Source organism: Pseudonocardia sp. Ae505_Ps2 (assembly GCF_001932425.1).
Classification (GTDB): domain Bacteria; phylum Actinomycetota; class Actinomycetes; order Mycobacteriales; family Pseudonocardiaceae; genus Pseudonocardia.
Genome location: NZ_MCIP01000001.1, coordinates 4,870,982 through 4,923,220 on the forward strand (window position 1 = coordinate 4,870,982; position 52,239 = coordinate 4,923,220).

Here is a 52,239-nt window from a genome sequence, read left to right on the forward strand (position 1 = left end):
GTGGTCACGCTCAGCGTGAATCTCGTAGCGCTGCGTCACCCACGTGCCGGGTGTGCGACGCGGGATGGGCCGTTAGCCTGACCGCCGTGTCCTGTGCCTCCACGACCTTCGCCGTGTGGGCCTCGGCCTGGCTGGCCGGGTCCGCCGCACCCGACGACGTCCTCGACGCGCTCGCGCCGTGGTCGGAGGCGCACGACGTGCTCGCCGCCGACGACGTCACCGCCGCCACGACCGGCCTGCCCGGCCCCGGGGCGGCTCCGACGTCGACGGCGATGCTGCTCGCCGCCGTCCGCAGGGCCGCTCCGCGCGGACAGGCCCGTCTGGTGCTGCCCGCTCCCGGGGACGTGCGTGGCCTGCCCGGCCCTGGCCCGTTCTCCGACGCCGCGATCACCGCGGGCGAGGGCGTGCTGTTCCCCGACGCCGGGTTCGGCGTCGTACCGTCGCCGATCGCGGACGGGGTGGTCCGCTGGACCGTGCACTCGGTCACCGACGCCGGCCCGGTCCCCGAGTACGTCGCGCTGAACGAGGCCGAGCGGGAGCTGCGCGGCCAGGTGCGGGCCGCCGCCGCGGCGTTGACCGACCTGGGTGTGGCCCGGCACCGGCCGGGCGTGCGCGAGGAGATCGCGGCCTGGCTGCGCCGGCGCCCGCAGGCGCTGTGGCCCGGTGGGATGCCCCCGCAGGCGTTGCGGGTCCTGCAGCAGGCCGACGAGGTCGACGCGATCCTGTCCGCAGCGTCCGGCGACGAGCCCGGCGGCGCGCTGTCGGCGTCGGCGGCGATCGCCCGGTCCGACGCGCTGCGCCCGATCGCCACCGCGGTCCGGGTCGCGCGCCGCGCCGCCGTCGCCGAGGCCGTCCGGGTCCTGGTGTCGGTCCCCCGCTGATGCCCGGCTGATCTCCCGCTGATCCCAGCTGATCTCACGGCGCCGGGTGCTGCCGGAGCAGGGACTCCAGCAGCGCCCGCGCCGCCGGGCCGCCGGGCCCGCCCCAGCGCCACACCAGGTGCAGCCGCGTCCGGATCTGCGGGGTGATCGGCACCGCCACCGGCGGCCGCGCCAGTGCCACGACCCCGGCCGCGCCGAGCGCGGGTTCCGGGACGACCGCCACGCCCGCGCCGCGGGCGGCCAGACGCAGCAGCAGGGTCATCGCCCCGGACTCGAACCCGACCCGCGCGGTGAGCGACCGGGCCGCCAGCGCCGCGTCCAGCGCGGCGCGCAGACCGTGCCCGCGGGGCAGGCAGATCAGCGGCCGGGCCGCGAGCTCCTCGCACGTGATCGCGGCCCGGCCGGCGAACGGGTCGTCCGCCGCGACCGCGGCGACCAGCGGGGACTCGACCAGCACCCGTCCGTCGAGGCCGTCGGGCGGGGCGTGCGGGAACCCCAGCACGGCGACGTCGAGCCGCCCGGCCCGCAGCTCGTCGACCAGCTCGTCGGTGGTCCCCTCCCGCAGGGTCACCTCCAGCTGCGGATGGGCGACGGCGAAGTCCCCGACGGGGTCGGCGAGCACGGTGTCCGGCAGCGACGTGGCCATGCCGACCGCGACCCGCCCGCGCAGCAGACCGTGCAACGCGGCGACGGCGTCGCGGGCGTCCTCCACGGCGGCGAGCGCGGCGCGGGCGTGCGGCAGGACCGCCCGTCCGGCCTCGGTGAGCGTGACCGCGCGCGGGCCGCGCTCGAACAGCGGCGCACCGAGCTCCCGTTCCAGCTGCCGCAGCTGCGCGCTCACCCCGGGCTGCGCGACGTGCAGCGCCGCGGCGGCCGCGGTGACGGTCCCGGAGTCGACGACCGCGACCAGGTAGCGCAGGTGACGCAGTTCCATAACCAGGGATGCTAGCGAGCAGACGATCCATCTCTTCGACTTCTGCCGTGGTCGGTCCCAGGCTCGATGCCATGACCAGCACACCCAGCTTCCAGACCGGGATCACCCACCGGCCCTCGGCGGTCGTGACCGCCACCGGGGCGGACGACGTCGTCGCCGCGCTGACGCGGGCCGACCACGACGGCCTCGCCGTCACCGTGCACGCCACCGGGCACGGCCTGCGCCGCCCGTGCGACGGCGGCCTGCTGATCGACACCGCGGCGCTGGCGGAGATGACGGTCGACCCGCGCACCCGCACCGTCCGCGCGGGGGTGGGCGCGACCTGGGGCGACGTCGTCGCCGCGGCGGCGCCGCACGGACTCCGCCCGCCGCACGGCAGCGCACCGTCGGTCGGCGTCGCCGGGTACCTGTTCGGTGGCGGGCTCGGCCTCGCCGTCCGCGCCGACGGCTGGGCCGCCGACCACGTCCGCGCCGTCGAGATCGCCCGCGCCGGGGGCACCGTCACGGTGACCGCGGAGTCCGACCCGGCGTACTTCGCCCGGCTGCGCGGCACCGGCCCCGACGACGGCGACGTCGTCACCGCGGTCGTCGTCGGGCTGCTCGGCTCCGACGGTCTGGTCGGCGGCGGCCTGGTCCGCGTCCTCGGCGCCGCGGACGCCCCCGGCGACCCGGCCGCGCTGCACGCCTGGGCGGACTGGACCGCGACCCTGCCCGACGACGTCACCTCCGGGGTGTCCGTGGTCCCCTACCCCGACCTGCCCGTCCTCCCCCCGCACCTGCGCGGACGTCGCGTCCTGCGGGTCGGGGTCGTCGGCACCGGCGGTACCGGCCGCACCGACGCGCTGCTCGCGCCGCTGCGCGCCGCCGTCGCCTGGGACGACGACACCGTCGCCCCGCTGGACCCGCGCGCGTCGTCGCGGGTGTATGCCGAGCCCGAGGTCCCGCACGCCTACCTCGGCGACGACGTGCTGGTCGACGGTCTCGACCCTGACGGCCTCGACCGGGTCGTCTCCCGCACCGGGCCGATGGTCGTGACCGGGATCCGGCACCTGGGCGGCGCCGCTGGGCGGGCCGCGGCCGTCGCCGACACCGTCCGCGGCCGCGACGCCGCCTACTGCGTGAACGTCCTCGCCCCGTTCGGCGACGACGTCCCTGCCGCGTGTGCCTGGTCCGGGGTCGACCACCTCCTCGACGGGTTCTCGCCCCGCGCGACCGCCGAGGTGACGCACCCGTCGTTCCGGTACGGGCCGCCCCGCCCGGGCACCGCCTGAGTCCGTGCCGGACCGGCCGGGGGCGGCCGTGTGCGAGGTCAGCCGTGCGCGAGCAGCTTGACCACGATGACCAGTGCGCCCAGCCCGACCAGGGCGACGACCAGCAGCACCCGTCGCCACCACGACAGCGGGGTCCGCCGGGCCGCGAGCACCGCGAACAGGGCCAGCACCAGCACCGTCACCCCGGTCGCGAGTTCCAGCGCGGTGGTGAGCTCCAGCAGCCCGACCGCGGCGGCGACGAGCAGCACGACGGGCGCGGCGGAGGCCTGCAGGATCTGCCCCGAGCTGCGCAGCGCGGCGACGAGCTCGTGGCCGCGGGGGCCGTGACCGTGCACGGTGAGGTGGGCGACGACGTCGGAGAGCAGGCTCGCCGCCCACAGGGCGCCCGCGGCCACGACGACGTCCACGATCGCGGACCCGGCCGAGGATCCCTCGCCGCCGTGGCCGAGCAGGACCAGCAGGGTCGAGAGGCAGGACAGGGTGCCGTAGAGCCGCTCCCGCAGCACCGTCACCACGACCGGGGCGGGGACCTCACCGTCGCGGCGACGGCGGGAGGGAACACGGGAGGTCATGACGCCGAGCGTGCCAGGCCGCGTCGACGACGGGTCACCACGGCCACGTGCAGCCCCGGCGGCGCCACCGGCCCCGGGCGCGGTGCCGCCCGCGACGGAGCCTGCCCAGCATCCATCTCATGTGGACCCCGTGACCGTGGTCGGCATCGACGGTGACACCTCCTACCCCGAGAAGAACTTACAGTCACGCGTGACCGTCGGAAGGTCCGGACGGCGTAATCGCGGCCTGCCCCCACCGACGGATGAGCACTGCCATCACACGCTGCACGCCGGCGCCGGCCTGACGATCGCCCCCGCGAGCACGCCCGCGCCACACCGACCGACGCCGACGTCGGCTCCTTCGACGACGGCGACGGCTCGGCCCACCTCGCCCACCAGGTCGGCCGGGAGCTCGCCCGGGAGACCCTCCTCCTCGGCCGGACCGGCAACACCTAGCCGCGGGCACGCAGGGCGTCGTTGACCTGCTCGGCCATCGGCGCGCTGGACGCCGGGTTCTGACCCGTGACCAGGTTGCCGTCGACGACGGTGAACGCCTCGTAGGCAGGCCCGCTCTCGTGGGCGGCACCGCGCTCGCGCAGCCGGCTCGCCAGCAGCCACGGAGCGCCCTCCGCAGTGCCGAAGATCTGCTCCTCCTCGTCGGTGAAGGCGGCCATCCGGCGCCCGGCGAACAGCCAGCCGCCGTCCGGGCCGGTCGCGCTCAGCAGACCCGCGGGGCCGTGGCACACCGCGCCGACGATCCGGCCGTCGGCATCGGCCCGCGCCAGCAGAGCACCCAGGTCGGCGTCCTCGTGCAGGTCGACGACCGGTCCGTGGCCGCCGGGGAGCACGATCGCGTCGTACCGCTCCGGGTCGACCTCGGCCAGCACCAGCGGCGCCCCGAACTCCCGCAGGGCGGTCTCCGCGACCTCGACGTAACGCGCGCAGTCGGGGCCGGCGACCTCGGGGTCGGCGCTGTGCTGGTCCAGGGGCTGCAGAACGCCGCCCGGGGAGGCGAACTCGACGGTGTGCCCGGCGCCGACGAACGTCTCGTACGGCGCCGCCAGCTCCTCGGCCCAGTAGCCCGTCGGGTAGGAGGTGCCGTCCGTGCGCTCCCAGGTGTCGGCGGCGGACATGACGATCAGGATCCGGCCCATGGTGGTTCTCCCTCGATGGTCGACCGTGGTGCGCTCCCGGCGATCGGAGCGTGTCCCCAGCCTTGTGGCGGCATGGGTGCCGCGGGGGCCTATACCGGGCCCTGCCCGACCGCGGACTCCGCTGACCAGGACCCACAGGGCCAGGTGGGACGGACCGGGTGGGGCGATACTGGCCGGCATGGCCGGGAACAACCGCGAGCTCGCCGACTTCCTGCGCCGCGCCCGCGGTCAGTGCGACCCGGCGCGGGCGGGCCTGCCCGCCGACGGGCGCGTCCGCCGCGTGCCGGGGCTGCGCCGGGAGGAGGTGGCGCTGCTCGCCGGAGTCTCCTCGGACTACTACGCCCGGCTGGAGCAGGGACGCCGGATCGTCCCCTCGCCGTCGGTGGTCGATGCCATCGGCCGGGCCCTGGAGCTGGACGCCGCGGGACGGGCCCACCTGAGCGACCTGATCGGGCTCGGCCCGGCCTCGCCGCGGCCCCGGGCCCGGGCGGTGCAGCGGGTACGGCCCGGGCTGCGACAGCTGCTCGACGCCCTCGACGAGCCGGCGCTGCTGCTGGGCCGCCGGATGGACGTGCTGGCCGCGAACCGGATGGCCGCGGCGCTGTTCGTCGACTTCGACCGGTTCCCCGCCCCCGAACGCAACTACGCCCGCTGGATCATGCTCGACGCCGACGCGCGGTCGCTGTTCGAGGACTGGGCGGTACAGGCCCGCGCCGCGGTCGAGACCCTGCGGCTGGAGGCAGGCCGCGACCCCGGGGACCGGGCGACCGTCGAGCTCGTGGCCGAGCTGCGCCGGGAGAGCCCCGATGTCGACCGATGGTGGGGGGAGCACCGCGTCTACCAGCGGACCTACGGGACCAAGCGGCTGCGTCACCCGGTCGTCGGGCACCTGAGCGTGGAGTACGAGACCCTCACCCCGCCCGGTGATCCGGACACCACGTTGTTCCTCTACTCGACCGCGGCCGGGTCACCGTCGCGCGAGGCGATGGACGTCCTGGCCAGCTGGGCCCTGTCCGACCGGACGACCGGTGACCGGGCGGCTCAGGACGGCTCCTGACGCCGGACGCTCGCGATCTCGACCTTCACGTCGCGTCGACGCGCGAGCCGCACCTCCCGACGCCGATCCAGCCCGGTGCGTCAGTCCTTCAGGGCTGCGGCCAGGGCGGCGAGGTCGTCGGGGTGCATCCGGGCCACAGGAGCGGGTTCCACGGTCGCGCTCCGCAGCCGTTCGAGCTCGGCGGCGTGGCCGTCGCGCTCGGCGCGGACGCGTTCGATCCGGTCGGAGAGCTCCCGGATCTCCGCACGCGCCGCGTCGTGCTCCGCACGCAGCCCGTCGGCGACGGCGCGGGCCTCGGCCAGCGCGTCCTGCTGCCCGGCGAGACGGCTGCGCTGCTCGGCGACGGTCTCGGCCAGCCCGGCCCGCTCGCCGGCCACCGAGGCGAGCTCGGCGCGCAGCGCCGCCAGCTCCCCGGCCACACGGTCGCGGTCGCGGGCGAGGTCGTCGGCGCGGGCGAGCGCGGTGTCGCGTTCGTGCTCCGCGGTCCGGGCCGCGAGCACCGCGGTCTCCCGGCCCCGGCCGGCGGACGCGGCGGCCTCCCGCTCCGCACGGGCGTCGGCGACAGCGGCGGCGCGCGCGACGACGGCGGCGTCCCGGGCGGCGACGGCGTCGGCGGCCTGCTGGCGCGCGGCACCGAGGGCCTCGGTCGCCGCGAGGGCGGTGGCGGTGGCCTCCTCGGCCCGGGCCACCGCCTCGGCCCGCTCCTGCCGGGCGTCGGCGGCGGCCCGGGCCGCGTCACGGGCCCGGCGCTCGGCCGCCTCCCGGGCGGTCTCGGCCTGCTGACGGGCCGCGTCGGACTCGGTGGCGGCGGCGCGGGCGGCCTCGGTGGCGGCCAGGGCGTCGCGCTCGATCTCGTCGAGCCGGTCCAACACGGCGGTCAGTGCCCCGGACAGCTCGGCCACCGGTCCGGCGAGCGCACCGACGTGCTCGCGGAGCCGGTCCGCGTCGAGCGCGAACGCCCCGGTCCCGGTGTCGAGGCCGAGGGCCCCGAGGGCCTCCCGCTCGGCGCGGGCCATCTGCGCGCAGGTCCGACCCTGCTCCCACCGGGTGTCCCGGCAGAACGACCGCGGACGGCCGCCCTGCGGCCCGGGCGGGGGCAGCTCCGCCCGGCATCGGCTGTATCCGCACCGCACCACCGTGTCCGCCATGCACCCCACGCTACCAGTTCATGTTTCTCAAACTCGAAACCAGTTCATGGTTCGTTATCATTAACCGAGATAACACTGGATAATGCGGGGAATCCCGTATGGCTTGACAGGGACCGCCGGGAGCGCGGGCGGCCCGGCGGGGTCAGGGGGCCGGGTCGAGGGTGAGCAGACCGGTGTCGGTGTCGAAGTCGAACAGCTCGCCGTAGCGGCCCCAGTCGATCGCGGTGTCGATCTGGCGGCGGGCGTCCTCGGCGGAGAACCCCCGCTGCAGCAGGTCCAGGAAGAACCCGACCCGCAGCGATCCGTCCGCAGCGGCGGACAGCGCCCGGTGCACGGTGCGCACCAGCGGGGCCCGGGTCACCGCCTGCGCGGCGAAGATCCGCTTGCTCTCCTGGATGTCGGCGGTGGTGAACGCCCGCCCGGTGCCGGTCAGGTGCAGGTCCGCCCCGGACACCTCCAGCAGGTCGAGCATCGCGGCCGCGTCGACCAGCGGCAGCAGGTCGTCGACCTCGAAGCTCAGTCCGGCGGCGAGCTCGGGCAGGTCCGCCCGGCCGCCACCGGAGTGCACCAGCTCCACCAGGCCCGCCAGCCCGCCCACCGAGGCGGCGGGCAGCGGCCGCGCGGTCGGGGTCACCTCGCCGGTGCCGGCGCCGACGACGTCGGACTCGCGACCGGTCAACAGGTCGTAGAGCCGGTCGACCAGCGCGGTGAACGCCGGCGTCGCGCGGTCCCGCGGCCGCGGCAGGTCGACCGCGACCTCCGCCCGTATGCGCCCCGGGTTGGCCTCCAGGACGACGACCCGGTCGGCCAGCAGCACCGCCTCCTCGATGTTGTGCGTGACGATGCAGACCGACCGGGTCGGGAAGCGCCGTCCGGTCCACAGGCTCATCAGCTCGGTGCGCAGGTTCTCCGCGGTGAGCACGTCCAGGGCGGAGAACGGCTCGTCCATCAGCAGCAGGTCCGGTTCCAGCACCAGCGCCCGGGCGAACCCGACCCGCTGGCGCATACCGCCCGACAGCTCCCGCGGGTAGGCGGACTCGAAGCCGTCGAGTCCGATCAGGTCGATCGCGGCCAGGGCTCGCTCGCGGCGCTCGGCGGCCGGGACGCCCCGGGCGGCGAGCCCCAGCTCGACGTTGTCCTGCACGGTCAGCCACGGCATCAGTGCGAAGGACTGGAACACCATCGCGACACCGGGGTTGGCGCCGTCGAGCTCGCGGCCCCGGTACCGCACCGTGCCCGACGTCGGCGCGATCAGCCCGGCGATGGTGCGCAGCAGGGTCGACTTGCCCGAACCCGACCGGCCGAGCAACGCGACGATCTCTCCCTCGCGCAGCTCCAGGGCGATGTCCTGCAGGACCCGCAGCTCCTCCCCCGTGCTGCCGGGGAAGCTCGTGCTGACCCCGTCGAGGGTGATCAGGGCGTCGGAACGGGTGGCGGTCGTGGACGACACGGGATGCCTCCTGGTGATCGGTGGGGCAGCGGGTCAGAGGGCGAAGCGGCGCTCGGCCAGGGCCTGCAGGGGTCGCCAGAACAGGCGGTTGACCCCGACGACGTACAGGCTCATGACGACTACGCCGATCAGGATCCGGGGCCCGTCGCCGGCGGCGGTGGCCTGCGCGATGTACGCGCCGAGCCCGGTGGCGGTGAGCGTGACCGGTCCGTAGGTCACGACCTCGGCGACGATCGAGGCGTTCCAGGCGCCACCCGCGGCGGTGATCCCGCCGGTGACGTAGCCGGGGAACACCGCGGGCAGCGCCAGCCGGCGCCACCACAGCGAGCGCGGCAGCCCGAGGTCGGCCGCGGCCTCGCGCAGGTCGTGCGGGATCGCCGACGCCGCGGCGATCACGTTGAACAGGATGTACCACTGCGCACCCAGGCTCATCAGCACGATCCCGCCCCAGTCCAGGCTCACCCCGGTCGCCAGGAGCACCCCGGTGACCAGTGGGAACAGGAAGTTCGCCGGGAACGAGGCCAGTACCTGCACCACCGGCTGCGCGAGCCGGGACACCCGTGGGTTCATGCCGATCCACACCCCGACCGGCACCCACACCACCGTCGCTACGACGACGAGCAGCACCACCCGGCCGAACGTGACCAGCCCCAGCAGCAGGGCGTGCCCGACCTCGCCGAACCCGACCGTCGCCGCGACGTAACCGGCCATCCGGACCAGGGCGTAGGCGAGCACGGCCGCCCCCGCCGCCCCCAGCACGACGTCACCGGCCCGCCGGCGCACGGCCGACACCCGCAGCGGGTGCTCGGCGCGGCCGAACACCGCCATGGCCCGGTCGAGCGGCCCGACCAGCCGCCCCGCGACCCGGCCGACCGCCCGCGGGACGAGGGAGCGGCGGAGCAGGTCCAGCACCACGCTGCGGGGTGCCTCGGCGGGCGCGGAGTCGCCGATCCGGAACCGCTCCGCCCAGGCCGTGAGCGGCCGCCAGAACAGCACGTTCACCCCGACGACCATGACCACCATGACGACGACGGCGAGCAGCACCCGGCCCGGGTCGGCGTCGGCCGTCGCGGTGGCCACGTAGGCACCGATACCGGGCAGCACGTAGGAGTGCCCGTCCACGGTCAGTGCCTCCGAGGCGACCAGGAAGAACCAGCCGCCGCCGAAGCTCATCATGCCGTTCCAGACCAGCGGGATCATCCCGCCGGGCACGTCGACCCGCCAGAACCGCTGCCACTTCGACAGCCGCAGCAGCCGCGCCGCCTCGTCCAGCTCACGGGGCTGGGACACCAGCGACCGGTGGAAGGCGAACGCCATGTTCCAGGCCTGCGAGGTGAAGATCGCGAAGATCGACGCGCACTCCAGGCCCAGCTCCGAGCCGGGGAACAGGGCGAGGAAGCCGGTGACCGTGATCGACAGGAACCCCAGGATCGGCACCGACTGCAGGATGTCGAGCGCCGGCAGGAGCACCGCCTCCGCGCGCGGCAGCCGGGCCGCGGCGGTGGCGTAGACGAAGGTGAACAGCACCGACAGCACGAGCGCGGCGAACATCCGCAGCAGCGAGCGGGCGGCGTAGTAGGGCAGCTCGGCCGGGTCGGTCGAGAGGCGCGACGGCGCGGTGGCCGGGTCGAACGGGACGTCGATCCCGTGCGAGACCCGCACCAGTGCGTACAGCAGGGCGGCGGCCCCGGCCAGCACGGCGACGTCGACGAGGCCCTGCCGCGGCCGGGCCAGTGCCTCCCGGGAGGGGAACACGCGCAGCACCACGACGGTCTCCTTTCTCCGCCTGCGGGCGGGGTCAGCGTGCGGCGCCGGTGTCCCGGGCCGGGGTCCGCACGTCCCACCGGACGCTGGTGACCGAGGGCTCCAGCGACAGCCGGCTGACCGCCGACTCCATCTGGGTGTCGTCACGGTGGTCGGCGGCCAGGTCGGCCCGGACCTCGACGTAGCCGTCGGTGTCGGTGTTGGCCGAGCGGACCGAGGCGAGCCGGAAGTCGGTGCGCCCGAGTGCCTGGACCAGCAGCGCCCGGACGTGGGCCTCGGCGTCGTCGCGGGTGACGGCGTGGAAGCTGTAGACGGTCGGGGTCTCGTCGCCGGACTCCGGGCGGCGGTCGATGGCCCGCCCCAGCGGGCGCAGCGCCAGGTTCACCAGCACCACGACGCCGGTCCCCGCGGCGGCGACCGGGTAGAGCCCGGCCCCGGACAGCGCTCCGACGGCGGCGGAGCACCACAGGGTCGCCGCGGTGTTGAGCCCGCGGACGGTCATCCCGTCGCGCAGGATCACCCCGGCGCCGAGGAACCCGATGCCGGACACGATCTGGGCCGCCACCCGGGTGGGATCGGCACTGCCGGTGTCGGACAGCCCACCGAAGCCGTGTGCGGACAGCAGGACGAACAGGGTCGCGCCGACGGCGACCAGGGCGTTGGTGCGCAGGCCGGCCATCCGCGCCCGGTACTGGCGCTCGAAGCCGATCACCGTGCCCAGGCCGACACCGGCCCCCAGGCGCAGCAGCATCTCGACGGTCGTCATCACGTACTCGCTCTCGTTGCGCAGGAGAGGTCCGCCGGCCGCGGCCGGGCACACGTCGATGCCGGTCGGCGCAGCATGCGACGACCGGCCGTGTGGGGGCGGCGGTGACGGACGGAGAGGTGGGAGACGCGCGGCAGGGGACGCCGCGCGGACGAAGCGGCCGTTGTGGACGGCGGACGCGGGCACGTGGCCCGGAGCTCAGCCCGGGAGTTCCCGGTGCAGCGGCCGGCAGTCCGTGCGGCCGCACCTACTGTGCTCGTCGTCGGACATCCGGCTCACCTCCCTCGTGGACAGTCGGGGACCAGTGAACCGTACCGAGCTGCAACGTTCAAACGGTTGTGAGAATGTTTGACGCTCGTCACCCCGTCGCGGAAGGAGACCGTTGACCCCCGATCCCCCGTCGCAGGACCTGTTGCACGACACCGCCTCCGCCTTCGGCATGCTCTCGGCCACCGTCCGGCTGCACATCATGTGGCTGCTGGCCGACGGCGAGCGCGACGTCGGCGCCCTCGCCGAGGAGCTCGGCCAGTCCGTCGCGACGGTCAGCCACCACCTGGGCAAGCTCAAGGCGGCCGGGTGGGTCCGCGTCCGCCGCCAGGGCCGCCACCGCGTCTACCTGGCCGACGACGACGGCGTGATCGACATCGTGCGCCGCGCCGTCGCGCACCAGCAGACCCTGCGCCACGCCCCGGCCGGTCGCCGGTCACGCGGCGCCTGAGTGTCGGTCCCCTGCCCTACGGTCGCCGGCGTGCCCACCGAACCGGTCCCGCGCCCCGCCGACCTGGACGCCGTCCGCGCGTCCTACGACCGCGTCGCCGACAACTACGTCGCGATGGTCGTCGACACCGGGATCGGGGACGTCCGCGCCCATCCCTGGCTGCGCGCCGCGATGGACGTGTTCGCCGACGACGTCGCCGGCCGCGGGCCGGTCCTCGACGTCGGCTGCGGGCCGGGGCAGGTCACCGCCTACCTGGTGGAGCGCGGGGTGGACGCCTCGGGTGTGGACCTGTCCCCCGCGATGGTCGCCCACGCCCGTCGCCTGCACCCGCACTGCTCGTTCGCGGTCGGTTCGGCCACCGAGCTCGACGTGCCCGACGACTCGCTCGCCGGCGTGCTCGGGTGGTGGTCGCTGTTCAACCTGCCCCGTGACGTCCTGCCGCACGTCCTGGCCTCCTTCGCCCGGGCGCTGGCCCCGGGCGGACGACTGATCCTGGCCACCCACGCCGGCGATGGCGACCTCGTCCGCACCGAGGGCTACGGCGGCGTCCCGGTCACCTGGACCACGCACCTGTGGCGGCCCGAGCGGCTCCGCGCGCTCGTCGAGGACACCGGGCTGCGCACCGAGGCCGAGCTCCGCTTCCCCGCCGAGGGGGCGAGCGGGTCGGGCGTGGTGCTCGTGGCCGCGGCGCCGCAACCGGCAGGATGACCCCGTGACCGCCCCCGTGCCCGACCGCACCACGGTCCCCGGTGCCGAGCTGCTCGCACCGCAGGTCGACCTGCCGCTGACGCCGGAGGAGGCCGCCTACGTCGCGGCCGCCCGCTCTCCGAACACCCGCCGCGGCTACGCCTCGGACTGGCGCGAGTTCAGCGGCTGGTGCGCCCGGAACGGCCACGCGCCACTGCCCGCCGCCCCCGAGGCGCTGTCCGGCTACATCACCGAGCTCGCCGGGGCCGGGGCCAAGGTCGGGACCATCAGCCGTCGATTGTCCTCGATCCGCTTCGTCCACGTCATGCGCGACCTGCCCGACCCCACCGACGCCCGCCGCGTCACCGCCGTGTGGGAGGGCATCCGCCGTACCCACGGCGCGCCGCCGGTCCGGGCCCGCGCCCTCATGCCGCCCGATCTCGACGACGTCGTCGCCGCGTGCGGGTCCGGGACCGACCTCGCCGGCCTGCGCGACCGGGCCCTGCTGCTGGTCGGGTTCTTCTCCGCGCTGCGCCGCTCCGAGCTGGCCGGACTCACCGTCGCCGACGTCGCCGAGCACCCCCGCGGCCGCGTCCTGTCGATCCCCCGGTCCAAGACCAACCCGTACGGCACCGAGCCCGAGCTCGTGGTCCTCCCGCACGCGCACCGGGCCGCGCGCTGCCCGGTCACCGCGCTGCGGACCTGGCTCGAGGCCGCCGGGATCACCGAGGGCCCGGTGCTGCGCAAGGTCACCCGTGGCAACCGGGTCACCGACCGCCCGCTGCACCCGGAGTCGGTCAACGAGATCGTCCAGCGTGCGGTCGCCCGCGCCGGCATCGGCCCCGGCCCCTGGTCGGCGCACTCCCTGCGCGCGGGCCACGTCACCTACGCCCACCAGCGCGGCGCCTCCGACCGGGCCATCGCCCACCAGACCCGGCACCGCTCCCTGGCCACCGTGGGCACCTACATCCGTGTCGACAACGCCTGGGAGGACAACTCGGCCGCCCTGCTGGCAGGGTTGTAGCGGTGCCTCTCCACCCACCGATCGAGCCCTACGACACGGGCGTCCTCACCACCGACGACGGCCAGGCCCTGTACTGGGAGACCTGTGGGAACCCCGACGGACGCCCGGTGCTGTACCTGCACGGCGGCCCCGGCTCGGGCTGCTCGGCCGGGGCACGCCGGTACTTCGACCCCGAGCGGTACCGGATCGTGCTGTTCGACCAGCGCGGCTGCGGCCGCAGCAGGCCGCTCGCGTCCGACCCCGACGTCGACCTGGAACGCACCCCGACCACCCGGCTGCTGCTCGACGACATCGAGCGGCTCCGCGAGCTGCTGGCGATCCCCTCCTGGGTCGTGAAGGGCGGTTCCTGGGGCAGCACCCTCGCGTTGGCCTACGCCCAGGCCCACCCGCAGCGGGTCGAGGCGCTACTGCTCGCCGCCGTCGCGACGACGACCGAGCGGGAGGTCCGCTGGATCACCGAGGACATGCGCCGCATCTTCCCCGCCGCCTGGGACCGCTTCGCCGAGGCCGTGCCCGCCCCGCTGCGCGGCACCCGCCTCGTCGACGCCTACGCGACCCTGCTCGCCGACCCCGACCCGGCCGTCCGCGAGCACGCAGCCCGCGAGTGGTGCCGCTGGGAGGACGTCCACGTCTCCCTCGTCCCGGGGTACCGGCCGAGCAGCCGCTACGAGGACCCGGCGTTCCGGCTCGTGTTCGCCCGGCTGGTCACGCACTACTGGCGGCACGCCGCGTTCCTCCCCGACGGCGCCCTGCTCGACGGGGCGACCCGGCTCGCCGGCATCCCCGGGAGCATGGTCCACGGCCGCTACGACGTCAGCGGGCCCCCGGACATCCCCTGGGACCTGCACCGGCGCTGGCCCGGCAGCGAGCTGCGGATCATCGACGACGCCGGGCACGGTGGTGCCGGAGCGTTCACCGACGCCGTCGTCGACGCCCTCGACCGGGCCGCCGACCTGCCCCGCTGACCCGGACCGACCACACCGCACATCGCACGGGAGATCCCGCAGCCCGGGCTCCCCGGCCGGCGCCGACTCCCCCGGCTCCTGGCGGTGTGGTTGTCGTCGTTTCGTCGACGATCTGTTGGCGTCAATGAATCATTGTCATCGGAGGTCAGGACACGATCCGACGGTCGGCGAGGAGACCGCGCGATGCGCTCCGGCACGGCGGGATGCGGCGCGGCGGGATGCGGCGTGGGCGCGGCGGCATCACCGAGGGCCCGACAGGAGCACCGCCTCCGCACGCGGCAGCCGGGCCGCACCATGCCGACGACTTGTTCCCGCAGCTCGGCGATGCCGGGAACACCATCCGTGCAGGTCCCCCTGCGTGGGGCCGCCACGCTCCCGGCGACGGGCCCCGCGCCGGACCCCGCGGAGTCCGGCCACCCCTCCCCCGTCTCCACGTCCGGCAGGTGTCGCCGTTCGATTGACCACGCGCGGGCGTCAATGATTCCTTGACAAGGTGGGCGGGACGCCGTGGCCGCCGGGACGGCGGACCTGGTGTGACGCCGGGCCTTGACCTGAACCTCGATCGAGGTCGCAGGCTCTCGCGAGAACCCCGTCAGAGGAGCATCCGATGGACCTCACCCCGCCCGTCTCCTGGTTCGAGCAGGCCTACCGCGACGGCGATCCGCCCTGGGTCATCGACGAGCCGCAGCCGGCCGTCGTCGCGCTGGCCCGCGACGGCGCCGTCACCGGGACCGTCCTCGACCCCGGGTGCGGCACCGGCGAGCACACGATCCTGCTGGCTGGGCTCGGGTACGACGTGCTCGGCGCCGACGCCGCCCCGACCGCGGTGCACCGGGCACGCGAGCGCGCCGCGGCCGCGGGGGTGGACGCGCGGTTCGTCGTCGCCGACGCACTCGCCCCGGACGGCCTCGGCCCGTTCGACACGGTGGTCGACAGTGCCCTGTTCCACCTGTTCGACCCCGCTGACCAGGCCCGCTACGCCCGCGCGCTGGCCGGGATCGTGCGCCCCGGCGGCGTCGTGCACGTGCTCGCCCTGGCCCGGACCGGCGCCGCCGCCGAGTTCGGCCCGGTGATCGACGCGGCCGACGTCCGCACCGCGTTCACCGGTCCGGACTGGTCGGTGGAGACCGTCACACCGGCGTCGTACCGGGGAGTCGTGACCGCCGCCCTGGCGCAGGCCTACGGTGAGCCGGCCGGGACCAGGGTCGAGGTCCCCGCCCACCTCGCCCGGGTACGGCGCCGCTGATCAGCCCGACCGGGCGGGCCGCCGCTGCGGCACACAGCAGTCGACCGCACAGGGTGCCCCGTTGCGGGTGCACCCCGCCGACGGGCCGCTGCCCAGCCGCCGGGCGGGCGCGTCGTCGGTGTGCTCCCGCACGAGCTCGACCACCATGTCGGCGAACCGCGGGTCGGGCCCGGCGGTGGCGGCCCGGGCGAACCCCATGCCGTGCTCGGCGGCACGCTCGGCGGCCTCGTTGTCGAGGTCCCACACGACCTCGACGTGGTCGGACACGAACCCGACCGGCGCGACGACGACCGCGGGCACACCCTTGGCGTGCAGGTCGTCGATGTGGTCGACGATGTCGGGCTCCAGCCACGGCACCTGCGGCGGACCGGAGCGGGACTGCCAGACGACGTCGAACTCGTCGACGCCCAGCTCGGCGGCGACCAGCGCGGCGGCCTCGGCGACCTGCCGGGAGTAGCGGTGCCCGCCGTCGGCCGGGGTCCCGGCCGCCGCGTCGGCGGAGGTGGGGATGGAGTGCGCCGTGAACACCAGCCGCGCCGCCTCGCGCCGGTCCTCGGGCAGCTGCGCCCACGCCGTCCGCACGGCGTCGGCGTTGGCGCGCACGAAGTCCGGGTGGTCGTAGAAGTGGCGCAGCTTGACCAGCTCGGGCGCCGCCTCGCCGACGGCGTCGCGGGCCCGGGCGATGTCCTCGTGGTACTGGCGGCAGGCGGAGTAGCCGCCGTAGGCGCTGGTCGCGAACACCAGTGCCCGCTCGACGCCGGCCTCGGCCATCTCGCGCACGGTGTCCTCGGCGAAGGGCCGCCAGTTGCGGTTGCCGAAGTACACCGGCAGCTCGGTGCGCGCGGCGATCGACGCGATCAGCTCGCGGTTGCGGGCGTTGATCGGCGAGACCCCGCCGAAGTGCTGATAGTGCTCCTCGACGGCGTCGAGGCGCTCCGGCGGGACCCCGCGGCCCCGGGTCACGTTCTCCAGGAACGGGCGGACCTCGTCGGGGGCCTCGGGGCCGCCGAAGCTGAGCACCAGGATGGCATCGGGGTCGGGGCAGGACTGTTCGGGCACGACCCGATTATCGACGCCTTCCCGCGGGCGCGCTCCCCGGCCTCACACGCCGACGGCGTGCACCCCGCCGTCGGCCATGATCATCGATCCGGTGGTGGTCGGCATCCAGTCCGACAGTGCGGCGCACACGGTCTTCGCGACCGGCACCGGGTCGTTCATGTCCCAGCCGAGCGGGGCACGCTTGTCCCACACGTCCTCGAACGCGGCGAAGCCCGGGATCGACTTGGCGGCCATCGTCTTCACCGGGCCGGCGGCGACCAGGTTGACCCGGATGCCGTCGCGGCCCAGGTCGCGGGCCAGGTAGCGGGTGACCGACTCCAGCGCCGACTTCGCGACGCCCATCCAGTCGTAGGCGGGCCAGGCCTGACGGTTGTCGAAGTCCATGCCGACGATCGAGCTGCCCGGACCGAGCAGCGGCTTGCACGCCATCGCCAGCGACTTCAGCGAGAACGCCGACACCTGGATCGTGGTGGCGACGTCCTCCCACTGCGCGTTCAGGAACGCACCCTCCCCCAGCGCACCCGCCGGGGCGAACCCGATCGAGTGCAGCACGCCGTCGAGGCGGGGCTCCTCGCCCAGGTGCGGGGTGATCCGCTCGACGAGCGAGTCCAGCTGCTCCTGGTTCGACACGTCCAGCTCGACGACCGGGGCGGGCTTCGGCAGCCGCATCGCGATCCGCTCGACCAGCCGCATCCGGCCGAAGCCGGTGAGCACGACCTCGGCGCCCTGCTCCTGGGCGATCTTGGCGGAGTGGAAGGCCAGCGAGGCATCGGTGATCACACCGGTGATCAGCAGCCGCTTGCCGTCGAGCAGTCCCATGACGTCCTTTCGAGAGTTCTGCGGGGGCCCGGACCCGGGGCCCGGTGTCGGTGTTCGCGCGTGAGCGCCGATCAGTGCCCCATGCTCAGTGCCCCATGCCCAGGCCGCCGTCGACCGGGACGACCGCCCCGGTGACGTAGCCGGCGCCGGGCGAGGCGAGGAAGGCGACGACCGAGGCGATCTCGCCGGCGTCGGCGTAGCGGGAGAGCGGGATGGTCCCGAGGATCTCCTCGCGCCGCTTCTCGGGCAGCGCGCGGGTCATGTCGGTGTCGACGAAGCCGGGGGCGACGACGTTCGCGGTGATGCCGCGGCTGCCGAGCTCGCGGGCGACCGAGCGCGCGAGGCCGACGAGCCCGGACTTGGAGGCGGCGTAGTTGACCTGCCCGGCCGACCCGGAGAGGCCCACGACCGACGACACGAAGATCATGCGGCCCTTCTTGGCCTTCAGCATCCCGCGCGAGGCCCGCTTCGCGACCCGGTAGGCGGCGGTGAGGTTGGCGTCGACGACCCGGGTGAAGGACTCCTCGGACATCCGCATGAGCAGGCCGTCGTCGGTGATGCCGGCGTTGGACACCAGCACCTCGACCGGTCCGTGGGCGGCCTCGACCTCGGTGAACGCGGCGTCGACGGACTCGGCGTCGGTGACGTCGCAGTGCACCGGCAAGAGCCCGTCGGGGATGTCGTCCTTCCCCGAGCGGTAGGTCACCGCCACCTGGTCGCCCTCGGCCGCGAACGCCTGCGCGATCGCCAGGCCGATGCCGCGGTTTCCTCCGGTCACGAGCACGCTGCGTCCCACGGGGGGTGAACCTAACGCACTACCGGTCGGTACCCGCGAGCGGAGATCACCCTCACGGCAGCCGCCTGCCGAGCAGGATGCCCGCACCGAGCCCGCCGATCAGCAGCACGAACCCGCCGATCATCCACGGTCTGCTCGCGTCGACCTCGCGCTCCTCGTAGCCGAGCTCCTCGGACAGGTCGGAGTAGACCGCGCGCAGCTCGGACTCGGTGGCGGCGGTGAAGAACCGGCCACCGGCGAGCTGCGCGATGCGCTCCATCGAGGCGTCGTCGACGGGGACGGGGGTGCGTCCGCCGTCGAGCTCGATCGTGCCGTAGCTGGTGCCGAAGGAGATCGTGGACACCGGGATGCCGCGGTTGCGCGCCTCGGCGGCCGCGGTGAACGAGCCGCGCGGCTCGTTCTCCCCGTCCGGACCCGGCACGGTCTGGGTGCCGTCGGAGAGAAGCACGATCCGCGCCGGAGGCGGCACCCCCTCCGCGTCCGGGCCGCCCTGCAGCGACCGGGAGAACGTGTCGATGGACTGCATCGCCGTGAAGATCGCCTCGCCGGTCGCGGTGGACTCGGCGAGCTGCAGGTTGTCGACGCCGTTCTTGACCGCGCTGCGGTCGGTCGTCGGCGAGACGAGCACCGCCGCGGTCCCGGCGAACGACACCAGCCCGAGGTTGACGCCGGGGGTCAGCTGGTCGGCGAACTGCTTGGCCGCGGCCTGCGCGGCGGCGAGCCGGGTCGGCGCGACGTCGGTGGCCTTCATCGACAGCGACACGTCGATCACCAGCATCACCGTGGCCCGGTTCCGCGGCACCTTCGCCATCGCCTGTGGCCCGGCGAGCGCCACGGTGAGCACCGCCAGCGCCGCGATCAACGCGATCGCGGGAAGGTGCCGCCACCGGCCCGGCCGCTTCGGGGCGACCGACTCCAGCAGCTCCAGGTTGGTGAACCGTACGACGTCGCGACGGCGCCGGCGCAGCAGCCACACGTAGGCGACCGCCAGCGCGGCGACGACGAGCAGCCCGAGCAGCCACCAGGGGGCGGTGAACGTCACGCGGGCCTCCGCGGGGCCGCAGTTCCGTCGGGCGGGAACGCTGCGCCGTTGCGCGGGGCCGCTGCGCCGTTGCCCGAGAACGCGGCGCCGCTGCGTGGGGCCGCTGTGCCGTTGCGCGGAGACGCGGTGTGCTTGCGGGCGACGGCGAACCGCACGATGTCGGCCACCCAGTCGGTGTCGGTGCGCAGGGTCAGGTGCCCGGCCCCGCAGCGACGCAGCGCCGCGGCCACCCGGTCGCGGTGCTCGGAGGCGGCGGCGGCGAACTCGCGGCGCAGCAGCGGTGTGGTGTCGACCTCGCGCTGACGCCCGGTCTCGGGGTCGGCCAGCACGACGGTCCCGACGTCGGGCAGCTCCAGCTCCCGCGGGTCGACGACCTCGATGGCGAGGAGCTCGTGGCGCGCCGAGAGCGCCCGCAGCGACCGCTCCCAGGTGGGCTCGCCGAGGAAGTCCGAGACCACCACGACCAGCCCGCGCCGGCGCGGGGGGCGGCGCAGCTCGTCGAGTGCGCCCGACAGGTCACCGCGGGTGCCCTCGGGCGCCGACGGCATCGTCGCGACCCGGCGGACCAGGCCACGGGCGTGCGCCAGGCCACCGCGGGCGGGCAGCCGCAGCGTCGACTCCCCGTTCGCGACGACGGCGCCGAGCCGGTTGCCGCCCCCGGTCGTCAGCTGGGCGACCGCGGTCAGCCCGGCCAGCGCCAGGTGCCGCTTGTCGGTGCGGGCGGTGCCGTAGTCGATGCTGCGCGACAGGTCCACCACCGCCCAGGTCTCCAGCTCGCGGTCGGCGACGGTCTCGCGCACGTGCGGGGCGGTCGTGCGGGCGGTGACCGACCAGTCCATCCGGCGGACGTCGTCACCGGGCTGGTACGGGCGCGCGTCACCGGGCTCGGTGCCGGGGCCGGGCAGCAGCCCGATGTGGTTGCCCTGGAGCAGGCCGTCCAGCCGGCGCCGGACGGTGAGCTCCAGGGTCCGCAGGGAGGCCTCGAGCCGGACGAGGTCGGCGGACCCCGCCGTCACGCCGGACCCTGGCCGGCACCCGGTGCGGGCGGCCACGCCGACGGCGCACCCTCGGGCGCTCCCCCGGGCCGGGCGCTGACCTGCGGCAACGGCACGGTCTGCAGGACCCGGGTGACGATGTGGTCGACCGGCACCTGGTCGGCGATCGCGTCGTAGGACAGCACGAGGCGGTGCCGCAGCACGTCCGGGGCGACCTCCAGCACGTCTTGCGGCAGAACGTAGTCGCGGCCACGCACCAGGGCCAGCGCGCGGGCGGCGGACACGATGCCCAGCGACGCACGCGGCGAGGCCCCGTAGGCGATCCAGGACGCGACGTCGGACAGGCCGTGCTCGGACGGCAGCCGGGTCGCGACGACCAGCCGCACGACGTAGTCGACCAGGGCGTGGTGCACGAACACGTCCGCCGCGGTGCGCTGCAGCCGGACCAGCTCGTCGGGGGTGAGGACCTGGGAGGCCACCGGTGGGGTGGACCCCATCCGGTAGATGATCTCCCGTTCCTCCTCGACCCCCGGGTACTCGATGATCAGCTTGAACAGGAAGCGGTCGCGTTGGGCCTCGGGCAGCGGGTAGACGCCCTCGTTCTCGATCGGGTTCTGGGTGGCGAGCACGAGGAACGGGTCGGGCATCGGGTGGTCGCGACCGGCGAGGGAGAGCTTGCGCTCGGCCATCACCTCGAGCATCGCCGACTGCACCTTCGCCGGGGCGCGGTTGATCTCGTCGGCCAGCACGAAGTTCGCGACGACCGGGCCGAGCTCGACGTCGAACTCCTCCCTGCCCTGCCGGTAGATCCGGGTGCCGAGGATGTCGGCGGGCACCAGGTCGGGGGTGAACTGCAGCCGGGAGAAGCTCCCCCCGACGACCCGGGCGAAGGTCTCCACCGCGAGGGTCTTCGCGACGCCGGGGACGCCCTCCAGCAGCAGGTGCCCCTTCGCGAGCAGACCCACCAGCATCCGCTCGACGAGCCGGTCCTGGCCGACGATCACCCGCTTCACCTCGAGTACCGCACGCTCGAGCCGCTCGGCGTCGCGGGCGGGGGTGATCGGGTCCGGGCCGGTCGAGGCAGTCGTGCTCACGGTGCCATCCCACCGTGTCGGCCGTGTGGATCCGGTGAGGCGTGCCGCTCCCCGCCCGCCAGCGGGCCGACCGCAGGGTCCTGCGCGGTGAACCGGAGCGTCATCGCCAGGTAGTCGCGCAGCGGCACGGTCCGCGGTGCCGCCCGGTGCCGGGTCCAGACCGCGTTCGCCCGGGCCGGGGTCAGGTCGTGGGCGTGCGCGACGACGGCCCGCGCCTCGCCCGGACCGATCTCGCGACCGGCCAGCGCGGCGAGGGCCGCGGCCAGCTCGGCGGCGCGGTCGTCGTCCACGGCCCCAGCAGAGCAGACACCCCCGACAGTTCCGGGCCGCTCACTCCACCAGCAGGAACACAATGGCCGCGACCCCGATCACGACGATCGCGCTCCGCAGCACCGCGGGCGACAGCCTGCGCCCGACCTTCGCGCCGAGCAGCCCGCCGACGATCGAGCTGACCGCGATGATCCCGACGACCCTCCAGTCGACCGGCGCGACGACGGCGTAGATGGCCCCCGCGACGATGTTCACGACCGAGGCGAGGGTGTTCTTGAAGGCGTTGAGCCGCTGCAGCGGGTCCGCGAGGAGCAGCCCCATGACCCCGACCAGCATGATCCCCTGTGCGGCGGTGAAGTAGCCGCCGTAGACGCCCACCAGGAACACCAGCAGGTAGAGCACCGGTGAGCCGGACCGGTCGGGACGCGGCCGGTCCCGCAGCCGGCGGGCCAGCAGCGGTTGCACGGCGACCAGCAGCACCGAGGTGCCGACCAGGACCGGCACGATCGTCTCGAACGCGTCCGGCGGCAGCGACAGCAGCAGCGCCGCGCCGACGACCGCCCCGAGGAACGACGCGACGGCGTACTTCGCGAGCCGGCGACCGTGCCCGGCCCACTCCCTGCGGTAGCCGACGGCGCCGGTGATCGACCCCGTGATCAGGCCGATGGCGTTCGACGTCGTCGCCGTCACCGGCGGGAAGCCGAGCGCCACCAGCACCGGGAAGGTCACCAGCGTCCCGGACCCGACGACGGTGTTGATCAACCCCGCCCAGACTCCGGCCAGCGCGATGACCCCGACCTCCCACCACTGCATCGGGCCACCCTACGAACCGCACGGCGGACGACCCGCCGCCCGTGTCTGCGTAGGGCTTACGCACAGTGCGTAGGTGTCTCTACGACGTGCGTGGCATGATCCACGCCGTGACCGTCGACGACCCCCGCTGGGCCGCTCCCCCGGCCCCGGCGCGACGGACGCTGGACCGCGGGTCCGTCGTCGCCACGGCGCTGCGCCTCGCCGACACCGACGGCCTGGCCGCGGTGTCGATGCCGCGGCTGGCCCGGGAGCTGGGGTCGGCGCCGATGTCGCTGTACCGGCACGTGCCCGGCAAGGACGCGCTGGTCGACCTCGTCCTGGACGCCGCGCTGGGCGAGCCGCCGGACCTGGCGGGCTGCGGGCTTCGGCTGGGGTGCGAGATCTGGGCGTCCGCCCTGCGCGAGGTGCTCGACGAGCACCCGTGGGCCGTCGGGCTGCTCGCCGGTCCCCGCGCCACCGGCCCGGCCGAGTGCGCGTGGGCGGAGGCGCTGCTCGCGCACGTCGTCGGGGCGGGGCATCCGCTGCACGCGGCCGTGGAGGTGCTGCACCTGCTGCACGGCTACGTGCGGGGGGCGGCGGCCCTGGCCGGGGACCGCCTGCCCACCCTCGACGACGTCCGTCGCTCCGGCCGGTCCGAGCAGCTGCCGGTGCTGTCCCGGCTGCTCGGCGGCGCGGTGGTGCGCGGACCCGGTGGCGGCGAGCCGCTGTTCGAGTCCGGGCTGCGTCGCACCCTCGACGTCGTCGAGGCCGGGCTCCGGCCCTGATCAGCCGGCCGTACCGAGCTCGAGGCGCGGCCAGTCGGCCAGGTCGCGCAGCAGCTGCCGGTCGTGGGTGGCGACGACGACGGCCGCCGAGGTGTCCCGCACCATCGCGGTGAGCTCGTCCACCAGCCGCGCCGACAAGTGGTTGGTCGGCTCGTCGAGCAGCAGCGTCGTCGGGCGCGCCGCGAGGGTCACGGCCAGGTCGAGCCGTCGTCGCTGCCCCTCCGACAGCCGTCCGACCGGCGTCCGCAACGCCGCCGCGTCGAGCAGGCCGTGAGCACCGCCGCCGGCCTGCTCCAGCACGGCGCGCGCGGGCCACCGCGGGTCGAGCACCGCGGTCTCCTGCCCCAGCCGGACGACCCGGGCGCCGCCCGCGGTGCGCACCGCCCCGGTGTCCGGGTCGAGTGCTCCCGCCAGCACGGCGAGCAGTGTCGACTTCCCGGCCCCGTTCGGCCCGGTCACGAGCAGCCGGTCGCCCCCGTCGAGGACCAGGTCGACCGGGCCGGCGAGGCGGTCCCGCACGCCGATCCCTTGCGCGCGCAACTGCGGCGCGCCCGGTCGCACGTCGAGGTCGGGCCTACGCAGCGACGACGGCGGCACCGGCACGTCGACCCGGTGCGCGTCGAGCTCGGCGCGGCGGCGCTGCAGTGCCTGCACCACGCCGGGAGCCCGCGACTGGCGGGCGTGCTTGCCGGTCCCCTTGTCCGGGCGCCAGCCGGTCGAGAGCCGGTCCCGGGCGGTGGCGACGGCCTCGACGAGGCGGCGGTGCTCGGCCTGCTGCTCGGCGTACGCGGCCTCCCATGCACTGCGGGCCCGGTCGCGGGCGGTCACCCAGCCGTCGTAGCCGCCCGCGGTGAGCCGGGGCGCGCCGTCACGGGTCGGGTCGAGGTCGCAGAACTCCTCGGCGACCTCGCGCAGCAGGGCCCGGTCGTGACTGACCACGGCAAGTCCGCCCGGGTACGCACGCAGGGTGCGGGTCAGGAAGTCCAGACCGCCCGCGTCGAGGTGGTTGGTGGGCTCGTCGAGGAGCAGGACGTCGTGGCGGGCGCCGAGCAGGCACGCCAGCCGCACCCGGTGGCGCTGCCCCACCGACAGGGTCTCCAGCGGCCGGTCGCGGTCGGTGCAGGCGCCGAGTGCGTCCAGCGCGACGTCGATGCGGCGTTCGGCGTCCCAGGCGTCGAGCCGGGTCGCGGTGTCCAGGGCGGCGGCGAACCGGTCGTCGGCGCCGGGCGCACCGTCGGTGAGCGCCCCGGTCGCCGCGTCGAGCTCGCGCAGCGCCGTCCGCGGGGCGGCGAGCGACTCCGCGGTGAGCGTGCCGACGGTCTCGCCGTCACGGGCGGGCACCTCCTGGCGGACCAGGGCGACGGTCCCGGCGCGGTGCACGGTGCCGGAGTCCGGGACGATCACGCCGGCGAGGACGTGCAGGAGCGTGGACTTGCCCCGGCCGTTCTCCCCGACCACGGCGAGGCGTGACCGGGCGGAGACGGTGAGGGTCACGCCGGCGAGGACGCGGTGCGATCCGCGGGTGACGACGATGTCCTCGGCGCGCACGTGGGCGGACGCGCCGGCGTCGAGGGTGGGGAGGAGGGACGAGGGTTCGGGGGTGGTGTGCACGAGAGGCTCCGCGGCATCCGAGATCGGAGCCGGGCAGCACGGAGTGCGCCGCCCGGCGGGGACCGGGACGGCGGACGCGGTGGTTGCTTCGCGGGACGAAGAGGTGGGCGCCGCCGTCAGCGGGCGGTGCGGACCTTCTGCGACCAGATTCCTCGTGCCATGGTTCGAGCCTACCCGTCGGCAGGTGGGTGCGTCGTCCGGCTTCGGGCGCGCTCACCCGTCCCGGTCACCCACCGCCCCGGCGGCCCGAACAGCGCTCAGATCCCCCGCCGACGCGCCCGCAGCAGGACGACGACCATGACGACCAGCCCCAGCGCCCCGGCCACCGGGAGCGGGAACCCGGTGCGGAACGACCACCACGGGTGCACGATGTCAAACCCGGCCCGCAGGGCCCACACGACCGCGAGCACCACGCCGGCGGCGGTGACACCGAGCAGCACGGCCAGGGTGGTCTCCACCGCCTGGGCCTCGCTGCGTTCCCGGTGCCGCTCCACGACACCACCCTGCCCGATCCGCGCGATGCCCAGAAGGGTTCGACGGGATCAGAAGGGCACGAGGGCGGCACCATGGTCGGCGCCGTGGTCGGCCCCGGAGGGCAACGGATCGGTGAAGGCCCGGTAGTCGAACGGCTGCGTCGTCGCCCGACGGCCGCACGGTGCCACCCAGGTCAGGCTGCCGTCGCGCCCGGCGAGCACCTGCCAGCCGGGAGCGTCCTTCAACGCGTGGTCGGCCCGGCACAGCCCGAACAGGTTCTCCGCACTCGTCGGCCCGTTCCCGGCCGCCCAGGGCCGGTGGTGGTCGAGGTCGCGGACCCGGCGGCTGCACGCGGGACCGCGACAGGTGCCGTCTCGTGCCCGGACGTGGTCGGCCATCGCGACCGGCGGGCGGTAGCGCGTCCGTCCGACGTCGAGCAGCATGCCCGACAGCGGGTCGGTCACCAACCGCTGCCACACACTGCCTGCGGCGAAGGCCCGGGCGAGGTCCGCGGGGATCGGACCGTGCCCGACCAGCTCGGCCGGCGCCGCGCCTCCCATCAGCGTGCTGAGCGGGACCACGACCTGGATCAGCGGACGACGACCCACCACCTCCCCCGGGTCCGGCTTCGCCGCGAGCACCTGCGCGACCGCGGCGAGCAGGGTGCCGTCCTCGGCACCCTCAGCGGCCGCACCGAGCGCGTCCCGGACCGTACCGACGTCGGTGAGCGTCAGCGTGCCCTGCAGCAGCTGGTGGGCGAGGTCGACGCGCTTCTGGTCCAGGGTCCGGTCGTCGCACGGGTCGTCGAGGGAACGCGCGAGCCGGTCGACGCACTGCCACGACGCCTCGACCTGCGCGGCGGTGCCGCCCAGCCACAGCGACCCCATGCCGTCGTCCCCCGGGGAGACCGACATCCGCCGCTCCGAACGGGCCCGTTCGTGACGCTCGCGGGCGCCGTCCGGGCCGATCCGGGCGATGTGGCGGCGCAGCCGCTCCCGGAGCAACCGCCGGTGCGCTGCGGGGCGCCCGGGAGGACGGCGGCCTGCACCCGTCGGGCACGCTCGTCGTCGAGGACGAGGGTCGACGACGAGATCGCCTCGGCCGCAGCCTGGTCGATCCGCCCCGACTCCCACTCCGCCAGGGTCTCCGGCAGCACCCTGGCGAACCGCTGCGCCTGACCGATCAGCGACCGGGCGTGGTCGCGCGGGACCCGCAGCACGATCGCCACCTGGTCCGGCAACCATCGCGCGACGGGCTGCGACGCACGCGGGTCCGCTCCGGGCGGTGCGGCACTCGTCCTGGTCGGGTGCCGCTCCGCGACCTCCGCGACCGAGCGCATCCGCAGGGCGGTCGAGCGGCGCACCCAGTGCTCGGCGCCCTCGAGGACGTCGAGCACCTGCAGGTCGGTGAGCCGGTCGGGCAGCGCCCCGGCGACCAGGCAGCGCAATGCGGCCCACGCCACGTCGTCGATCCCGCCGGACGGGTCGGGCGGCTGCTCGGGCCCGCACATCTCGCCGCACAGATCGGCCGCGAGACCGTGCGGACACCGGGTCGCCTCCTCCACCGCCTCACGGCGGCGTCGGTGCTCGATCCAGGCCGGGTCGTCACCGGGGTCGACGGACGTCCAGGCCATCACGGTCTCGATCATACGTTCGATTATATCCCCCTGAGATGCTGTCTTCCAGGTCGTTCGGCGCTCGGGCACGGCCGTCCGACGCACCCGTCCGGCGGGCGGGCTCGTCGACCCACCCCCGCCCGCCGATCCCAGCGAGCCCCTACGCCGACACCCTCTGCACCGCCACCCGCGAGCAGCGCGCCCTCACACCGCCACCGGCACCCGACCCCGGGCCGGCGCGGACGCCACCAGCACCCCGCCGACCACCACCGCCCCGGCGACCAGCTCGATCACCGACGGCCGCTCCCCCAGCAGCACCATCGCCAGGCTCATCCCGACCACCGGCACGAGCAGCGAGTGCGGCGCGACGAGCCCGGCCGGGTAGCGGCGCATCAACCCGGTCCAGATCCCGGCGGCCAGCACGGTCGCGACCAGCGACAGGTACACGAGCGCGGCCAGCCCCGCGACGCCGTCGGGGGTCACCATCGCGACGACGTCGCCCCACGCGCCCGGCCCCTCCACCACGGCCGAGGCGGCCAGCAGCGGCACCGGCGGCACGACGGTCATCCACAGCGTCAGGTGCAGCGGGTTCACCGCCTCGCCCTCGCGCTGGGCCAGGCGGCTGCACAGGTTCCCGGCCGCCCAGCCGAGTGCGCCGAGCAGGGTCAACACCACGGGCAGCAACGCCGCGGACTGTGCCCGGGCCACCGCGATGCACCCCAGACCGACGACGGCGACGCCGATCCCGGCCCACTGCCGCGGCGTCACCCGCTCGCGCAGCAACAGCGCGCCCAGCACCAGCGTGAACGGCCCCGACGCCTGCAGCACCAGCGACGCGAGCCCGGTCGGCATCCCGGCGTACATACCCAGGAACAGGAAGAGGAACTGCACCGTGCCGAACCCGAGCCCGTAGCCGACGAGCCAGCGCAGCGGCACCCGCGGCCGCGGTACGAGCAGCACCGTCGGCACCGCGAGCACGAGCATCCGCAGCCCGGCGAGGAACAGCGGCTGGAAGTGTTCCAGGCCGACGTGGATGGCGATGAAGTTGGCGCCCCACAACACGGCGACGACGACGGCGAGCAGACGGTCCCGAACGGTCACGGGTCCACGCTGCCGCCCCCTGACCGTACAGACCAGCGATGAGAAGTGAAACGATGTTGTAGCGTTCCTTCATGGACGTGCGTCGGCTCCGGATCCTGCGCGAGCTCGCCGACCGCGGCTCGGTCACCGCCGTCGCCGCGGCACTGAACTTCACCCCGTCCGCGGTGTCCCAGCAGCTCAAGACCTTGTCGCGGGAGGCTGGCCTGGAGCTGACCGCGCCGGACGGCCGTGGTCTGCGGCTCACCGCGGCCGGGCGGGCCGTCGTCGACGGGGCGCAGGAGGTGCTCGACGCGCTGGGCCGGCTGGAGGAGACCGCCGCGGGACTGCGCGAGCAGCCGCTGGGGACGGTGCGGGTGGTGTTCTTCCCGTCCGCGGCCCGGCTGCTCCTGCCCGGTCTGCTGCACCGGGCGTCGGCCCATCCCGGGCTCGCGCTGTCCTGCCGGGACCTCGACCTGCGTCCGGAGGAGGTGCCGGCCGCGGCGGCCGACGCCGACGTCGTCGTCACCCACCACGACGAACGGCTCGACCCGTTCGGCACCGGCCGGCTCACCGTGCACCCGCTCCTGCGCGAGCCCCTCGACGTCGCGCTCCCCCCGGACCACCCGCTGGCCCACCGTGCCGAGGTGCACCTGCCCGAGCTCGTCGACGCCGACTGGATCTCGGTCGCCGTCGGCTGGCCGGTCGACGACGTGCTGAGTTCGCTGTCCCTGGTGACCGGCACCGTGCCGCGGGTGGTGCAGCGGATCAACGACTTCTCGGTCACCGAGGAGCTCGTCGCGCACGGGCACGGCGTCGCGCTGCTGCCCCGCTACTCCACCGACCACCGCGACGGCGCCCGGCTCGCGCTGCGCCCGCTCGCGGGGGTGCGGGCCGCCCGCCTGGTGCGCGCCGTGACCCGCGGTGCGGTGACCCGGCCCGCGGTACGGCTGGTGCTCGACGAGCTCGCCGCGGAGGCCGCGGCGGTCAGAGCAGCCGGGTGACCTTGTTCAGTCCGGCGTAGCGGACCGGGGTGACCCGCACGGTCGCACCCGAGTACGGAGCCTCCAGCATCTTGCCGTCGCCGAGGTAGATGGCGATGTGGTGGGTGCGACCGCCCTCGGCCCAGGACAGCATGTCCCCGCGCCGCATGTCCGAGATCGGCACCAGCCGCCCGGCGTTGGCCTGGTTCCCGCTGTAGCGGGGCAGGTAGATGCCGACCCCGGCGAAGGCGAACTGCATCAGCCCCGAGCAGTCGAAGCCGACCTTGCGGAAGTCGCCGTGGGCGTCGGCGACGCCGCCGTCGCGGATGCCGCGGGTCGGTCCGCGCGTGTTGCCGCCACCCCAGGCGTAGATGGTGCCGAGCTGGGCCATCGCCCGGTCGATCACGGTCTCGATCGCCGCCGTCCCGGTGCGCCGCGGCGCGGGACCCGCCGACGGCGCGGACTCCTGCGCAACCCGCGACGCCGCCTCCTCCCTGGCCCGCCGGTCGGCCTCGGCCTGGAGCCGGGCCTGTTCGGCCCGCCACGCCTCGTAGCGCTGGCGCTGGGCGCGCAGCCCGGCGTCGGCGTTCTCGGCGGCGTCGAGCCGGGACTGCACGTCGGTGCGTTCGGCGTGCACCGCGTCGAGCCGGGTCTGCTGGGCGTCGGCGGCCGCGACGGCCTCGTCGACGGCGGCGTCGGCCGCCGCGGACGCCTGCTCGGCGTCGGCGCGACGCCGGTCGGCCTCCTCCTGCGCCGCGCGGGCGAGGGAGTCGGCGTTGGCCTGGGCGATGCGGGCCTGCTGGAGCTGCTCCAGGACGGCAGCCTGGTCCTCGCTCAGCGCGTCGGTGAGCCGGGCCCGGTCCATCAGGTCCTGCGGGTCGGTCGCCCGGGAGAGCAGGCCGAGCGGGCCCAGGTCGAGGCCGTGGGTGTAGACGTCGCCGACGAACGCGTCGATCCGGGTCCGGGCGTCGTCGACGGCGCGACCCGCAGCCTCGGTCGCGGCGCGGGCGTCGGCGGCCCGGGCCGCGGCGGTCTCGGCCTCGCGACCGGCGGCGTCGGCGGTGTCCCGGGCGGCGAGTGCCTCCTCGTTGCGCCCCGCGACCTCCATCTGCAGCTGCTCGGCCTGTGCGTCGAGCTCGGCGAGGCGGGCGGTGAGCCTGCCGACCTCGGCCGCCCGGTCCTGCACCGACTGGCGGCTGCGCTCCAGCTCGTCGTCGCCGGGGTTGGGCGGCGGCGGGGGCGGAGGCTGCGCCGGGAGCACCGCAGCAATGGGCACGGCGGCGGTGGGCACGATGGTCGCGGCCGCACCCACCCCGGGCGAGGCCAGTGCAACCGCCACGAGCACGGCCACCACGACGAGGGTCGCCGACGGCTGGCGCGTCACGGGGAGGTCCTTCCGGGGAGCGGGGCGGGATCGACAGGGGAGCTCGACCGGCAACACTGCCACTCGCGTCACCCGAATCCCGTGCGACACACCGGACTCGTCCATCACACGAGCGACCCCACGCCCCCGACGGCTCCGCGACTCCGGCCACACCCGGCTCGCCAGGCTTATAGGACAGGCGTACTGTTTACCTCACGAGGGTCCGCGCTGCTGCCGACACGGCGGTGCGCGAGACTCCGACACGACGCAGGTGAGCCCCTCCTCCCCCGCGAGGCGGGGCGGGCTCACCGCACCGGACATAGCGACCGCCCACCACCACGGGAGGACCACCAAGTGGCCAGCACCGACAGCTTCGGCGCCCGAGGACAGCTCGACGTCGGGGGCACCGGTTACGAGATCTTCCGGCTCTCCGCGGTGGAGGGCTCGAAGCGCCTGCCGTTCAGCCTGAAGGTCCTGCTCGAGAACCTGCTCCGCACCGAGGACGGTGCGAACGTCACGGCGGACCACATCAACGCCCTGGCGAACTGGGACCCGCAGGCCGACCCGGACACCGAGATCCAGTTCACCCCCGCCCGGGTGATCATGCAGGACTTCACCGGCGTGCCCTGCGTCGTCGACCTGGCGACCATGCGCGAGGCCGTGACCGAGATGGGCGGCGACCCGTCCAAGGTCAACCCGCTCGCACCGGCCGAGCTGGTCATCGACCACTCGGTGATGATCGACTTCTTCGGCACCGCCGACGCGTTCGAGCGCAACATCGAGTTCGAGTACGGCCGCAACAAGGAGCGCTACCAGTTCCTGCGGTGGGGCCAGGGCGCCTTCGACGAGTTCAAGGTCGTCCCGCCCGGCACCGGCATCGTGCACCAGGTCAACATCGAGAACCTGGCGCGCGTGGTCATGCCGCGCAACGGACAGGCCTACCCCGACACCCTGGTCGGCACCGACTCCCACACCACGATGGTCAACGGCCTGGGCGTGCTGGGCTGGGGCGTCGGCGGCATCGAGGCCGAGGCCGCGATGCTCGGCCAGCCGGTCTCGATGCTCATCCCCCAGGTGCTCGGCTTCAAGCTGACCGGCGAGATCCCGACCGGCGTGACCGCCACCGACGTGGTGCTGACGATCACCGAGATGCTGCGCCGCCAGGGCGTCGTCGGCAAGTTCGTCGAGTTCTACGGCGCCGGCGTCGGCGCGGTGCCGCTGGCCAACCGCGCCACCATCGGCAACATGAGCCCGGAGTTCGGCTCGACCGCGGCGATCTTCCCGATCGACGAGGAGACCGTCCGCTACCTGAAGCTGACCGGCCGGTCCGCCGAGCAGATCGCGCTGGTCGAGGCCTACGCCAAGGAGCAGGGCCTCTGGCACGACCCGGACCACGAGCCGGTCTACTCCCAGACCCTGGAGCTCGACCTGTCGACGGTCGTCCCGTCGATCGCCGGCCCGAAGCGCCCGCAGGACCGCATCGAGCTGACCGACGCCAAGCCGGCGTTCCGCAAGACCGTGCACGACTACACCGACGACGGCGTGGCCCCGAGCCCGCTCGCCGGCGTCGACGAGTCGTCGAACGAGTCCTTCCCGGCCAGCGACGCCCCCGCGCTCTCCTTCGCCGACGACGACGCCGCGCCGATCATCATGTCGGCGGCCGACGGCTGCGAGGGCCGCCCGTCCAAGCCGGTCACGGTGAAGTCCGAGACGCGTGGCGAGTTCGTGCTCGACCACGGCGCCGTCGTGATCGCCTCGATCACCTCGTGCACCAACACCTCGAACCCGAGCGTCATGCTCGGTGCCGCGCTGCTGGCGCGCAACGCCGTCGAGAAGGGCCTGACCACCAAGCCGTGGGTCAAGACCTCGATGGCCCCGGGCAGCCAGGTCGTGACCGACTACTACGAGAAGGCCGGCCTCTGGCCCTACCTCGACAAGCTCGGCTACAACCTGGTCGGCTACGGCTGCACCACCTGCATCGGCAACTCCGGCCCGCTGCCGGAGGAGATCTCGGCCGCGGTCAACGACAACGACCTCACCGTCGTCTCGGTGCTCTCGGGCAACCGGAACTTCGAGGGCCGGATCAACCCCGACGTCAAGATGAACTACCTGGCGTCCCCGCCGCTGGTCATCGCCTACGCGCTGGCCGGGACGATGGACTTCGACTTCGAGACCCAGCCCCTGGGGCAGGACTCCGAGGGCAACGACGTCTTCCTCCGCGACATCTGGCCCTCGACCGAGGACATCAACGACGTCGTGGACTCCTCGATCACCTCGGAGATGTTCACCAAGAGCTACTCCGACGTGTTCCGCGGCGACGACCGCTGGCGCGCGCTGCCCACCCCCGAGGGCAAGGTCTTCGAGTGGGACCAGAAGTCCACCTACGTCCGCAAGCCCCCGTACTTCGAGGGCATGAAGGGCGAGCCGGACCCGGTCACCGACATCTCCGGCGCCCGCGTGCTCGCGCTGCTCGGCGACTCGGTCACCACCGACCACATCTCGCCGGCCGGTGCGATCAAGCCGGGCACCCCGGCCGCGGAGTACCTGGACTCCCACGGCGTCGAGAAGAAGGACTACAACTCCTTCGGCTCGCGGCGCGGCAACCACGAGGTGATGATCCGCGGCACGTTCGCGAACATCCGGCTGCGCAACCAGCTGCTCGACGACGTCTCGGGCGGCTACACCCGCGACTTCACCCAGGACGGCGGACCGCAGGCGTTCATCTACGACGCCGCGCAGAACTACGCCGCGGCCGGCACCCCGCTGGTCATCCTCGGCGGCAAGGAGTACGGCTCCGGCTCGTCGCGTGACTGGGCGGCCAAGGGCACCGCGCTGCTGGGCGTGCGCGCCGTCATCGTCGAGTCCTTCGAGCGGATCCACCGCTCGAACCTGATCGGCATGGGCGTGATCCCGCTGCAGTTCCCCGAGGGCGAGTCGGCGAAGAGCCTCGGGCTCGACGGCACCGAGACCTTCGACATCGCGGGCGTCACCGAGCTGAACGACGGGAAGACCCCGAAGTCGGTGCACGTGACCGCGACCAAGGGGTCCGGCGAGACCGTCGAGTTCGACGCGAAGGTCCGCATCGACACCCCCGGTGAGGCGGACTACTACCGCAACGGCGGCATCCTGCAGTACGTCCTGCGAGGCATGCTGAAGAGCTGACGCGCGCAGCACCCACCACCACACGGAGCCCGTCCCCTCGCCGAGGGGGCGGGCTCCGTCGGTGCTGCCGGACGGGACTGCGGGCCGGGGCTGCGGGCTGGGACTGCACTCCCGGCGCGTGCCTACGGACGGGCCCCCAGGTCGTGGGAGATGCGCCGGGCGGCGTCGGCGGCGGCGCGGCCGTGGTCGTCGAAGACGTCCTCGGTCATCCGCACCGTCGGACCGGACACCGACAGCGCCCCGACCGGTTGCCCGTCGGGACCGAGGAGGGGGGCGCCGACCGCGGCGATGCCGTCGGAGAGCCCCTCGGGGTTGACCGACCATCCGCGCTCGCGGACCTCCGCGATCCGGGCCCGCAGCCGGTCGGGGTCGACGACGGTGCGCCGGGTGGACGCCTCCAGCGGACCGGCGAGGTAGTCCTCGACCTCCGCCGGGGTGCACGCGGCGAGGTAGGCCTGCCCGGTGGCCGAGGCGTGCAGCGGGATGCGGTGACCCAGCGGCAGGAACGCGCGCAGCCGGTGCGCGGTGTCCAGCCGTTCGAGCAGGACCAGCTCGCGACCGTCCGGGGCCGCCAGGTGCACGGTCTCCCCCGTCGTGAGCTGCAGCTCGTGCAGGACCGGGAGCGCCACCGCGCGCAGGCCACCGGCGTCGCGGGCCTGGTTGCCGACCGCGAACGCCCGGTAGGTGAGCCGCCAGCGGGCGGTGTCGTCGCTGACGCACCAGCCGACCTCGGCGAGGGTGTGCAGGATCCGCTGCACGGTGGACTTCGGCAGCGCGACGGTGCGGGCGAGGTCGGACAGCCCGACGGGCTGACGCTCCCCCACCGCCTCCAGGACGCGGACCGCGGAGACGACGCTGGTGGTCGGAGCCATGAGCGGTGTTGACCTCCCCCGTTCGGGCGACCTAGTGTCCGCCCCAGACGGTCCACTCTACGAACCACTGTGCCACCTGATGGACCGATACGACAAGCGCGTACCAACGGGGGTAGGCATGGCGGTGCAGACGGTGCAGGTCGTCACGCTGGTGGTGTTCGCGGCGGTCTTCGTGATCGCCGAGGTCCGCCGGTCCCACATCGGGATCGTCATGTTCGCGGCCGCCGCGGGCATGGGCGTGCTCGTCGCGGGCCTGCCGCTCGACGACGTCGTCGCGGGCTTCCCCGTCGACATCCTCGTCCTGCTGGTCGGGGTGACGTTCTTCTTCGGGATCGCGAAGGCCAACGGCACCATCGGCCGGCTCGTCGACCGGGCCCTGGTCGTGGTCGGTGACCGGACCGGGGCGCTGCCGCTGACGTTCTTCGTGCTCACCGGCGTGGTGTCGGCGATGGGCTCGCCCCTGGGCGGTCTGGTCATGGCACCGATCGGGATGACCGTGGCCCACCGGCGCGGGATCGACCCGATGCTGATGGCGCTGGCCATCGGGACCGGGCTGTCGGCGGGCGGGTTCGCACCGACGTCGCTGTTCGGGATCGTCACCTGGGGCACGGCGTCGGCGGCGGGCATCGCGCTCGCCCCGCTGACCCTGTTCGCGGTCGCGATCGTCGCGAACCTGGTGCTGCTGGCCGCGTCCTACCTGATGTTCTCCGCCCGCAGCCGGGTCCCGGTCGCCGCTGGCGGCGGGCCCCAGGAGCCCGGAGACACCGAGCCGCCGGCGCGCGAGCCGTTCACCGCGACGCACCGGATCACCGTCGTCGCGATGCTCGGCCTGGTCGCGGCGATCGTCGTGCTGGCGCTGCTCGACGCCGAGCCCGACGTCGGAGTGCTCGCCTTCGTCTTCGGCGCGGTGCTGACCCTGATCGACCCGGACAGCGGTCGCGGTGCCCTGAAGGAGATCGACTGGTCCACCGTGCTGCTGGTCGGCGGCATCATCACCTACGTGGGCGTGCTCCAGGAGATCGGCTCGGTCGACCTGCTGGGCGACCTCGCCGCGAGCCTCACCGTCCCGCTGCTCGCAGCGCTGGTGATCTGCGCGGTGTGCGGGCTGGTGTCGGCGTTCGCCTCGACCACCGGCATCCTCGCCGCGCTGGTGCCGCTGGCGATCCCGCTCGTGCAGCAGGGCGGGCTCCCGGGCTGGGCGCTGATCTGCGCGCTCGGGGTCTGCTCGTCCATCGTGGACGTGTCGCCCTTCTCGACGGTGGGTGCGACGCTGGTCGCCACCACCGTCGACGAGCAGGAACGCCCCCGCATGACTGCACTGCTGACCCGCTGGGGCCTGTCGATGGTCGTGATCGGCCCGTTGGCCTTGGTCGGCGCCCTCGTACTGCCGGCCATGGCCGCGTGAGAAGGAGATCCTCGTGTTCCTCACCTCCCTGACCGAGCCGCGGGACCTGGAGCGGGCCGTCACCGTCGGCGACGACGTGCTCTCCCGCTCCGAGCTCGTCGACCGGGGCGGACGCGTCGCCGCCGGGATCCCCGACGACGGCCCGGTCGCGGTGCACGCCACCGCCTCGATCGACACCGTCGTCGCGATCACCGGCGCGATCATGGCCGGGGTGCCGGTCGTGCCGGTCCCCCCGGACTCGGGGCCGGCCGAGCGTGGGCACATCCTGACCGACTCCGGCGCCACCGCCTGGGCGGGACCGCGGCCCGACGGCGTCGACCTGCCGGTCGTCGTCCCCGGCGCACGACCGCTCACCCCGCGCGCGGTCGACCCGGCCGCCACCGCGATGCTGCTCTACACCTCCGGCACCACCGGCCGCCCCAAGGGCGCGCAGCTGTCCGGGGCCGCGATCGCCGCCGGGCTGGACGCCCTGTTCGAGGTGTGGGACTGGACCCCCGAGGACACCGTCGCCCACGGTCTGCCCCTGTTCCACGTGCACGGCCTCATCCTCGGGGTGCTCGGTTCGCTGCGCCTCGGGTCGCGGGTGGTGCACACGGTCAAGCCGCAGCCCGCCCGCTACGCCGCGGTCGACGCCTCGATGTACTTCGGCGTCCCCACGGTCTGGAACCGGATCGTCGACGAGCCCGACGCCGCCCGTGCCCTGGGCCGGGCCCGGCTCCTCGTCTCGGGCAGCGCCCCGCTGCCCGCCTCGCTGTTCGACCGGATCGCCGGCCTGACCGGGCAGGCGCCGGTCGAGCGCTACGGCATGACCGAGACCATGATCACCCTGTCCGCGCACGCCTCCGGGGAGCGTCGCGCCGGATGGGTCGGCCTCCCCGTCCCTGGCGCCCAGACCCGGCTGCTGCCCGCCTCCGACGACGCCCCCGCCACCGTCCCCGACGACGGCGAGACCGTCGGCCGGCTCGAGGTCCGCGGCCCCATGCTGTTCGACGGCTACCTGAACCGCCCCGACGCGAACGACGAGTGCTGGGCCGGCGAGGGCTGGTTCCGCACCGGGGACCTCGCCGTCCGCGACCCGGGCGGGTTCCACCGCATCGTCGGCCGCGAGTCCACCGACCTGATCAAGTCGGGCGGCTACCGGATCGGCTCCGGGGAGATCGAGGCCGTGCTGCTCGACTACCCGGGCGTCGCCGAGGTGGCCGTGGTCGGCGCCCCCGACCCCGACCTCGGCCAGAAGATCGTCGCCTACGTCGTCGGCGACTCGCGTGACGGGCAGGCGCTGATCGACCACGTCGCCGGGCAGCTGTCCTGGCACAAGCGTCCCCGCGAGGTCGTGTTCGTCGACGCCCTGCCCCGCAACGCGATGGGCAAGGTCCAGAAGAAGCTGCTCGGCGCCTGACCCGGGTCCCCGGATCGGGCGCGTCCGCGGGCGCTCCCGGCCGGCCGGGCCTAGGTTGCTGACCATGCCCGGTGCGCACTCACCCTCGGAGGACCGCGGCGACGACCGCGGGGTCTCGGTCAACCCCGTCTTCGCGGCCGAGCCGGTGGACATCCCCCGGTTCCGGATGCCCGACTCGGGCCTGCACCCCGAGATCGCCTACCAGGTCGTGCACGACGAGCTGATGCTCGACGGGAACGCCCGGCTGAACCTGGCCACGTTCGTCACGACGTGGGCGGAGCCCCAGGCCGAGCGGCTGATGGCCGAGTCCTTCGACAAGAACATGATCGACAAGGACGAGTACCCGCGGACCGCGGACCTGGAGCAGCGGTGCGTGCGGATGCTCGCCGACCTGTGGCACGCCCCCGACCCGGGACGGGCCGTCGGCTGCTCGACGACGGGCTCGTCGGAGGCGTGCATGCTCGGGGGGCTGGCGCTCAAGCGGCGCTGGCAGCACCGGCGCAGGGCGGCAGGCCTCCCGACGGACCGGCCGAACATCGTGATGGGCGTGAACGTCCAGATCTGCTGGGACAAGTTCGCGAACTACTGGGACGTGGAGCCGCGGCTGGTCCCGATGGAGGGCGACCGGCTGCACCTGGGGGCCGACGAGGCCGTCGCGCTGTGCGACGAGAACACCATCGGCGTCGTCGCGATCCTGGGGTCCACCTTCGACGGCAGCTACGAGCCCGTCGCCGAGATCTGCGCCGCGCTCGACGACCTGCAGTCCCGCACCGGGCTGGACGTCCCGGTGCACGTCGACGGCGCGTCGGGAGCGATGATCGCGCCGTTCTGCGACCCCGACCTGGAGTGGGACTTCCGGCTGCCCCGGGTGGCGTCGATCAACACCTCCGGCCACAAGTACGGCCTGGTGCATCCGGGCGTCGGGTGGGCGGTGTGGCGCGACACCGACGCGCTGCCCGAGGACCTGGTGTTCCGGGTGAACTACCTGGGCGGGGACATGCCGACGTTCGCCCTGAACTTCTCCCGCCCCGGCGGGCAGGTCATCGCCCAGTACTACAACTTCCTGCGGCTCGGCCGCGAGGGCTACGCGCGGGTCCAGAGCACCTGCCGGGAGATCGCCACCGGGCTGGCCGGGCGGATCGCCGACACGGGCGCGTTCCGGCTGCTCACCGACGGCTCGCAGCTGCCCGTGTTCGCGTTCACCGTCGCCGACGGCGAACCGTTCTCGGTGTTCGACGTGTCGGCGGGTCTGCGCGAGACGGGATGGCTGGTCCCGGCGTACACGTTCCCGCAGAACCGGGAGGACCTGGCGGCGCTGCGGATCGTGGTGCGCAACGGGTTCAGCCACGACCTGGCCGCGCTGCTGCTCGACGACCTGGCGCGGCTGCTGGAGCGGCTGCGCCGCCAGGCCGGTCCCGTCCGCGGGAGCGAGGCCGCGGGCTTCGCCCACGGGACGTGAGCCGGTCCCGGCGGGACACCCGCACCGCGTACCTGCTGCTGGCGCCCAGCCTGCTGGGTGTGGTGCTGTTCCTGCTGGTCCCGGTGCTGATCGTGGTGGGGCTGGCGCTGTTCCGGTGGGACCTGGTCGGGCCGCGGACGTTCGTCGGGCTGGACAACGTCGTCGCCGTCGCCACCGACGGCCGGTTCACCCGGTCCCTGCTGGTGACGGCGTTCTTCGTGCTCATCGTCATCCCGGTGCAGACCGCCCTCGGTCTGGCGGCGGCGCTGCTGCTGGACCGCGGTCTGCCGGGGACCACGGTGTTCCGGGTGATCTTCGTGCTGCCGTGGATCTGCGCGCCGCTGGCGCTGGGCGTGGTGTGGCGGTGGATCCTGTCCCCCACCGACGGCGCGCTCAACGCGCTGCTGGGGATCCGCGTCGAGTGGCTGGCCGACCCTGCGCTGGCGCTGCCGTCGGTCGCGGCGGTGACCGCCTGGACCCAGGTCGGCTACGTCGCCCTGTTCTTCCTGGCCGGGCTGCGCGCCATCCCGGACACGATCGTCGAGGCGGCCCGGCTCGACGGGGCATCGGCGTGGCAGCTGCTGTGGCGGATCCGGCTGCCGCTGCTGCGGCCGACGCTGTTCTTCGTGCTGGTCACCGGCGTGATCTCCAGCTTCCAGGTGTTCGACTCGGTGTACGCGCTCACGCCGAACGGCGGCCCGCAGGGTGTCACCGACGTCGTCGCGGGGCGGATCTACTACGAGGCGTTCGAGAACCGCGCGGTCGGGCAGGCCGCGGTGATGGCGGTGGTGTTGTTCGTGATCCTGGTGGTGGTGACCGTGGCCCAGCAGCGGTGGTTCAGCCGTCGCACGACCTACGAGCTCGACACGTGAGGCGCGGCAGACTCGTCGACGCGGCCGTGCTGGTCGCGCTGCTGGTGGGCGCGGTGGTGACGCTGGCGCCGTTCGTGCTGAGCGTGATGACCGCGCTGAAGACGACCCGGCAGTTCGCGGCGACGCCGGTGCTGGCACCGCCGGCCCCGCCGACGGTCGAGAACATCGTGACCCTGTTCGGCCGCGACTACGACTTCGTGACCCCGATCGCGGTGACCGCGCAGGTGGTGGTCGTGGTCCTGGTGGGGCAGCTGCTGTTCTCGGTGCTCGCGGCGTACGCGTTCGCCCGCCTGGAGTTCCCGGGTCGCGACGCGTTGTTCTGGGTGTACCTGGGGACGCTGATGGTGCCGCAGGCGGTGACGGTGATCCCGCTGTACCTGATGATGACCGAGGTGGGGCTGCGGAACACCTTCTGGGCGCTGGTGCTGCCCTACGTCCTCGGGTCGCCGTTCGCGATCTTCCTGCTGCGCGAGCACTTCCGGACCATCCCGCAGGACCTGATCGACGCCGCCCGGCTCGACGGTGCCGGGACGGTCGGGATCCTGCGGCACGTCGTCGTGCCGGTGAGCCGGCCGATCCTCACGACGCTGGCGGTGATCACCGTGGTGACGCACTGGAACAACTTCCTGTGGCCGCTGGTCATCACCTCCGGCCGGACCTGGCAGGTGATGACGGTGGCGACCGCCGGGCTGCAGACCCAGTACAACGGGAACTGGCCGATCGTGATGGCGGCGACGACGGTCGCGATCGTCCCGCTGATCGCGCTGTTCCTGGTGTTCCAGCGCAGCGTCGTCCGCTCGATCACGATCACGGGGTTCCGGTGAGGCGCCGCCTGGGCGCCGCGCTGGTGCTGGTCGCGGCGCTGGTGCTGACGGCCTGCTCCCCCGCGTCGCAGTTCGACGACGATGCCGACGGCGTCACCACGGTGACGCTGCGGTTGTGGGACACCCAGGTCGCGGCGGCCTACCGGCGCTCGTTCGACGCGTTCACCGCGGCCAACCCCGACATCCGGGTCGAGCTGGTGCAGGTCCCGTTCAAGGACTACTTCACCTCGCTGCCCCTCGACGTGGCCTCGGGTACCGCGACCGACATCTACTGGGTCAACTCGTCCAACTTCGGGGCGCTCGCCGACGCCGGAAGGCTGATCGACGTCGGGTCGGCGCTGGCCGACCAGCGCGCCGGCTGGGTGCCGGCCGCCGCGGACCAGTACACCCGCGGCGGCACTCTGTGGGGTGTCCCGGTGGTGACCGACGGCCGGATCGCGCTGTTCTACAACAAGGACCTGGTCCGCGCGGCCGGGGTCGACCCGACGACGCTGCGGTGGGATCCGACCGACCCGGCCCGCGACACCCTGCTCCCGGCCGCGCGGAGGCTGACCGCCGACGCCACCGGACGGACCGCGGACCAGCCCGGGTTCGACCCGCGCACGGTGCGCCGGTACGGCTTCAACGCGGCCCGGGACCTGCAGGCGATCTACGTGAACTTCCTCGCCTCCGCGGGCGGCCGGTTGCAGGCCCCCGACGAGACCTTCGACTTCGCCACGCCCGCGGGTGAGCAGGCGTTCGGCTACCTGGTGAACATGATCAACACCGAGCGGGTGGCGCCGTCCGCGGCCGACACGAACCAGAACCCGGACTTCAGCCGCGACCAGTTCTTGCGGGGCCGGATCGCACTGTTCCAGAGCGGCACCTACAACCTCGCCAACATCGCCGAGGGCGCGACCTTCGACTGGGGGATCGCGCCGATGGTCGAGGGCCCGCGCGGCCGGGTCAGCGTGGTGTCGAGCATCGTGGCCGCCGGCAACGCCGACAGCCCGCGGCGTCCGGAGATCCTGCGGGTGCTGCGCTGGCTGGGATCGCCGGAGGGTGCCGCCCCGGTCGGCGACAGCGGCGCCGGGCTGCCCGCGGTGACCGCGGCCCAGCGGGGCTGGTTCGACTACTGGGCGCGCCGCGGCGTCGACACCCGGGAGTTCGTCGCGGACGGCCCGACGACCCCGGCACCGTCGGGGCCGAAGGTGGGCGCGGCGACGACGGCGATGGAGCCCACGCTCGACGACCTGTTCGCCGGGCGGCTGCCCGTCGCCGCGGGGCTGCGGCGGGCGCAGGACATCGGCAACGCCGCGCTGCGCTGATAGCGTGTCCGGTGCGCCCCCGATGGGCCCAGCCGGAAGGAGTTCTCGCCAGTCCCGCACGGGCCCGCGGGCGCAGCTCCTTCACCCAGGTCGTTCGCGTGGTCCCCACTGTCGTCGGGAGACCCGTATGACCTGCACGTTCAACCACATGATCGTCGCCGCCCGGGACCGGGTGGCCTCCGCCGAGTTCTACCGGCACGTCCTGGAGGCGGCGCAGGCGCCGTCCTGGGGGGCCGTTCACCAACGTCGCCCTCGACGGCGGCGTCCTCGTCCAGTTCGCCGACCTGCCCACCGACGTCTACCCGCAGATCCAGCCCCAGCACTACGCGTTCCTCGTCGACGACGCGCTGTTCGACCGCGCGTACGCCCGGCTCGTCGAGGCGGGCGCCGAGCACTGGGCCGACCCGCAGCGCACCCGCCCCGGCGAGATCAACCACGGGCACGGCGGGCGCGGGGTGTACTTCCTCGACCCGGCCGGTCACTTCCTCGAGATGATCACCCAACCGTATGTGTGACGTCGCCGCGGCCCGGCGCTGGCTCGACGCCGCCCGGCCCGATCCCGGCCGTGCCCCGGACTGGATGGTGCCGTTGCTGCGCGGGCTGGAGCACGCCGGGCCGCGGGACATCAGCAGGAACGACCTGCCCGCCGACCACGTCGGACCCCGGCAGTCGGCCGTGCTGGTGCTGCTCGGGCAGGGCCCCGACGGCCCGGAGGTCGTGCTCCAGCGGCGGGCCCGACGGCTGCGCCACCACTCCGGCGAGATCTCCTTCCCCGGGGGCCGTGCGGACCCGGGCGACACCGATCCCGCGGCCACCGCGCTGCGGGAGGCGACCGAGGAGACCGGGCTGGAGCCGTCCGGTGTGGACGTCGTCGCGACGCTGCCGCGGCTGATCCTGCTGACCGGGTTCCACGTGACCGCGGTACTGGGGCACTGGCGGACGCCGACCCGGCTGCACGCGGTCGACCCGGCCGAGACCGAGGCGGTGCTGCAGGTGCCGTTGGTGGTGCTCGCCGACCCGGCGCACCGGTTCCGGCTCCGGGCCGGGGGCGGGGCCTGGCGGGGCCCCGGTTTCCGGGTGGGCGAGGACGTGGTGTGGGGGTTCACCGCCGAGGTGCTCGACGCGGTGCTGCGCCTGGGCGGGTGGGAGCGGCCGTGGCCGCCCGGCCCGGAGCTGGACTGGGAGTCGTTGTGAGCACCAGCAGCGGCGCGGCCAGCAGGGCCAGTGCCGCGGCCGTCCATATCGGACCGATCGGCCCGGCCGCCGCGAATGCCGCGCCACCCAGCAGCGGGCCGAGGGTCGCTCCGGCGTTCAGCGACGCGGTGGCGACGGCGCCGCCGAGGGTCGGTGCCTCGCGGGCGGCCGTCAGCGCCCGGGCGACGAGCGTCGACGCGACCGCGAAACCCAGCGCGCCCAGCAGCCCGACCAGGGCGAGCACCGCCACCGGGTGCGTGGCACCGAGCGCGAGCGCGGTCCAGGCCACCGGCAGCGCGCTACCCGCGCCGAGCAGCAGCGGGCGGGCGCGGGTGTCGGCGAACCTGCCCGCGATGCCCACCCCTGTGGCGGCGCCGGACCCGAACAGCAGCAGCCCGACGGGCACCGCCGGTGGGCCGCCCGCCTCGGCCAGCAGCGGCGCCAGGTAGGTGTACGCGGCGAACGTCGAGCCGTTCACCAGGGCACCGAGCGCCAGCGCCCCGACGACCGCGCCCCGGCGCAGGACCGTCAGCTCGGCGCGCAGGCCGGGCGCCGGTGCCCGCCCGCCGTCGCCGGTGGGGACGCCGGCGACGACCCCGGCCAGCGCGACGGCGGCCACCGCCGCGACCACCCAGAACGTCGCACGCCAGCCGAACGCCTGTCCCACCAGTGCGCCGGCCGGGACACCGGCGACGAGGGCGACGGTCGTGCCGGACAGCAGGGTCGCGGTCGCGCGGGCCGTACGCTCCGGCGGCGCCGCCGCGACCGCGACCGACAGGGCGACGGCGAGGAACCCGGCGGTGCACAGCGCGGCGAGCACCCGGGTGACCAGCAGGATCCCCAGGCCGGGGGTCAGCGCCCCGGCGACGTGCGCGGCGACGAAGGCGGCCAGGAACCCGCACAGTGCGAGCCGCGGCGGCAGCCGGCGTGCGGCCAGCGCTGTGAGCGGGGCGCCGAGGACCATCCCCACGGCGAACGCCGAGGTCAGGGACCCGGCGGCGAGCGGGGTGACGCCGAGGTCGGCGGCGATGTCCGGGACGAGCCCGGCGAGCATGAACTCCGTGGTGGCCAGCGCGGTGACGGCGCAGGCGAGGACGACGAGCAGCACGGTGGAACTCCGTGGGTGACGGGGTCGGGAACGGACATCGGTCCGGCCGCGTCACCGGGTGCGGGCAGGGGAGGTCGCCGCCACCGGTGGGACCGGTGGCTACCGCGTGTTCGACTCCGGACTGCCCACGGCCGTCACCGTAGCCGTCGCGCTCCCCCGGCGCCCGCCGTTTCCCCGTCCCCGGCGGTTCACCAGCTGATGCGGTCGAAGAGCTCCCGCAGCCGCGCCGCCCGCGCCGGGCGTCCGTGACCCACCCACGCGATCCGCCCCAGCAGGTGCTCGCGGAACACCGGGTGCCCGGCCCGGTTCTGCGCGTCGGGGCCGGTGCGGGCGGCGTTGTGCAGGATCGCGCGCAACTCGTCGTGGTCGCGGCGCGAGGCGGCCGGGGCGTCGCCGTTGACGACCAGGCCCACGACGCGCTGCCGATGGTGCGCGGGCATGATCCGGGTCTTGTCCGGGCGGACGCGGAAGCCCTCCTCCGCGGCGATCGCCGCCACCCGCCGCGTCAGACCGTGCACCGGCAGCGCGGCGTCGCCGGAGAACACCAGGTCGTCGGCGTAGCGGCCGTAGGCGGCGCCGACCGCGGTCGCCAGGCCGCTCAGCCGCCGGTCCAGTCCGTAGGTGAGCAGGTTGGCCACCGTCGGCGACGACGGCGCGCCCTGGGGCAGGTGCGGTGCGGCGAGGCGGTCGAGCATCCGTCGTCGCGCGGCGGGATCGCCGCGGTGCGGGCAGGCGCGCAGCACCCCGGGCGGGGTGGCGGTCACGAGCAGGCCGGCGATGGTGGCGGCGACGGCGGGCGGGTAGCCCGCGACCCGCAGCAGTCCGGCGACCCGGCCGCCGGTCACGTGGGAGTAGAAGCCCTCAAGGTCCAGGCGCAGCACCATCGGCCGGGCCCGGTGCTCCGCGGCGAGGGTGTGCGGGCTCCGCCCCCGGACGTGGCCGTGCGCGGCCGGGTGCACCGGGATCCGGTCGAGCACCCTCCGCCGGATCCGGCGCTGCAGCTCGGCGAGCCGCGGGGCGGGTGCCTCGATCAGCCGGGGTGTCCCGGAGCGCGACGGTGTCCAGTGCCGCCGGTAGTGGGTCAGCGGCCCCTCGGGGGCGTGCCGCAGCCAGCCGCCGGGGTCGGCGAACCAGGCGAGCTCGCCGTCGTCGAGGTGCAGGGCGGTGGCCAGGGCGGACAGATCCGCCCAGCGGGGCACCGGCAGGCGCCACACCGGGTCGGGCTGCTCGACCCGGCGATGTCGGCGCGGCCCCGCCAGCAGCGCGACGACCTCGGCCTCGACACCGGCCGAGGAATCGCGCGGGGCTCGGCGCCGCCGGGCGACGAGCGCGCCCACGACGCCCGCCAGCTCCTCGGGTCCCGACCAGCCACCGAGCCCGGCGAGCCGCTCGGTCAGCGGGTCCGTGCCCCACGGCCCGGCGCAGGCGGCCGCGGCGACCGCCGCCGGGTGCGGTGCCATCAGCGGCCCCGCACCCTCGAGCGGTCCCGCACCGCGGGATCGGACGGTACGGCGGGGCCGCAACGCTGGGTGATGCGGCGGCGGGGGTCGACCGGTGTTCTCCGTCCGCCGCGCGCCGCGGGCAGCGCTGTCGTGCCGTCCGCGCGCGGGACGCCGTGCTGCATCGTGCCGGTGCACCCCGGGGTTGCCCCGGAGTCGCGGGCCCCGGCCGGAACCGGGGCGGCCGCCTGCTCGTCCGTCCGCCGCCGCATCGGCGACGACGCTACCGGGTGCGGCACGCCGCGGCAGCTCACGCGCGGCCGACACCGGCTCTGCCCGGGGAGAACGACCACGCCCACGGTGGAGGCGATAGGTACCCGTTCTACGCTCGGCTCCCCAGGGAGGAGAGCACGATGACCGCATCCGCTCACCGCGAGATCGACCTGCCGTTCGACGTCCTCGACGGCTTCACCCACCACATGGTCGACGTCGACGGGGTGACGCTGCACGCCGTCGACGGTGGCGTCCCGGAGGCACCCGCGGTGGTGCTCCTGGCCGGCGTGCCGCAGACCTGGTGGGCCTGGCACCGGGTCATGCCCGCCCTCGCCGCGACCCACCGGGTCGTGGCCCTGGACCTTCCCGGGCAGGGGCACTCCGACCGGCCCGCCGACGGCTACGACACCCTCAGCGTGGCGCGCCTCGTGCGGCGGGCCGTCGAGCTCCTCGGGGTCGGCGAGCACTGGCTCGTCGCCCACGACGTCGGGGCATGGGTCGCCACCACCTACGCCCTCGACACCCCGGCCGCGTCCGGCGGACCCGAGCTGCTCGGTCTGGCACTGCTCGACGCCGGGATCCCCGGCGTCAGCCTGCCCACCAGCGTGGCCCTCGACCCCGCGAGCGCCTACAAGCTCGCGCACTTCGCCTTCCACCTCGTGCCCGATCTCCCCGAGACGCTCATCAGCGGGCACGAGCGGGAGTACGTGGCCTGGTTCCTGACCCAAAAGGCCGCGGCGCCCGACGTGTTCTCCGATGCCGAGATCGACCGGTACGCACGCCTGTTCGCCGCGGCGGACGGGGTGCGGGCGATCCTCGCCTACTACCGGTCCGTGCCGGAGTCGGCGAGTCGCAACCGCGAGCTCGCGGCCGCCCGGAAGATCGATGTGCCGGTGTCGGCGATCTCCAGCGACCAGGGCTCGATCCCCGACATGGCGGCGGCCGTCCGACCCCTCGTCGGCGACGCGGTCGACGTCCTCGACGTCCGGGTGGTCGGTGCCGGCCACTTCATCCCGGAGGAGGCTCCCGACCAGGTCGTCCGGGCGATCGAGGAGCTCGTCGCCCGCAGCCGGCCCTGACCCGCTCCGCAGCGGGCGGCGGCCCCGCTGCCGGGTTCCGGTTCCGGGTTCCGGGGGCGGAGACCCCCGGTCATCGGTCGGCCCTCGCCCTCGGGACCCGCCCCGCAGGCGGCCGGCGCAAGTGCCTGATCCGCCTTGACACCGGCGCACCACCCGGGTTGTGTCGGCTCCGCAGGCTCGCACGGGGCGACCGGCAGAGGTGGGGTCGGCGAGACGACAGCACCGTCCGGCCGCGGGTGCGGGTGGTAGCGCCCAGCACGAGGGAGGACCGCATGTTCGTCGCCGTCCGGCGCCGCCACGTGGACTTCGTGCGGACCTCGGGGGCGTGCTGTCGGGGCTGACCACAGCCCGTCTCCCGACCGCACGACCGAAGGATCCTCATGCCCGCCACATCCCGCGGTGCCCTGGTGCCCACCACCGGTACCGACCGGCCGACGCGGCCCGCCCCCACGCCGACGGGTGCCGTCCCCCCGGCGTCCGGCGCCGGTGCCTCCTCCCGCATCCGGCCCCACGGGATCCGGAGGTCGCGGTGAGCGCCCGTCCACCCCGCATGCTCCGCACGGTGACCGGAGCGGGCGGCGTCGCGGAGACCTACGACCTCGCCCTGGACCCCGAGCGGTCCACCCTGGACACCGCGGTACGGGTCGCCGAGCTCGCCGAGGCCGCCCGGATCGACGCCCTGTTCACCGCGGACCTGCTCCGCTTCGGCGCCCAGGGCGCGATCGGGTCGCAGGAGCCGCTCGTGTTCGTGTCCGCGCTGAGCCAGGTGACCTCGCGCATCGGGCTCATCGCGACGGTCTCCACGACGTTCCACCACCCGTACAACCTGGCCCGACTGTTCGGCACGCTCGACCACGTGTCGAACGGGCGGGCGGCCTGGAACCTGGTCACGTCGTCGCTCGGCGAGGAGAATTTCGGACCCGGTGGGCTGCCCGACCCCGAGGACCGGTACGCCCGCGCCGCCGAGACCCTCGAGGTCGTCAACGCGCTGTGGGACAGCTGGGACGCCGACGCGCTCACCCGGGGGCCGGACGGGCGGGCGGTGCTGCACCCCGAGCGGGTGCACCCGATCGACCACGCCGGCCGGTTCTTCGACGTGGCGGGCCCGCTCAACATCCCCCCGCTGCCGCAGGGGCGCCCGGTACAGATGCAGGCCGGGCAGTCCGAGGCGGGCCGGGCGCTCGGCGCGCGCTACGCCGAGGTGGTCTTCACCTCGCTGCCCACCCTGGACATCGCCCTGGACTTCACCCGCGCGATCCGTGCCGAGGCCGGCAGGCTCGGGCGGCCCGGCGGGCTCCCCCTGATCTTCAGCTCCTTCCACGCCACCTACGGCGCCACCGAGGAGGAGGCCCTGCGGACGGTGCGCGACCGGCGGGAGGCGATCGACTTCGACCGCGGCCGCGCGCAGGTGGCCGACATGCTCGGGGGGATCGAGCCCACCGCGCTGGCCGAGCTGCCGCTCGACGTGCCGATCCCGGAGTCCCTGCTGCCCGACATCCGGTCGGTGCACCGTCGCCGCGGGCGGGGCGACATCTTCGCCCGCTACGTCCGGGAGGGATACACCCTGCGCGAGCTGGTGATCGCGGCACAGGACACCGGGCACTGGGCCGCGGCGGGCACCCCCGAACAGCTCGCCGACGCCGTCGAGGAGCGGTTCCGGGCCGGCGTCCTCGACGTCATCTCGCTGCAGGGGCTGGCCGACCCCCGGCAGCACGAGTTCGTCGTGGACGGCCTGCTCCACGAGCTGCGCCGCCGCGGGATCGTCGCCGACGACTACACCGGCACGACCCTGCGCGAGAACCTCGGTCTGCCCCTTCCCGGCCCACGGGCACTCCCGCGGATCGCTCCGACGGGATGAGACCGGACGCGTGCCGGGTACGCCGGGCGTGCCCGGCGACGCGGGGCACGCACAACCTCCGGGAGCCCCTCGGGCACGGTCACACCCGACGCGCGGCGACGGCCCGTATCGTCACCCGCCGTGAGTGCCGTGTCGTCCGGCCAGCCGTCCGAGCAGCCGTCCGAGCAGCCGTCCGGCCAGCCGTCGGGACAGTCGCCCGGCCGGCCGTCCCGGGCCACCCCGGTCGTCGCCGGCGCCGCCGCCGTGCTGCTGGTCGCCCAGCAGGTGCCGGGTCTGGTCTTCCGGCACGGGACAGCGGTGCCAGTACTGCCGGTCGGGCTGTGGCGAGCCTGGCTGCCACTGATCCTCGCGGGTCTGGCGCTGCTCTCGGTCTCGGCGCTGTGGGCGCGCCGGCACCCGGGGGCGACGGCCACCGCGGGCCGCGTCGCCGGGCTGCTGCTCGCGCTGGGTCCGGCGACGCTGCTCGCCTACCGCGGGCGTCTGGTGGACCCGCTGGCCGTCTACACCCTGGGGCTCGACCCGTCGGAGCGGGCGTGGCCGGTGGTCGACCTCGTCCTGGGCACCCTGCTGGCGCTGACGCTGGTCGTCTGCCTGCTCAGGACCGGTGCAGCGGGTCGATCCACGGCACGTGCTCGGGCTGCTCGACCCCGGTGATGTCGAGGTTCACCACGACCGGCTCCTGACCGGAGCGGGTCAGCACGCACTCCAGCGGCTCGTCGTCGAGGGCGTTGATCTCCTGGTGCGGCACCCACGGCGGCACGAAGATGAACCCGCCCGGCCCGGCCTCGGCGGTGAACTCCAGGTGCTCGCCCCACTTCATGCGGGCCCGGCCGCGCACGACGTAGATGACGCTCTCCAGCTCCCCGTGGTGGTGCGCCGCGGTGCGGGCGCCGGGGTGGATGGTCACCGTGCCCGCCCACAACCGCTGCGCGCCGACCCGGTCCCCGGTGACGGCGGCGGCGCGGTGCATGCCGGGGGTCTGCGGGGTGTTGTCGTCGAGCATGTCGCCGGGGATGACCCGGACGCCGTCGTGGCGCCAGTCGGTGCTCATGCACCCGACCCTAGCCGCGGCCGGCCCGGAACCGGAACGACCGCGCACCCAGCTCGGTCTCCGGCCGTGCGAGCCCGGCCGCGCCGAGCCGCCGCGGCAGTGTCGCCGGGTCGACCGCGGTCAGGGTGTCCCCGATGTGGACCGCCCGGAACCGCAGCGACATCCGGGAGTCGATCCCGGCGAACGTCCCACCGGGACGCAGCACCCGTGCGGCCTCGGCGAAGAGCCGGTCCTGCTCCCCCGGTGTCGGGACGTGGTGGAGCATCGTGAAGCAGACGACGGCGTCGAAGCTCCCGTCCGGGAACGGCAGGGCGGCGCCGTCGCCGTGCCGGACGTCGACCCCGAGCTCGTCCCCGAGGTCGTCACGCAGGTCGGCCGCCAGCACGGGGTCGACCTCCAGCGCGGTCAGTGCCCCGGATCGCGGCGCGAGCCAGCGGGTGGTGACGCCGTAGCCGGGGCCGATCTCCAGGACCTCACCGGTGAGGTCGACGTCGCGGGTGGCCCAGGGCAGCGTCGTCCCGTGCATCCGGTCGGACCAGGAGTCGGAGCGGCAGATCCGCCGGTGCAGCACGTTCATCGCCATGGCCGCGACGCTAGGCGCGGGTAGCGGTGGCCGGGAGCCGCTAGGCTGCCGGATCGTGTCGCGTTCCGGCCTGCCCGCGCACGTCCCCGACGTGCCGGGCGCCGCGGTGCTGGTCTCCCGCATCCCGCTCGAGCGCGGGCACGCGTTCGCCGAGCACACCCACCCGGCCCATCAGCTCGCCTGGGCGGCCGCCGGGGTCCTGCGGGTCACCGTCGCCGACACCAGCTGGGTCCTCGGCCCCGGACGGGCGCTGTGGCTGCCGGCCGGGGTCCCGCACGTCACGGCCGCCACCGAGACGGCGGCGATGCGCGGGATCTACCTGTGGCCCGGCCGCTGCCCGATCGACTGGCCCGCGCCGTGCGTGCTCGCGGTCGAACCGCTGGTGGCGGCCCTGCTGGAACACCTGGCCGGGCCGGGGCCCGCGACGCCCGAGCGGTCCCGCGCCGAGGCGGTGCTGTTCGACCGGCTCCGCCCGGCCCGCGACGCCGGCGGCCCCGGCGCGGCGGTCCGGCTCGTCCTGCCCACCGACCCGCGAGCCCGCCGGGTCGCCCTGGCCCTGCTCGACGATCCCGCCGACGACCGCGACACCGCCGCGTGGGGCCGGGCCGTGGGAGCGGGTGAACGCACCCTGTCCCGGCTGTTCCGCGCCGAGACCGGGGTGGGCCCCGGCCGGTGGCGGACGCTGCTGCGGATGCGCGTCGCACTGGAGCAGCTGGCCGCGGGCCGCCCGGTCGGCGTGGTTGCCCGGCACGTCGGCTACGCGACGCCCTCGGCGTTCGTCGCGGCGTTCCGCCGGGAGACCGGGACCACGCCGTCGGCGGTGCTGCGCCCGGCCGGCGCAGCACCGCCCGGGCTCAGGCGGCGGTGAACAGGGTCAGCGCGAACCGCGCGTCGGGGTCGACCCAGCGGCGCGTCGTCGCGAACCCGGCCGCGGCGGCGAACGCGTCGACCGTCGCCGGGGTGAACTTCGCCGAGATCTCGGTGGCGAGCTCCTCCCCCGCGACGAACGCGACGTCGAGGTCGAGGTCGGCGATCCGGACCCGCATGTCGCGGGTGGCGCGCAACCGCATCTCGATCCACGAGTTCTCCGCGTCCCACACCGCGACGTGGTCGAACGCGTCGACGTCGAAGGTCGCGCCGAGCTCGCGGTTGAGCACGCGCAGCACGTTGCGGTTGAACTCCGCGGTGACCCCGGCCGCGTCGTCGTAGGCGGGGACCATCACGGCCGGGTCGGTGGCCAGGCCGGTGCCGAGCAGCAGCTGCTCACCGGGCCGCAGCACCGAGCGGACGTGTCGCAGGAAGTCGTGGCGCGGGCCGGGCATGAGGTTGCCGATGGTGCCGCCGAGGAAGGCGATCATCCGCTTCCCGCCCGGCTCGGCACCGGGCAGCCGGTCCAGGTCACGGGTGAAGTCGCCGACCACGCCGTGCAACTCCAGCTCTGGGTAGTCCCGGTGGAGCTCGTCGATGGCGCCGCGCAGGGCGGACTCGCTGACGTCCTGCGGGACGTAGCGGCGCAGCGTCCCGGCACGGGCGAACGCGTCGAGCAGCAGCCGGGTCTTGGTCGAGGACCCCGACCCCAGCTCGACGACGGTGTCGGCGCCCGAGGAGCGGGCGATGTCGTCCACGGAGTCGGCGAGCAGGGCCCGCTCGGTGCGGAAGGGGTAGTACTCGGGCAGCTCGGTGATCCGCTCGAACAGCTCGGATCCCCGGGCGTCGTAGAACCACTTCGGCGGCAGTTCCTTCGGCGACGCGGCGAGCCCGCGCGTCACGTCGGACCGCAGCGCGGTGTCGGCATCGGATTCGGTGAGGTGGACGTCCAGCTGAATGGCGCCGGGAGTGCTCACGGAGCTCCTAGTACTGCAACGGCAGTTGATCAGCTCGGGGGTCGTTCGCCGCGTCGGCGGTAGTGGCAGTCGCGGGCCTGTTGTTGGCGTTCACGGCGCCAGGTCGACCAGTGCATGAC

The 52,239-nt window shown here is 74.7% G+C and carries 48 protein-coding genes and 2 pseudogenes; 24 read left to right on the forward strand and 26 right to left on the reverse strand.

Annotated features, from left to right (window positions below; genetic code table 11):
- Positions 1–86 precede the first annotated feature (86 nt).
- Positions 87–881, forward strand: coding sequence for a hypothetical protein (locus Ae505Ps2_RS22835; RefSeq protein ID WP_075306229.1), 795 nt, complete (start codon positions 87–89; stop codon positions 879–881).
- Between the two features lie 34 nt (positions 882–915).
- On the opposite strand, the gene Ae505Ps2_RS22840 is transcribed toward Ae505Ps2_RS22835, so the two are convergent.
- On the reverse strand, positions 916–1,815 hold the full coding sequence (locus tag Ae505Ps2_RS22840; RefSeq protein ID WP_075306227.1) for a LysR family transcriptional regulator: 900 nt from the start codon (positions 1,813–1,815) through the stop codon (positions 916–918).
- A gap of 71 nt (positions 1,816–1,886) precedes the next feature.
- Here Ae505Ps2_RS22840 and Ae505Ps2_RS22845 point away from each other — a divergent pair, with 71 nt between their 5' ends.
- On the forward strand, positions 1,887–3,086 hold the full coding sequence (locus Ae505Ps2_RS22845) for an FAD-dependent oxidoreductase (RefSeq protein WP_075553973.1): 1,200 nt from the start codon (positions 1,887–1,889) through the stop codon (positions 3,084–3,086).
- Between the two features lie 38 nt (positions 3,087–3,124).
- Here Ae505Ps2_RS22845 and Ae505Ps2_RS22850 read toward each other — a convergent pair whose 3' ends face one another.
- The gene (locus tag Ae505Ps2_RS22850; RefSeq protein WP_075306223.1) at positions 3,125–3,658 is read right to left on the reverse strand and encodes a hypothetical protein; all 534 of its coding nucleotides are present in this window, start codon (positions 3,656–3,658) and stop codon (positions 3,125–3,127) included.
- Between the two features lie 256 nt (positions 3,659–3,914).
- Between Ae505Ps2_RS22850 and Ae505Ps2_RS33655 the strand changes: the two are divergent.
- Positions 3,915–4,078 (forward strand): annotated as a pseudogene (locus Ae505Ps2_RS33655) (1,4-dihydroxy-2-naphthoyl-CoA synthase); the annotation flags it as partial.
- Positions 4,079–4,089: 11 nt separating this feature from the next.
- Here the strand turns inward: Ae505Ps2_RS33655 and Ae505Ps2_RS22855 are convergent.
- Positions 4,090–4,791, reverse strand: coding sequence for a type 1 glutamine amidotransferase domain-containing protein (locus Ae505Ps2_RS22855; RefSeq protein ID WP_075306221.1), 702 nt, complete (start codon positions 4,789–4,791; stop codon positions 4,090–4,092).
- A gap of 178 nt (positions 4,792–4,969) precedes the next feature.
- Here Ae505Ps2_RS22855 and Ae505Ps2_RS22860 point away from each other — a divergent pair, with 178 nt between their 5' ends.
- The gene (locus tag Ae505Ps2_RS22860) at positions 4,970–5,848 is read left to right on the forward strand and encodes a helix-turn-helix transcriptional regulator (RefSeq protein ID WP_075306219.1); all 879 of its coding nucleotides are present in this window, start codon (positions 4,970–4,972) and stop codon (positions 5,846–5,848) included.
- A gap of 80 nt (positions 5,849–5,928) precedes the next feature.
- Here the strand turns inward: Ae505Ps2_RS22860 and Ae505Ps2_RS22865 are convergent, their stop codons facing one another.
- The 4 genes from Ae505Ps2_RS22865 to Ae505Ps2_RS22880 form a co-directional block, all read right to left on the reverse strand.
- A complete protein-coding gene (locus Ae505Ps2_RS22865) occupies positions 5,929–6,996 on the reverse strand; it encodes a response regulator receiver protein (protein ID WP_249265326.1) in 1,068 nt (355 codons plus the stop codon).
- A gap of 142 nt (positions 6,997–7,138) precedes the next feature.
- Complete coding sequence (locus Ae505Ps2_RS22870) at positions 7,139–8,446, reverse strand: nitrate/sulfonate/bicarbonate ABC transporter ATP-binding protein (protein WP_083695951.1); 1,308 nt, start codon at positions 8,444–8,446, stop codon at positions 7,139–7,141.
- Positions 8,447–8,479: 33 nt separating this feature from the next.
- On the reverse strand, positions 8,480–10,213 hold the full coding sequence (locus tag Ae505Ps2_RS22875; protein ID WP_249265328.1) for an ABC transporter permease subunit: 1,734 nt from the start codon (positions 10,211–10,213) through the stop codon (positions 8,480–8,482).
- 31 nt (positions 10,214–10,244) lie between these two features.
- The gene (locus tag Ae505Ps2_RS22880; protein ID WP_043281833.1) at positions 10,245–10,976 is read right to left on the reverse strand and encodes an MgtC/SapB family protein; all 732 of its coding nucleotides are present in this window, start codon (positions 10,974–10,976) and stop codon (positions 10,245–10,247) included.
- A gap of 382 nt (positions 10,977–11,358) precedes the next feature.
- On the opposite strand from Ae505Ps2_RS22880, the gene Ae505Ps2_RS22885 reads away from it, so the two are divergent.
- From Ae505Ps2_RS22885 to Ae505Ps2_RS22905, 5 genes are all read left to right on the forward strand, one after another.
- Positions 11,359–11,694 (forward strand): metalloregulator ArsR/SmtB family transcription factor, encoded by a 336-nt coding sequence (locus Ae505Ps2_RS22885; protein WP_075306213.1) that lies wholly within the window; start codon positions 11,359–11,361, stop codon positions 11,692–11,694.
- A gap of 30 nt (positions 11,695–11,724) precedes the next feature.
- Positions 11,725–12,402, forward strand: coding sequence for a class I SAM-dependent methyltransferase (locus tag Ae505Ps2_RS22890; RefSeq protein ID WP_075553974.1), 678 nt, complete (start codon positions 11,725–11,727; stop codon positions 12,400–12,402).
- 4 nt (positions 12,403–12,406) lie between these two features.
- Positions 12,407–13,405, forward strand: coding sequence for a site-specific integrase (locus Ae505Ps2_RS22895; RefSeq protein WP_083695952.1), 999 nt, complete (start codon positions 12,407–12,409; stop codon positions 13,403–13,405).
- A gap of 2 nt (positions 13,406–13,407) precedes the next feature.
- Positions 13,408–14,370 carry a prolyl aminopeptidase gene (gene pip / locus Ae505Ps2_RS22900; RefSeq protein WP_075306211.1) on the forward strand — a complete coding sequence of 321 codons (963 nt, stop codon included), beginning with the start codon at positions 13,408–13,410 and terminating at the stop codon, positions 14,368–14,370.
- Positions 14,371–14,977: 607 nt separating this feature from the next.
- Positions 14,978–15,616, forward strand: coding sequence for a class I SAM-dependent methyltransferase (locus tag Ae505Ps2_RS22905; protein WP_075306209.1), 639 nt, complete (start codon positions 14,978–14,980; stop codon positions 15,614–15,616).
- On the opposite strand, the gene Ae505Ps2_RS22910 is transcribed toward Ae505Ps2_RS22905, so the two are convergent.
- From Ae505Ps2_RS22910 to Ae505Ps2_RS22945, 8 genes are all read right to left on the reverse strand, one after another.
- Positions 15,617–16,675: a ferrochelatase gene (locus Ae505Ps2_RS22910; RefSeq protein WP_075306208.1), complete on the reverse strand. Its 1,059-nt coding sequence runs from the start codon at positions 16,673–16,675 to the stop codon at positions 15,617–15,619.
- Positions 16,676–16,717: 42 nt separating this feature from the next.
- Complete coding sequence (gene fabI, locus Ae505Ps2_RS22915; RefSeq protein WP_020627584.1) at positions 16,718–17,494, reverse strand: enoyl-ACP reductase FabI; 777 nt, start codon at positions 17,492–17,494, stop codon at positions 16,718–16,720.
- Between the two features lie 85 nt (positions 17,495–17,579).
- A complete protein-coding gene (gene fabG, locus Ae505Ps2_RS22920) occupies positions 17,580–18,290 on the reverse strand; it encodes a 3-oxoacyl-ACP reductase FabG (RefSeq protein ID WP_020627585.1) in 711 nt (236 codons plus the stop codon).
- Between the two features lie 52 nt (positions 18,291–18,342).
- Positions 18,343–19,332: a VWA domain-containing protein gene (locus Ae505Ps2_RS22925; RefSeq protein ID WP_075553975.1), complete on the reverse strand. Its 990-nt coding sequence runs from the start codon at positions 19,330–19,332 to the stop codon at positions 18,343–18,345.
- The gene (locus Ae505Ps2_RS22930; RefSeq protein WP_233147551.1) at positions 19,329–20,348 is read right to left on the reverse strand and encodes a DUF58 domain-containing protein; all 1,020 of its coding nucleotides are present in this window, start codon (positions 20,346–20,348) and stop codon (positions 19,329–19,331) included. The genes Ae505Ps2_RS22925 and Ae505Ps2_RS22930 overlap by 4 nt, the downstream gene beginning before the upstream one ends.
- Positions 20,345–21,421, reverse strand: coding sequence for a MoxR family ATPase (locus Ae505Ps2_RS22935; protein WP_075306204.1), 1,077 nt, complete (start codon positions 21,419–21,421; stop codon positions 20,345–20,347). The genes Ae505Ps2_RS22930 and Ae505Ps2_RS22935 overlap by 4 nt, the downstream gene beginning before the upstream one ends.
- Positions 21,418–21,711, reverse strand: coding sequence for a hypothetical protein (locus Ae505Ps2_RS22940; RefSeq protein ID WP_075306202.1), 294 nt, complete (start codon positions 21,709–21,711; stop codon positions 21,418–21,420). The genes Ae505Ps2_RS22935 and Ae505Ps2_RS22940 overlap by 4 nt, the downstream gene beginning before the upstream one ends.
- Positions 21,712–21,751: 40 nt before the next feature.
- A complete protein-coding gene (locus tag Ae505Ps2_RS22945; RefSeq protein ID WP_075306200.1) occupies positions 21,752–22,504 on the reverse strand; it encodes a sulfite exporter TauE/SafE family protein in 753 nt (250 codons plus the stop codon).
- 95 nt (positions 22,505–22,599) lie between these two features.
- Here Ae505Ps2_RS22945 and Ae505Ps2_RS22950 point away from each other — a divergent pair, with 95 nt between their 5' ends.
- Complete coding sequence (locus Ae505Ps2_RS22950; RefSeq protein ID WP_020627770.1) at positions 22,600–23,268, forward strand: TetR/AcrR family transcriptional regulator; 669 nt, start codon at positions 22,600–22,602, stop codon at positions 23,266–23,268.
- On the opposite strand, the gene Ae505Ps2_RS22955 is transcribed toward Ae505Ps2_RS22950, so the two are convergent.
- The 4 genes from Ae505Ps2_RS22955 to Ae505Ps2_RS22970 all read right to left on the reverse strand — a co-directional run bounded on the left by Ae505Ps2_RS22955 (position 23,269) and on the right by Ae505Ps2_RS22970 (position 28,069).
- Positions 23,269–24,879 (reverse strand): ABC-F family ATP-binding cassette domain-containing protein, encoded by a 1,611-nt coding sequence (locus Ae505Ps2_RS22955; protein WP_075553976.1) that lies wholly within the window; start codon positions 24,877–24,879, stop codon positions 23,269–23,271. It abuts the gene before it with no gap.
- Between the two features lie 257 nt (positions 24,880–25,136).
- Positions 25,137–25,373: a hypothetical protein gene (locus Ae505Ps2_RS22960; RefSeq protein ID WP_075306197.1), complete on the reverse strand. Its 237-nt coding sequence runs from the start codon at positions 25,371–25,373 to the stop codon at positions 25,137–25,139.
- Between the two features lie 48 nt (positions 25,374–25,421).
- Entirely contained in the window at positions 25,422–26,267 is an 846-nt protein-coding gene (locus tag Ae505Ps2_RS32120; protein ID WP_212567661.1) for an HNH endonuclease signature motif containing protein, read from the reverse strand.
- Positions 26,268–27,172: 905 nt separating this feature from the next.
- Positions 27,173–28,069: an EamA family transporter gene (locus tag Ae505Ps2_RS22970; RefSeq protein WP_075306193.1), complete on the reverse strand. Its 897-nt coding sequence runs from the start codon at positions 28,067–28,069 to the stop codon at positions 27,173–27,175.
- 71 nt (positions 28,070–28,140) lie between these two features.
- Here Ae505Ps2_RS22970 and Ae505Ps2_RS22975 point away from each other — a divergent pair, with 71 nt between their 5' ends.
- Positions 28,141–29,049 carry a LysR family transcriptional regulator gene (locus Ae505Ps2_RS22975; protein WP_075333468.1) on the forward strand — a complete coding sequence of 303 codons (909 nt, stop codon included), beginning with the start codon at positions 28,141–28,143 and terminating at the stop codon, positions 29,047–29,049.
- Here Ae505Ps2_RS22975 and Ae505Ps2_RS22980 read toward each other — a convergent pair.
- On the reverse strand, positions 29,033–30,412 hold the full coding sequence (locus tag Ae505Ps2_RS22980; RefSeq protein WP_084786403.1) for an NlpC/P60 family protein: 1,380 nt from the start codon (positions 30,410–30,412) through the stop codon (positions 29,033–29,035). The two genes, Ae505Ps2_RS22975 and Ae505Ps2_RS22980, sit on opposite strands and share 17 nt — an antisense overlap.
- 333 nt (positions 30,413–30,745) lie before the next feature.
- On the opposite strand from Ae505Ps2_RS22980, the gene Ae505Ps2_RS22985 reads away from it, so the two are divergent.
- Positions 30,746–33,553, forward strand: coding sequence for an aconitate hydratase (locus tag Ae505Ps2_RS22985; protein WP_075333469.1), 2,808 nt, complete (start codon positions 30,746–30,748; stop codon positions 33,551–33,553).
- A 122-nt stretch (positions 33,554–33,675) separates the two neighbouring features.
- Here the strand turns inward: Ae505Ps2_RS22985 and Ae505Ps2_RS22990 are convergent, their stop codons facing one another.
- The gene (locus Ae505Ps2_RS22990) at positions 33,676–34,425 is read right to left on the reverse strand and encodes an IclR family transcriptional regulator (protein WP_075306188.1); all 750 of its coding nucleotides are present in this window, start codon (positions 34,423–34,425) and stop codon (positions 33,676–33,678) included.
- Positions 34,426–34,543: 118 nt separating this feature from the next.
- Between Ae505Ps2_RS22990 and Ae505Ps2_RS22995 the strand changes: the two genes are divergently transcribed.
- The 8 genes and pseudogenes from Ae505Ps2_RS22995 to Ae505Ps2_RS23030 all read left to right on the forward strand — a co-directional run bounded on the left by Ae505Ps2_RS22995 (position 34,544) and on the right by Ae505Ps2_RS23030 (position 42,885).
- On the forward strand, positions 34,544–35,830 hold the full coding sequence (locus Ae505Ps2_RS22995; RefSeq protein WP_075306186.1) for an SLC13 family permease: 1,287 nt from the start codon (positions 34,544–34,546) through the stop codon (positions 35,828–35,830).
- A gap of 13 nt (positions 35,831–35,843) precedes the next feature.
- Positions 35,844–37,229, forward strand: coding sequence for an acyl-CoA synthetase (locus tag Ae505Ps2_RS23000; protein WP_212567662.1), 1,386 nt, complete (start codon positions 35,844–35,846; stop codon positions 37,227–37,229).
- 64 nt (positions 37,230–37,293) lie between these two features.
- A complete protein-coding gene (locus tag Ae505Ps2_RS23005) occupies positions 37,294–38,688 on the forward strand; it encodes a glutamate decarboxylase (protein ID WP_020623779.1) in 1,395 nt (464 codons plus the stop codon).
- A complete protein-coding gene (locus tag Ae505Ps2_RS23010; protein WP_075306181.1) occupies positions 38,685–39,560 on the forward strand; it encodes a sugar ABC transporter permease in 876 nt (291 codons plus the stop codon). The genes Ae505Ps2_RS23005 and Ae505Ps2_RS23010 overlap by 4 nt, the downstream gene beginning before the upstream one ends.
- A complete protein-coding gene (locus Ae505Ps2_RS23015; protein WP_020623777.1) occupies positions 39,557–40,384 on the forward strand; it encodes a carbohydrate ABC transporter permease in 828 nt (275 codons plus the stop codon). The genes Ae505Ps2_RS23010 and Ae505Ps2_RS23015 overlap by 4 nt, the downstream gene beginning before the upstream one ends.
- A complete protein-coding gene (locus tag Ae505Ps2_RS23020; RefSeq protein WP_075306179.1) occupies positions 40,381–41,691 on the forward strand; it encodes a sugar ABC transporter substrate-binding protein in 1,311 nt (436 codons plus the stop codon). Before Ae505Ps2_RS23015 ends, Ae505Ps2_RS23020 begins: the two co-directional genes overlap by 4 nt.
- Before the next feature lie 127 nt (positions 41,692–41,818).
- Positions 41,819–42,206, forward strand: a pseudogene (locus Ae505Ps2_RS33660) (VOC family protein).
- Complete coding sequence (locus Ae505Ps2_RS23030) at positions 42,199–42,885, forward strand: CoA pyrophosphatase (protein WP_075306175.1); 687 nt, start codon at positions 42,199–42,201, stop codon at positions 42,883–42,885. Before Ae505Ps2_RS33660 ends, Ae505Ps2_RS23030 begins: the two are co-directional and overlap by 8 nt.
- Here the strand turns inward: Ae505Ps2_RS23030 and Ae505Ps2_RS23035 are convergent.
- Positions 42,794–43,993: an MFS transporter gene (locus tag Ae505Ps2_RS23035; RefSeq protein WP_075306173.1), complete on the reverse strand. Its 1,200-nt coding sequence runs from the start codon at positions 43,991–43,993 to the stop codon at positions 42,794–42,796. The two genes, Ae505Ps2_RS23030 and Ae505Ps2_RS23035, sit on opposite strands and share 92 nt — an antisense overlap.
- Positions 43,994–44,181: 188 nt before the next feature.
- Positions 44,182–45,453 (reverse strand): reverse transcriptase family protein, encoded by a 1,272-nt coding sequence (locus Ae505Ps2_RS23040; protein ID WP_083695958.1) that lies wholly within the window; start codon positions 45,451–45,453, stop codon positions 44,182–44,184.
- A gap of 392 nt (positions 45,454–45,845) precedes the next feature.
- Between Ae505Ps2_RS23040 and Ae505Ps2_RS23045 the strand changes: the two genes are divergently transcribed.
- From Ae505Ps2_RS23045 to Ae505Ps2_RS23055, 3 genes are all read left to right on the forward strand, one after another.
- Positions 45,846–46,784, forward strand: coding sequence for an alpha/beta hydrolase (locus Ae505Ps2_RS23045; RefSeq protein ID WP_075306171.1), 939 nt, complete (start codon positions 45,846–45,848; stop codon positions 46,782–46,784).
- Between the two features lie 562 nt (positions 46,785–47,346).
- Positions 47,347–48,642, forward strand: coding sequence for an NtaA/DmoA family FMN-dependent monooxygenase (locus tag Ae505Ps2_RS23050; RefSeq protein ID WP_249265329.1), 1,296 nt, complete (start codon positions 47,347–47,349; stop codon positions 48,640–48,642).
- 120 nt (positions 48,643–48,762) lie between these two features.
- Positions 48,763–49,296, forward strand: a complete 534-nt coding sequence (locus Ae505Ps2_RS23055; protein WP_139318708.1) for a hypothetical protein — start codon at positions 48,763–48,765, stop codon at positions 49,294–49,296.
- Here the strand turns inward: Ae505Ps2_RS23055 and Ae505Ps2_RS23060 are convergent.
- Positions 49,238–49,693 carry a cupin domain-containing protein gene (locus Ae505Ps2_RS23060; protein WP_075553979.1) on the reverse strand — a complete coding sequence of 152 codons (456 nt, stop codon included), beginning with the start codon at positions 49,691–49,693 and terminating at the stop codon, positions 49,238–49,240. The two genes, Ae505Ps2_RS23055 and Ae505Ps2_RS23060, sit on opposite strands and share 59 nt — an antisense overlap.
- Before the next feature lie 10 nt (positions 49,694–49,703).
- Complete coding sequence (locus Ae505Ps2_RS34055; RefSeq protein ID WP_075306165.1) at positions 49,704–50,276, reverse strand: class I SAM-dependent methyltransferase; 573 nt, start codon at positions 50,274–50,276, stop codon at positions 49,704–49,706.
- 55 nt (positions 50,277–50,331) lie between these two features.
- Here Ae505Ps2_RS34055 and Ae505Ps2_RS23070 point away from each other — a divergent pair, with 55 nt between their 5' ends.
- Positions 50,332–51,144, forward strand: a complete 813-nt coding sequence (locus tag Ae505Ps2_RS23070) for a helix-turn-helix transcriptional regulator (RefSeq protein ID WP_075306163.1) — start codon at positions 50,332–50,334, stop codon at positions 51,142–51,144.
- Here Ae505Ps2_RS23070 and egtD read toward each other — a convergent pair.
- Positions 51,131–52,102, reverse strand: a complete 972-nt coding sequence (gene egtD, locus Ae505Ps2_RS23075) for an L-histidine N(alpha)-methyltransferase (protein WP_075334266.1) — start codon at positions 52,100–52,102, stop codon at positions 51,131–51,133. The two genes, Ae505Ps2_RS23070 and egtD, sit on opposite strands and share 14 nt — an antisense overlap.
- Positions 52,103–52,239 lie beyond the last annotated feature (137 nt).

Coding starts and splice junctions, on each gene's coding strand:
- Ae505Ps2_RS22840 (WP_075306227.1), bottom strand. CDS start 1,815: ATGGAACTGCGTCACCTGCGCTACCTGGTCGCGGTCGTCGACTCCGGG.
- Ae505Ps2_RS22845 (WP_075553973.1), top strand. CDS start 1,887: ATGACCAGCACACCCAGCTTCCAGACCGGGATCACCCACCGGCCCTCG.
- Ae505Ps2_RS22850 (WP_075306223.1), bottom strand. CDS start 3,658: ATGACCTCCCGTGTTCCCTCCCGCCGTCGCCGCGACGGTGAGGTCCCC.
- Ae505Ps2_RS22855 (WP_075306221.1), bottom strand. CDS start 4,791: ATGGGCCGGATCCTGATCGTCATGTCCGCCGCCGACACCTGGGAGCGC.
- Ae505Ps2_RS22860 (WP_075306219.1), top strand. CDS start 4,970: ATGGCCGGGAACAACCGCGAGCTCGCCGACTTCCTGCGCCGCGCCCGC.
- Ae505Ps2_RS22865 (WP_249265326.1), bottom strand. CDS start 6,996: ATGGCGGACACGGTGGTGCGGTGCGGATACAGCCGATGCCGGGCGGAG.
- Ae505Ps2_RS22880 (WP_043281833.1), bottom strand. CDS start 10,976: ATGACGACCGTCGAGATGCTGCTGCGCCTGGGGGCCGGTGTCGGCCTG.
- Ae505Ps2_RS22905 (WP_075306209.1), top strand. CDS start 14,978: ATGGACCTCACCCCGCCCGTCTCCTGGTTCGAGCAGGCCTACCGCGAC.
- fabI (WP_020627584.1), bottom strand. CDS start 17,494: ATGGGACTGCTCGACGGCAAGCGGCTGCTGATCACCGGTGTGATCACC.
- Ae505Ps2_RS22945 (WP_075306200.1), bottom strand. CDS start 22,504: ATGCAGTGGTGGGAGGTCGGGGTCATCGCGCTGGCCGGAGTCTGGGCG.
- Ae505Ps2_RS22950 (WP_020627770.1), top strand. CDS start 22,600: ATGATCCACGCCGTGACCGTCGACGACCCCCGCTGGGCCGCTCCCCCG.
- Ae505Ps2_RS32120 (WP_212567661.1), bottom strand. CDS start 26,267: ATGTCGGTCTCCCCGGGGGACGACGGCATGGGGTCGCTGTGGCTGGGC.
- Ae505Ps2_RS22975 (WP_075333468.1), top strand. CDS start 28,141: ATGGACGTGCGTCGGCTCCGGATCCTGCGCGAGCTCGCCGACCGCGGC.
- Ae505Ps2_RS22990 (WP_075306188.1), bottom strand. CDS start 34,425: ATGGCTCCGACCACCAGCGTCGTCTCCGCGGTCCGCGTCCTGGAGGCG.
- Ae505Ps2_RS22995 (WP_075306186.1), top strand. CDS start 34,544: ATGGCGGTGCAGACGGTGCAGGTCGTCACGCTGGTGGTGTTCGCGGCG.
- Ae505Ps2_RS23005 (WP_020623779.1), top strand. CDS start 37,294: ATGCCCGGTGCGCACTCACCCTCGGAGGACCGCGGCGACGACCGCGGG.
- Ae505Ps2_RS23030 (WP_075306175.1), top strand. CDS start 42,199: ATGTGTGACGTCGCCGCGGCCCGGCGCTGGCTCGACGCCGCCCGGCCC.
- Ae505Ps2_RS23040 (WP_083695958.1), bottom strand. CDS start 45,453: ATGGCACCGCACCCGGCGGCGGTCGCCGCGGCCGCCTGCGCCGGGCCG.
- Ae505Ps2_RS23045 (WP_075306171.1), top strand. CDS start 45,846: ATGACCGCATCCGCTCACCGCGAGATCGACCTGCCGTTCGACGTCCTC.
- Ae505Ps2_RS23060 (WP_075553979.1), bottom strand. CDS start 49,693: ATGAGCACCGACTGGCGCCACGACGGCGTCCGGGTCATCCCCGGCGAC.
- Ae505Ps2_RS34055 (WP_075306165.1), bottom strand. CDS start 50,276: ATGGCGATGAACGTGCTGCACCGGCGGATCTGCCGCTCCGACTCCTGG.